The organism is Micromonospora sp. NPDC048947, from assembly GCF_040649495.1.
GTDB lineage: Bacteria > Actinomycetota > Actinomycetes > Mycobacteriales > Micromonosporaceae > Micromonospora > Micromonospora alfalfae.
Genome location: NZ_JBEZFO010000014.1, coordinates 57,428 through 112,820, shown reverse-complemented (window position 1 = coordinate 112,820; position 55,393 = coordinate 57,428). Strand labels below are relative to the sequence as shown.

Below are 55,393 nucleotides of genomic sequence, written 5' to 3'. Positions count from 1 at the left end.
GTACCGCTCAGCAGATCCTCGCCGACTCCGCCGTGATCGCCGTCGTGGGCGCGTCCCGCGACCCGTTCAAGGCCGCGCACGGCGTGCCGTTGCAGATGCAGCAGTACGGCTGGCGCATCATCCCGGTCAACCCGACGGTCGACGAACTGTTCGGAGAACGGGCCTACAAGACCCTCGCCGACATTCCGCACCCCGTCGACCTGGTCGACGTGTTCCGACCGGCGGCCGACGCCGTGCAGGTGGTCCGGGACGCGGCGGCGATCGGCGCCCCGGCGGTCTGGCTGCAACTGGGCATCGTCTCGGCCGAAGCGCGGCAGATCGCGGAGGAGGCCGGCATGGACTACGTCGAGGACCGTTGCCTCATCGTCGAACGAGCCGCCGCCAACCTGACCCGCCTGACCTGACCCACCCCACCCCATCCCGCGATCTTGCACTTACCGTCCCGGCATACCCGATACAAGGGGCAATCGGGCAACCGAAAGTGCAAGATCGCGAGGGCGGGGGGTGGGGTTAGAGCTTGTATTCCTTGAGGAGGCCTCGGCTGATGATGGTCTTCTGGATCTCTGAGGTGCCCTCGCCGATGAGCAGGAACGGGGCCTCCCGCATCAGCCGCTCGATCTCGTACTCCTTGGAGTAGCCGTAGCCGCCGTGGATGCGGAACGCCTCCTGGACGACCTCGGCGCAGTATTCCGAGGCGAGCAGCTTGGCCATCCCGGCCTCGACGTCGTTGCGCTGGCCGGCGTCCTTGAGTCGGGCGGCGTTGACCATGAGGGCGTGCGCGGCCTCGATCTTCGTGCCCATCTCGGCGAGCTTGAAGGCGATCGCCTGGTGCTTGGCGAGCGGCTGGCCGAAGGTCTTGCGCTGCTGGGCGTAGCTCACCGCCAGCTCGAAGGCGCGGATGGAGATGCCGCAGGCACGGGCGGCCACGTTGACCCGGCCCACCTCGATGCCGTCCATCATCTGGTAGAAGCCGCGGCCCACCCGGTCGGCGCCGCCGAGGATCGCGGAGTCGGGCACCGTCACGCCGTCGAGCACCATCTCGGTGGTCTCGACGCCCTTGTAACCCATCTTCTCGATCTTGCCGGGGATGGTGAGGCCGGGGGCGGTCTCGCCGAAGCCCGGCTCCTTCTCCAACAGGAAGGTGCTCATGTTGCCGTAGACGGACTCCGCGCCGGTGTCGGTCTTGACCAGGGTGGCCACCACCGAGGAGTAGGCCCCGTTGGTGAGCCACATCTTCTGCCCGTTGAGCACGTAGCGGTCGCCGTCGCGGACGGCCCGGGACTTGATCGCCGAGACATCGGACCCGGTCTCGGGCTCGGACATGGAGAACGCTCCGCGCACCTCGCCGGTGGCCATCTTCGGCAGCAGCCGGGCCTTCTGCTCGGCGGATCCGTGCTGGGAGATCAGGTACGCCACTATGAAGTGGGTGTTGACGATGCCGGAGATCGACATCCAGCCTCGGGACAGTTGCTCCACCACCAGCGCGTAGGTGAGCAGCGATTCACCGAGGCCGCCGTACTCCTCGTCGATGGTGAGACCGAACAGCCCCATCTCGCGCATGCCGTCGAGGATGTCGGTGGGGTACTCGTCGGCGTGCTCCAGCCGCTGCGCGTGCGGGATGATCTCCTTGTCGGCGAAATCCCGAACGGTCTCCAGGATCGACTGTTGCACATCGGTCAGGCCGGGCGTCTGGGCGAGTCTGGCCATCTCAGCCTCCGGGGATCCGCGCACTACTCATGGGTAACTGAACGCTGGGTCAGTATCGGCCCCTCGGGTCGACGAGGCCAAGGTGACCAGTCCACACAACCGCTGTGAAAAGGTTCACCGCTGCGGGTAGCGTCCGGCAAGAGGGACTTTTCCGGCACCGGCAGGAGGAGGACAGCTGTGAGCTACCCGCCGTCGGGACCGCCGCCCGAGGACGAGCCGCCGCCGTCACCCTACGAGCCACCGAAGGACCAGTCGCCGTACGCGCCACCGCCGGCCGGCCAGCCGCCGTACACGCCGCAGCCGGACCAGCCGGCGTACGAGTTGCCAACGGAACGGTCACCGTACGGGCCACCGGCGGGCGAACCGTCGCCGTACGGTCACCAGGGCCCACAGCAGTCGGCGCACTGGAGCCAGCAGCCGCCGTACCCCCCGCAGGGCCCCTACGGCCAGTACGGCCCACCGCCGTCCGGGCCGGGTCGGGGCACCAACGTGCTGGCGATCCTGTCGCTGGTGTTCGCCTTCGTCTTTCCGCCGGCCGGCGCCGTGCTCGGCCACGTGGCCAAGCGGCAGATCCGCACCAGCGGCGAGGAGGGCGACCAGCTCGCGACCTGGGGGTTGATCCTGGGCTACGTCTTCACCGGGCTCACCGTGTTGGCCTGCTGTGGCTGGCTGGCGCTGGTGGCCTTCGGCAACACCGGCGACAGCGGCGGCTACTGACGAACGGGCCGGCGCTTGCCGGGGCCGTCAGCGGAAGCGGGCCTCGCGGACGCTGTTGCCGCCGTCCACCACAAGCATCTGCCCCGTGATGTACGAGGCGGCCGGCGAGCAGAGGAAGCTGATCGCCGCGGCGACCTCGTCCGGCGTGCCCGGTCGCCCCACCGGGGTGCCCAACCCCTGCTTGATCTCGGCCATGGTGGACGCCGCGGTGTAGATGGTGCCGGGCGCCACCGCGTTGACTGTCACGCCGTCGGCGATCATCTCCATGGCCAGGGCCCGGGTCAGCCCGACGACGCCGGCCTTCGCCGCGGCGTACGCGGCCTCGGTGGGCAGGGCGTTGACCGGGCCGGCAGTGGCCGACAGGTTGACGATCCGACCCCAACCCCGCTCGGCCATCCCCCCGATGAACGCCCTGCTGCACAGGAACGCTGTGGAGAGGTTGCGGTCGATCTCGCCGCGCCACTCGTCGTAGGTCAGCTGCGCTACCGGCCGCAGCACCCCCTGGCTGGCGCGACTGGCCAGGCCGGCGTTGTTCACCAGCACCTCGACGTCGCCCAACTGCTCGGCGACCGCATCGGCCAACGCGCCGACCTCGGACTCGTCGGTCAGGTCCGCGACGAAGCCGGTCACCCCCAGCTCGGTCGCCCGCTCGTGGATGCGTCGGGTGGTGGAGACGATGGCCACCCGCGCGCCCAGGTCGGCGAGTCGCCGGGCGGTGGCGTACCCGATGCCGTCCGGGCTGCCCGCCCCGGTGACCAGGGCGACCCTCCCGTCGAGGCGCATGGTGACCGGGTCGGTGAGCGCGACCGGCTCGTCGGGGCCGGGGCTGCCCGCCGGGGCGGCCGTCCGGGCGCGCCGGGCCGCGCCGGGGCGGCTGACGTCCCGTCGGGGTCGACTGCCGGAGCGGTCCGCGGCGCGCGCGTCGTATGCCATGTCAGGGATCCTGCCCGTTACGACCGGCCCGAGCAACGCGGCACCCGGAAGCAGGGGCGTCGGGTTTGGGCGGCGCTGGCTACCCTGTCTCCGCACCCAACCTGACGGAGAGTTCGTATGACCAATCCCCCGCCGCCCGGCAACTGGAGCGATCCCACGTGGTCGGCCCAGCCGTCGAGCCCCGCACCGGACCCGACCCTGGTGGCCGGTCAGCCGGTGCCCGCGCAACCTGGCCCGGTCGACCCGTACGCCCCCGACCCGTACGCCCCGGCCGACCCGTACGCCGGCGCGAAGCACCCGGCGACCCAGCCGATGCCCGGTTACGCCCCGCCCGGATACGCCCCGCCCGGTTACCCGCCGCAGTACCCCGGCTACGGCTACCCGCAGCCGCCGAAGACCAACGGGATGGCCATCGCGGCGTTCGTGCTGGCCCTGATCGGTTTCACGTCCTGCATCACCGCGCCGATCGGCGCGATCCTCGGGCACGTTGCGCAGAAGCAGATCCGGCTCAGCGGCGAGGGCGGGGCGGGGATGGCGAAGGCCGCCATCATCGTCGGCTGGATTCTCACCGGGTTCCTGGTGCTGTTGATCGCCATCTACGCCGCCGCGATCATCTACGCGATCGCGACGAGCGACAACAGCAGCAGCTACTGACCGGCGGGCGGGCCGGCGTACCGCCGGTTGTCGGGCCGGACCGACAGCCGTCGGCGGTCGTCCCGGCCCGGCCGGTCAGCGCTCCGGTGGGGTGAACGACGAGGTACGGCTCATCCCGGCGGCCCGGCCCTTGGCCGCAACCACCAGCGCCATCTTGCGGGACGCTTCGTCGATCATCTCGTCGCCGAGCATCACGGCGCCGAGCCGGCCGCCGGCCTCCGAGGTGTAGTGCTCGTACGCGTCGAGGATCAGCTCGGCGTGGTCGTAGTCGGCCTGCGCCGGCTGGTAGACCTCGTTGGCGGCGTCGATCTGGCCCGGGTGCAGCACCCACTTGCCGTCGAAGCCCAGCGCGGCCGAGCGCTTGGCCACCTCGCGGAACGCGTCGACGTCGCGGATCTGCAGGAACGGGCCGTCGATGGCCTGCTTGTCGTGCATCCGCGCGGCCATCAGGATCCGCATCAGGATGTAGTGGTACGGGTCGCCCGGGTAGTCCGGGATCAGGCCGCCGACCACCATCGACTTCATGTTGATCGACGCCATGAAGTCGGCCGGGCCGAAGATGATGGTCTCCACGCGCGGCGAGGCGGCGGCGATCGCGTCCACGTTGACCAGACCGGCGGCGTTCTCGATCTGCGCCTCGATGCCGATCCGACCGACCTCCAGGCCGATCGTCTTCTCGATCTGGGTGAGCGTCAGGTCCAGCCACTGCACCTGGGCGGCGGTCTGCACCTTCGGCAGCATGATGCAGTCCAGGTTGGCGCCGGCGCCCTCGACGACCTCGATGACATCCCGGTAGGTCCACGGGGTGGTCAGGTCGTTGACCCGGACCACCCGGGTCTTGCCGGCCCAGTCGCCCTCGTTGAGGGCGGCCACGATGTTCTTGCGCGCGTCCGGCTTGGCCAGTGGGGCGACGGCGTCCTCCAGGTCGAGGAAGACCTGGTCGGCCGGGAGGCCCTGGGCCTTGCCGAGCATCTTCACGCTGGAACCCGGCACGGCGAGGCAGGACCTGCGGGGGCGACCGACTGCGGCCATGGATGCGCTCCTTCCAGCGTCCGGCGGGCATGCCGACGCCACCTGACGACAGATCCGAGACCTTAACGATCCCAAAGGGCGTTGTGACGCCACGGTAACCTCGCGCCATGACCGGGGTGAATGGACCTGTGGAAGATCTCACTGGGCGTCGACTGGTGGTGGTGACCGGGGCCAGCTCCGGCATCGGGCTGGCCACCGCCGTGCACCTGGCCTGCCGGGGCGACCAGGTGGTGCTGGTCGGGCGGGACCCGGCCCGCCTGCAGGCCGCAGCCGAACGGGTACGGGAGAACTCCGGTGAACGTCCGGAGCTGTTCCGGGCCGACTTCGCGATCCTCGACGACGTACGTCGACTGGCCGAACAGCTCCGGGCCGCGTACGACCGGATCGACGTGCTGGCCAACAACGCCGGCGCCATCGCGCTGCAACCACTGAGGACTGTCGACGGTTTCGAGATGTCGATCCAGGCCAACCACCTGGCCCCGTTCCTGCTGACCAACCTGCTCGCCGACCGGGTGGGCCGGGTCGTGGTGACCGCCTCCGGCGCGCACCGCTTCGGCGCACTGGACCCGGACGACCTGAACAAGCCTCTGCGTGACTACCGGCCGATGGGCGCGTACGGCACCAGCAAGCAGGCGAACATCCTGTTCACCGCCGAGGCCGCCCGGCGCTGGCCGGACGTTGCCGCGTACAGCTTCCACCCCGGGGTGGTCCGTACCCGGTTCGCCAACGACAGCAGGCTTGTCGCGTTCGGCATGCGCTTCATGCCGTTCCGCAGCCCGGAGAAGGGTGCCGAGACCCTGGTGTGGTTGGCCAACCAGGAGCGCTCCCGGCTGATCAACGGGGGTTACTACATCGACCGTCGGCCGCGTCGACCGCTCCGGAAGGCGGCCGATCCGCAGCTCGCCGCCCGGCTGTGGGCGGCGAGTGCCAAGGCTGTCGGTCTCGATGACTGACCGGGCCGGCGTGCTGACACTCGTCGCGATCGTCGAGTTCGCCGTCGGGGCAGAGGCCGCCGGGCAGCGCTACGAGGACGCCGTGCTGGCCCTGCTCGAACGGCACGGCGGCCGGCTGGAGCGGCGGCTGCGCGGCACCGACGGGCAGACCGAGGTGCACGTGATCCGGTTCGACGGGCGGGCCGGCTACGAGTCGTTCCTCGCCGACCCGGACCGGGCGGCGCTGCGTACCGCCCTCGGCGAGGCCGCCCCGACGACCCGGGTCATCGAGGTCCACGAAGCCTGACCGCCGACGGCAGTGCGAGCCATTGATTTTCCGGCAATCTTGGACAGTTTCCGTTAGCTGCCAACGGAAACTGTCCGACCTGGTGGCCGACCACTTCGCCGCGTACCTGTGAATCGCCCTCAGGCCAACGGGGTCGGGTCGGCGGGCAGGGCTGTGGGTTCGACTGCGCGACGGCCAGCGCGGGCACCGCCGAGCACCACCACCGCCACCCCGGCCAGCAGCAACGCCATCCCGAGCAGCGCGTACGGGCGGGGCAGCTGCCCCAGCCAGGCCCAGCCGAGCACTGCCGCGCCGGGCGCCTCCAGCAGGATCAGCACGCTCACCGTGGTCGCCGGGATCTTCCGCAGGGCGTAGTTGAACATCGAGTGCCCGAGCAGTTGGGCCCCAGCCACCAGGGCCAGGATGGCCAGCCAGGTACGGCCGTCGAAGCCGGTCAGCCGTACGCCGCCGACCAGGCACAGGGCCAGCAGGATCAGCGCGCAGATCCCGTAGCAGATGGTGGTGTAGGTGGTGGTGCTGATGCTGACCCGGGCACGTTCGCCGAAGGCGGTGTAGACGGCGGCGAACATCGCGCCGACCAGCGCCAGGACGTCACCGAGGACGGCCCGGCCGGAGACCCCAACGTCCACCCCGGTGGCGACAGCCGCGCCGCCGACCGCCACCGCGATGCCGATCCACACCACCCGGGGCAGCGGACGCCCCTGGGCGCGGGCGATCAGCCCCTGCCAGACCGGCTGGGTGGCGACCAGGGCGGTGGACGTGGCGACCGAGGTGAGCTGGGCGCTCGGCACCCAGGTCGCGAAGTGCCCGGCCAGGGCGACGCCGGAGAGCACGCAGAACAGGCCCTCCCGCCGGCCCGCGCCCACTGTCAGTCTGCGGAACTCGGCGCGGCGTCGGACCAGCGCGAAGGGGCTCAGCACGGCCACCGCGAGCAGGTTGCGCCAGAACGCGATGGCCAGCGCGGGGGCGGCGGCGTACGCGATCAGCGGCGCGGACGACGACACGGCGACCACGGCCAGCCCGACCGCTCCGGTGGTCAGCGGGTCCAGGGACGGCCGGGGTGAAGGTGGGGGCACGGGACGTAATCCTCACACGTATGACGGTCAGCACGGAGGGTCATCACTCCGTTACGATCACGCGGGTTCGCGCCGACGACCCTCGACCGCCCGGAGGCGCTCCCCCATGCCCAGCTACCAGGCGGTGCTGTTCGACTTCTTCGGCACCCTGACCCGTTCGGTACAACGCGGTGTCGCGCACGTCGGCACCGCCGAGCTGCTCGGGTGTCCCACCGAGATCTTGACCGAGGTGTTGAACCGCACCTACTACGAGCGGGCCAGCGGGCGGCTCGGCGACGCGGAGGCGACACTGCGCTGGGTGTGCGCCCAGGCCGGCGTACACCCCAGCGACCAGGCGGTGCGGGCGGCGGTGGCGTCCCGGCACCGGGCGGTCCGCGCCGACACCTGGCTACGGGCCGACGCGGTGCCGGTGCTGGCGGCTCTGCGCCAGCGCGGCCTGCGCACCGGCGTGATCAGCGACTGTACGCACGAACTGCCGGCCTTCCTGCCGCAGCTCGCGGTCGCCCCCCTGCTCGACGTGCGGGTCTTCTCGGTGCAGGTCGGGCGGTGCAAACCGGACCCGACGCTCTACCTGACGGCCTGCCAGCGGCTCGGGCTCGCGCCGGGCGACTGCCTCTACGTCGGTGACGGCGGCAGCCAGGAGTTGACCGGCGCCGAGCGGGCCGGGATGACCGCCGTCCGGCTCGCCGCACCGGATCTGGCCACGCACATGGTCTTCAACGCCGACCGGGACTGGCGCGGCCCCACGCTCGGCACCCTGGGCGACGTGCTCGCCCTCGTCGACGCCGACGCCGCGGTGGCGGGCGTCGGCGGTCGGACCAGCTGATCAACCGATCAGCGGCGGCGGACCCTGTGCAGGCGGAACGGCTTGCGGGTGGCCCGGACCGCCGGAGTCGCCCGAGGTGGCTCGGCCTGCGCGTCGGCCGGTAACTCCGCTCCGGCCAGCGGCGTACCGGCCGGGGCTAGGCGGTTCACAGCGCATCCGTCGGCGGCCCATCGGGCCACCAGGTCAGCGGTCGGACCGGGCGCGTTGAGGCGCTTCGCCGCCACCAGCGGCGCGGCGACGTCCCACGTCTCGGTGCCCGGCTGCAACCGGCTCACCCTGGCCGGCCAGGTGACGATCCGGCCGCCGTGGTCGCCGCGCAGGGTGACCTGGGCCTCGGTCGCGTCGGCGAGACCCGGTGCGGCCTGCTCGCCCGGCCCGCTGACCACCAGCAGCGCGCCCTCCAGCGGGGCGCACCAGAGCGCAAGCGCCGGCCCGCCCGCAACGCTGACCCAGGCCACGGCGGCCTTCTTCATCGCCTCGTCGACCAGTGGGGTGCCCCCGGGGGCGTCCTCGTCCGTCACACCCGCATCCTCCCGCATCGGCGCCTCTGCTCAGCCCACGAACGGCGGCACGGCGATCTCGCCGCGGGCCACCGGCACCACCTGGCCGGCGACCGTCGCGCCGACCGCCACCCCGTTCGCCGCTGTGACGGTGCAGGCCAACGCGGACGGCCGGTTCATCTCCGCGCCCTGACGGACCGCGTACTCCGACCGCCCCTCGCCGGGCAGCAGACCGCTCGCCACCAGCCAGACACCGAGGCCGAGCGCCGCCGAACCGGTCGCCGGGTCCTCCGGAACGCCGATCCCCGGCACGAAGACCCGGGCGTGCGCGGTTTGCGCCGCCGCGTCCCAGGAGAAGACGCTGACGTGCGACACCCCGTACCGCTGCGCCGCCGCCGGGTCCACCCGGGCCCGGGCCACCGACTCCGGACGCACCGGCAGGTACGGGAACTCCAGCCCGCAGCCGGCGACCCGTGGCGCGGGCCCGATGTGGTCCCCGGCGACCAGGCCGGCGATCTCCAGCAACGGCTCCGGGTCCAGCTCCGGCCCGAGCGTCGGGGCGCCACCGGTCAGCGTCGCCCCGGACGCGGTCACCTCGATCGGCAGCACACCGGCCCGGCACTCCTGGGTGACCTGCCCCACACCGAACATGCCCCGCCGGCAGGCGGTGACCGCCGCGCCGACGCTGGGGTGACCGGCGAAGGGCAACTCCTCCACCGGAGTGAAGATCCTGGCCCGGTAGGTGACGCCGACCTGGGTCGGCGGCAGCACGAACACCGTCTCGGACAGGTTGCACTCCAACGCGAGCGCCTGCATCTGCTCGGTGGCCAGCGCCTCCGCGCCGAACACCACCGCCAGCGGGTTGCCGGCGAAGGGGCGATCGGTGAAGACGTCCACGATCTCGTAGGCCACTGTCGACATGTTGATAAACACTAGGCGCTTAGGCTGGTGCCCGTGAGTACGCCGACCCGGGTCTACATCGCCCGTCTCGCCGGAGTCGCCGTCTTCGACCCGAACGGCGACCAGGTGGGCCGGGTTCGTGACGCCGTGGCACGGCTGCGGGCGACGAAACGTCCGCCGGAGGTGGTGGGCCTCGTCGCCGAGATGCCGATGCGTCGTCGGATCTTCCTGTCCATCAACCGGATCACCTCCATCGACGCGGACGCCGTCGTGCTCGGCTCCGGCACCCTCAACCTGCGCCGGTTCGAGAAGCGCCCAAACGAGCTGTTGGTGCTCCAGGAGCTGCTCGACCGGCGGGTGCAACTCGACCCGGGCGGCCAGCCCGGCGCTGTCGTGGACGTCGCGATGGAGTGCACCAGGGGCGGCGAGTGGTCGCTGACCCGTGTCGCCGTACGCGAGCAGACCGGTCGGCTCAGCCGCCGCGGCCACCTGCACCAGGTCGAGTGGGACCGGGTGCGCGGGCTCAGCGGCATCGCCGACAACCGGGGTACGGCGAACCTGCTCGCCGTCCTGGAGGACATGCGCCCCGCCGACCTGGCCAACGCGTTGCAGGATCTGCCCGACGCGCGACGCAACGAGGTCGCGGCCGCGCTGGACGACGAGCGACTGGCCGACGTGCTCAGCGAGCTGCCGGAGCACGACCAGGTGGAGATCCTCGCCGCCCTGGACCGGGAGCGGGCCGCCGACGTCCTGGAGGAGATGGACCCGGACGACGCCGCGGACCTGCTCAACGAACTGCCCCCACCCGAGCAGGACGTGCTGCTGGACCTGATGGAGCCGGACGAGGCCGACCCGGTACGCCAACTGCTGAAGTACACCCCCGGCACGGCGGGCAGTGTGATGACCTCCGAGCCGGTCATCCTGCCGCCGGACGCCACAGTCGCCGAGGCGCTGGCCCGGATCCGGGAGCCGCAGCTCTCCCCCGCCGTCGCCGCGCAGGTCTTCGTGACCCGGGCACCGCAGAACACGCCGACCGGCCGTTACCTGGGCATGGTGCACTTCCAGGCCCTGCTGCGCGAACCGCCGGCCGATCTGCTGGGCAAGGTGGTGGTCAACGACATCGACCCGCTGCGCCCCACCACGCCACTGCCGGAGATCACCCGCCGGATGGCCACCTACGACCTGGTCGCCATGCCGGTGATCGATCGCAACAACCGGCTGGTCGGCGCCGTCACGGTCGACGACGTGCTGGACCACTCGCTGCCCCGGGACTGGCGGGACCGCGACGCCCTGGCCGCCCCGGGCACCACCGACCCTGCGCTGGACGGCGCGGATGGCTGAGCAGCGGCGGAACGAACGGCTCGACCAGCCGCGCGAGCCCCGGGGCGTCAAGCTGCCCCGGTTCGACGCGGAGGCGTTCGGTCGGTGGTCCGAGGGCATCGCCCGGGGCATGGGCACCGCGAACTTCATCGTCGTCATGACTGTGGTGATCGCGATCTGGTTCGCCTGGAACACCCTGGCCCCGGCGAACCTGCGCTTCGACCCGTACACCTTCACGTTTTTGACCCTGGTGCTGTCGTTGCAGGCCAGCTACGCGGCCCCGCTGATCCTGCTGGCCCAGAACCGGCAGGCCGACCGGGACCGGGTGGCCCTGGAGGAGGACCGGCGGCGAGCCACCGCGCAGAAGGCGGACACCGAGTACCTGGCCCGGGAGATCGCGGCCCTGCGGATCGCCCTGGGTGAGGTGGCCACCCGTGACTTCCTCCGCTCCGAGCTGGCCCGGCTGGCCGAGGAACTGGACGAGATGGGGCAACGCCGGCAGCGACTGGAGCGCCGCCAGCAGGAGAAGGACAGCCGCCAGGAGCGACGTGGCCAGCGGCCGACCGACGGTGTCGGCCTGGAGGAACCCCGCGACGACCTGGACGGCGACTTCACCCGGGACGCCCGGCCGGACGGCACCGGCCCGCGCCGGTCAGAGAGCTGACCGACGGGTCATCGATTGGCTCACACCGCCCCGGGCAGCGGCGGCAACGGATGCCCCGCGACGTAGCATTGCGGGCATGTCAGCACCAGTGAGCACCGTCGAGGACGCGATCCAGGCCGCCCTGGCCACCGTCAACGACCCGGAGATCCGCCGGCCCATCACCGAGCTGGGCATGGTCCGCTCCGCCACGATCGGTGCCAGCGGCGTGGTCCGCGTCGAGCTGCTGCTCACAGTCGCCGGCTGCCCGCTGAAGGACAAGCTGCGTACGGACATCACCGCCGCCGTCGCCGCGGTGCCCGGCGTCACCGGCGTGGAGATCGACTTTGGGGTGATGACCCCCGAGCAGCGGCAGTCGTTGCAGTCGCAGCTGCGCGGCGGTGGCGCCACCGAGGAGCCGGTCATCCCGTTCGCCCAGCCCGGCTCGCGCACCCGCGTGTACGCGGTGGCCAGCGGTAAGGGCGGCGTCGGCAAGTCCAGCGTCACCGTCAACCTGGCGGCGGCGCTCGCCGCCCGTGGGCTCTCCGTCGGGGTCGTCGACGCCGACATCTACGGCCACTCGGTGCCCCGGATGCTCGGCACTGAGGCGCGGCCCACCCGCGTCGAAGACATGATCATGCCGCCGCAGTCGCACGGCGTGAAGGTGATCTCCATTGGCATGTTCACGTCGGGCAACGCCGCCGTCGTGTGGCGCGGCCCGATGCTGCACCGGGCACTGCAGCAGTTCCTGGCCGACGTCTACTGGGGCGACCTGGACGTGCTCCTGCTCGACCTGCCGCCGGGCACTGGTGACGTGGCCATCTCGCTGGCCCAGTTGCTGCCCAACTCGGAGATCCTGATCGTCACCACCCCGCAGACGGCCGCCGCGGAGGTGGCGGAGCGGGCCGGGGCGATCGCCCTGCAGACCCACCAGCGGGTGGTCGGCGTCATCGAGAACATGTCCTGGCTGGAGCTGCCGGACGGCTCCCGGATGGAGATCTTCGGCGCCGGCGGTGGTGAGGCGGTTGCCGAGTCGCTGAGCCGGACCATCGGCGCCCAGGTGCCGCTGCTCGGTCAGATCCCACTGGACACCCGGGTCCGCGAGGCCGGCGATGCCGGCAACCCGATCGTGCTGGCCGAGCCGGAGTCCCCGGCCGCGCAGGCGCTCGGCACGATCGCCGACCGGCTCGCCCTGCGCCGCGAGTCACTGCTCGGCAAGCCACTCGGCCTCAAGCCCGCTGGCCGCTGACCACCCGGCACACCGTCAGCCCGTCGGCCACTGTTGGCCGGCGGGCTGAGTCGCGTCGGTGGATGGTCCGGCCAGGCTGCCGCGAGTGACCGGCATGATCAACTCGGGTTTCAGGAAGTCGGCCCTTGACCGGCGTGGAATGCCGCGACTTTCGGAAACCCGAGTTGATCAGAGGCGACGCCGGGACCAGGCGGGCACGATCCGGCCGAGCGGTGGGTCGGCCGCCTTCCCAGGGGCAGGGGTACGGGTCGGTCAGGTGGCGTCGTCGTAGCTGACGCGGGGGGCCGGAGCCGGGGGGCTGCTGGTGGCCGCGCCGGACCGGGCCTCGCTCGACCGCAGGTCGGCGGCGTTGGCCACGTCCTTCAGGTCGTTGTGCACGCCGCTGACGTCCGCGCGCAGGTTGTCGTAGACGCCCTGCAACGGCTTGCGGATCGCCGCCTCGTCCTCCTCGCTGAGGAGGTGCTTGCGGATGAACGCCTTCGGGTGCAGGTCTTCCAGTTGGATGTCGGTGCCCAGCTCACGGCTCAGGTCGCCGGTGGCGTTGCGGGCCATGTTGCGCAGGTTGCGCACCAACCGCAGGCCGTCGGTGATCACGGCGGGGAGCCGGTCGCCGAAGATCAACAGCGCCAGGAGCAGCAGCGCACCGATTTCCCACCAGTTCAGGTTGTCGAGCATTCCGCGGGCCTCCTCTCGGCGTCAGCAGCAAGACTACGCACGGCGGACGGCTTTCGGGCAGGGGGTGCGCCGCTGTTCGTCTCGCTTCCGCGCTGAGTCACTTCGCGTCCGCGGCGAGAGTTACCGAGGTGTTCTGCCGGGCGGAACCCCGCCGATACTCGACTGTCACGACCGAGCCCGGCGCGTACTTGCGGACCAACGCGGTCAGATCCGTCGGCTCGGTCATCGGCCGCCCGTTGATCTTGAGGATCACGTCGCCGACCTTCAGTCCTGCGCCGTCAGCGGGGCCGGACGGCTCCACCTCGGCCAGCCGCAGGCCGCCCCCGACAACCCCGGTGGGGCCGTCCGCCCGGGCGCCGATCACCGTACGCCGGGCCTTGCCGGTGCCGATGATGTCCTGGGTCACCCGCTTGGCCTGGTTGATCGGGATGGCGAAGGCGAGCCCGATATTGCCCGCCTCCTGCCCCTCGGCGACAAGTGACTTGATGGTGGAGTTAACTCCGACCACCCGGCCGGCGCCGTCGACAAGTGGGCCGCCCGAGTTTCCGTGGTTGACCGCGGCGTCGGTCTGGATGGCGGCGTAGTAACGCACCGGACCGCCCGGCTCGCCAGCCTGCATCGTCCGGTCCAGCGCACTCACGATGCCGGCAGTGACCGTGTTGGCCAGCGACAACGGCGAGCCGATGGCGAGCACGGGGTCACCGACCGCCAGCGCGTCGGAGTCGCCGAACTCCACAGGTCGCAACCCCTGACGGCTCACCTTGATCACCGCGATGTCCGACTCCGCGTCCTGACCGACGATGGTCGCCGGTGCGGTGCTGCCGTCGTTGAAGACCACCGAGGCCTTGCCGGTGCCGCCGGCCACCACATGATCATTGGTGATCACATGACCGTCGGCGCTGGCGATGAACCCGGAACCCTCACTGGTCCCGCCGAGGCTGCTCACCCGTACGGTGACCACGCTGGGCAGGACCCGTTCGGCGACCCCGGCCAGCGACTCCGGCTTGCGCTGCGCCAGCGCCGGCACCTCAGCGGGCGCAGCACCGAGGACCGCCGCGCCAGCGCCGCCGCGCACCGCGAACGCGTAGCCCAACGCACCGCCGAGGGTGCCGGCCAGCAGCGCGGTGATCACGGGAATGAGCAACAGGTGGCGCAGTGTCGGCCGGCCCGGCGCGTCGGGGTCGCTGACCGGCTCGGGCTCGGTGCCGGGAGCCACCACCCCGGGCACCACCACAGCGGCCGGGGCCGCCGGGTCGCGCCAGGGGTCGGCGAGCGCGTCCGACCACCAGGCCGACGCCTCGGCCGAGTTGGGCCCGCCCGCAGCCGACGCGGGCCAGCCCGGTGTCGGGCCACCGGAAGACGCCGGCCAGGCCGCTGTGGGCGCGCCGGAAGACGCCGGCCACCCCGGTGTGGGCGCGCCGCCTGGCGAGGCGAGGGGCGTGCCATCAGCCCCCGGCATGCTCGGCGGCCCCACCGACGGGGCTCCTGCCCCGGGCGGTCGCGCCGGAGCCGGAGTCTCACCGCCCCGGCGCCAGTCCCAGCCGTCGGTCACGTCGGTGCCTCCCAGTCCGTCCCCGGATGCCGCGCCGCGTCGCCCGGCCACTGGCCGGTCTGGTCGCGGCTGACGGGATACCGCCTCCAGGATTGCACGGATGGACGCGGTGCAGTCAGCGGTTGCCCCGTGATCGCTTCCGGCGGAGGCGCGGCTGCGCCCCACAACGGTCGCCTCTACGCTCACAGTGCCAACCCGCCCCCGCACCACGCACCGCCCCCGGAGGTGCCCCATCGCCACGGCCGCCGGTTCCGGCAGTTCGACGACACAGGCCCAGCACTTCGCCGAGTCGTACGTCACCGAGGATCTCGTTCTGCGTACCGCCCGCAGCCTGGCCCGGGAGGTGGGCCTCGACGCGGTCACCCCCGGCGCGGGGGCGGCGCTGCGACTGCTGGCCGCCGCCGGCAACGCCCGTGCGGTGGTGGAGATCGGCACCGGCACCGGGGTCAGCGGCGTCTGGTTGCTGCGCGGCATGCGCGTCGACGGCGTGCTCACCACCATCGACGTGGAGGTGGAGCACCAGCGGATCGCCAGGCGGATCTTCGCCGAGGCGGGTTTCGCGGCCGGGCGTACCCGGATCATCACCGGTCGGGCGCTCGACGTGCTGCCCCGGCTCGCCGACGGTGCGTACGACCTGGTCTTCGTGGACGCGGAGGCGACCGGCTTCCACGCCTGTGTGGAGGCGGCGCTGCGGCTGCTGCGCCCGGGGGGCGTGCTGGCGCTCAACGGTGTGCTGGCCAGCGACCGGATCGGCGACCCGTCCGCCCGGGACGCGGAGACGGTGACGGTTCGCGAAACGATCAAGGCGGTCCGGGAGTCGGAGCACTGGATCCCCGCGCTGCTTCCGGTCGGGCACGGTCTGCTCGCCGCTGTGAAGTGCTGATTCGCGCGCAGGACGGGTCAGAGCCTCGGTCGCGCCGAGGCTCTGACCCACGCCCTAGTTGACGTCGGCGAGCCAGCGCAGCAACGAGCGGACGCCCCAGCCGGTGGCGCCGCGGCTGACCTCGGCCTGGTCGCCGTCGGCCCAGGACGGGGCGGACATGTCCAGGTGCAGCCAGCGGTCGCGTAGTTCGCCGGTGAACTCGCGCAGGTAGAGCGCGGCCAGCACCGAGCCCGCACCCTGGGTGGGTGCGCTGTAGAGGTCGGCGATCTCGCTGCCGAGGTACTCCACATAGTCGGTGTGCAGCGGCATCCGCCACGCCGACTCGCCGGCCGCCTCGGCGGCAGCCAGCACGCCGTCGGCCAGTTCGTCGTTCTCGCTGTACAGGGCGGCGGTGCGCTTGCCCAGCGCCACCGAGTTCGCGCCGGTGAGCGTGGCCAGGTCGAGTAACAGGTCCGGCTTGAGCTGCTGCACCGCGTACGCCAGCGCGTCGGCGAGGACCAGCCGACCCTCGGCGTCGGAGTTCGTCGTCTCGCTGGTCGTACCGCCGTAGTGCCGGATCACGTCGCCGGGGCGGAACGCCGAGCCGCTGACCATGTTCTCGGCCAGCGGGGCCAACGTGGTGATCCGGACCGGCAGCCGCAGCGCGGCGGCGCCCAGTGTGGCGGCGACGACAGCGGCCGCGCCGGCCATGTCCTTGCGCATCAGTTTCATCGACGCCACCGGCTTGATCGAGATGCCGCCGGTGTCGAAGGTGATGCCCTTGCCGATCAGCACCACGTGGGTGCGCGCGTTGGCGGGGTGCCAGTCCAGTTCGACCAGCCGTGGTCCGCTGGCGGAGCCACCGCCCACGGCGAGGATCCCGCCGAAGCCCTCGGTGGTCAGCTCGGCCGGGCCACGGACCCGCAGTCGCAGGTCCGGAAGGTCGGCCGCGGCGGAGGCCACCTGGTCGGCGAACCACTGCGGGGTCTTCACCGACGAGGGAGTGTTTGTCAGGTCCCGGGCGAGATGGGTCATCGCGGCGGTGGTTCGGGCCGTGGCGACGGTGTCCTCGTACCCGGTGGGGTCGTCGAGCAGCAGGTCGACGCCGCTGAGCGCCGGTTGGTCCCCGGCCTCGGTGAGTCGGAACCGGTACGGGGCGAGCAGCAGCCCCTCGGTCAGCCCACGAACCGCGGCCGGGGTGACCTCGGCCGGCAGCGCGATGGTGATATGCGTCTCAGCCGAAGCTGAGCGGGCCAGTGCCGCGCCGGCCGTCCGCCAGGCCGCCTCGTCGCCGTCACCGATGCCGAGCAGCAGCAGTCGGCCGGGGGTACGTCCGGGGCGCAGCTGGGTGTGGATCTCGCCGGCCCGGCCGGTCAGCCGGGCCGCTGACGCCAGCGCGGCCGCCTCGTCGGCAGTGCCGTCCGGGCCCGCCACGGCGGTCGGCACCGGCTCGGCCGAGGTGTCACCCTCCGCCGTCGAATCGGCGGAGCGGACGAGCAGGACGAGGACGTCGAGCCGGTCGGGCTCGGCGATCAGACGAATGGCGAGCACGCGGAACCGTACCTCCAGGAAAGTGTCGCGGGCCGACGGCGAACCCACCTGCCCGCAGCGTTGAAGACCCTGAGCCACCGGTGATTCCGGTGGCTCAGGGCCTGAAGAACGTTCCGGGCGGCGTGAGCCGCCCGGAGCACTCCTTACTCAGCCGGCCGCTGCCTTCAGTGCGTCACCGAGCGCGTTGGCCTCGTCGGGAGTCATCTCGACGACGAGCCGGCCACCGCCCTCCAGCGGGACCCGCATGACGATGCCCCGCCCCTCCTTGGTGACTTCCAGCGGACCGTCGCCCGTCCGCGGCTTCATCGCCGCCATGTTGTCTCCCCTCAGACCTACACCAGGGTCGGTGGGTTGCCCCACAGCCACTTCGTCACGACCACCCGCAACGGTCGCGGGGGTGTCGACTGACGATTTTCCCTGATGAACACCGCCGGACCCAAACCGGAGCAGCATTGATGTAACAGCATCTAGCTTATCTTGAGAAGGCCTGTCACAATGTGCGGTCATGCAGGCACGGTCGGCACTCTTCGACCTGTACGGCGACCACCTCCGTCCGAGGGGTGGCCGGGCACCGGTTGCTGCCCTGGTCAAGCTACTGGCGCCGCTGGGAATCGCACCGCCAGCAGTTCGCACCGCCGTCTCCCGGATGGTGCGTCAAGGCTGGCTCGAGCCCCTCCGGTTGGTCTCCGGACCGGGATATTCGATCACACCGAAAGCTGCCCGCCGACTCGACGAGGCGGCTGCCCGGATCTACCGGACCGGCCGGGTCACCTGGGACGGCCGATTCGATCTGCTGGTGTTGGAGGCCCCGGGCTCCCGACGGGACCGCCAGCGGCTCGCCGCCAACCTGAGCTTCCTCGGCTACGGGACGCTCGACGAGCAGACCTGGGTCGCCACCCGCCCCGCCGAGGACGTCGACCTGCTCCTCGCCGAGACCGGCATCCGGTTCGAGCGGTTCACCGCCTCGCACTTCTCCGGCACCCCCGGCGCGATGGGCGTGGTCCGGCGCGCCTGGAACCTGGCCGAGATCGGCCGCGCCTACGAGCGGTTCGTCGCGGACCAGCGCCCGCTGCTCGCCGCTGTCACGGTACGCAGCAGCGACGAGGAGGCGTACGCGACGCGGTTCCGCCTCGTGCACGCCTGGCGTACGTTCCTCTTCCAGGATCCGCAGCTGCCCCCGGCGCTGCTGCCCGAGCGGTGGCCCGGCACCGCCGCTGCCAGTTTCTTCGACCGGCACGCAGCCCGCCTGCGCCCGGCCGCCGACCGGTACGTCGAACAGTGCCTCGACGCCGGCAACCGCATCGTCCGACAGAAGGGTCGTTAGACACGTGACCGAGCCGCTGCTGGTCGACCGGACCGATGCCGTCGTCACCCTCACGCTGAACCGGCCGAACGCGATGAACGCGCTCGACGTGGCGCTCAAGGAGGCGCTGCGGGACGCCCTCGCGGAGTTGGAGACCGACAGGTCCTGCCGGGCTGTCGTCCTGGCCGGGGCCGGCGGATCGTTCAGCGCAGGGCAGGACCTGCGCGAGCACGTGGCCACCCTGGAAAACTCCGCCAACGACCCGCTGGGCACCGTGCGGGCGCACTACAACCCGATCGCCGCCCGGCTCGCCAACCTGCCCAAGCCGGTGATCGCCGCGGTCCGTGGGATGGCCGCCGGGGCCGGCGCGTCGCTGGCGTTCCTGGCCGACATCCGCATCGGCGGCCCGTCCACAAGCTTCCTGATGGCCTTCGCCAAGGTCGGTCTCGCCGCCGACACCGGCGCCTCCTGGACGTTGCCCCGACTGGTCGGGCACGCCAAGGCGGTGGAGTTGCTGATGCTGGCCGAGCCGGTCCGCGCCGAGGAGGCCTGCCGGGTGGGCCTGCTCAATCGGTTGACCGACGACGACGAGCAGGTGCTGCCCGTCGCCCAGGAGTTGGCCGCCCGCCTCGCCGCCGGCCCGACCGTCGCCTACGGGGCGATCAAGCGCCAGCTCTCCATCGCCGACGCCGGCACCCTCGCCGACGCCCTCGCCGCCGAGGCGCAGGCCCAGTCGATCTGCGGTGCCACCGCCGACCACCGATCGGCCACCCTCGCCTTCGTCGGCAAGCAGAAACCGGTCTTCGAGGGACGCTGAACGCGATCCGGACGCCTCCCTTACCGTCCTCGAACACGGGCCGCCTAGCGTCGGCGGGCATGAGCGATCGTGAAGCGGTGGCGCACCTGCTGCGTCGGGCCACCTTCGGGCCGACCGCCGACGAAGTGGACGCGGCCGAACGGGCCGGGCCGGCGGCAACCCTGGATCGGCTGCTCACCCAGCCGGCGACGGACCGGGGCGCGGCTGCCACACCGGCCCCGACGCTGCCCCCCGACCCGTACGCCGAGCTGACCAAGGACTCCACCCGCGAGCAGCGGCATCAGGCCAACGCGGAGCGCCGCAAGCAACTCCAGCAGGTCACCGAGTGGTGGCTGAACCGGATGGTGGCCGCCGAGGACGGGCTGACCGAGAAGTTGCTGTTCTTCTGGCACGGGCACTGGGCAACCAGCGCACAGAAGGTCAAGTCGGCGCGGCTGATGGTGGGCCAGTTGGAGACGCTGCGCCGGCACGGCCGTGGACCGCTGGGCCCGCTGGTCGCCGCGATGGTGCGCGACCCCGCCCTGATCGTCTGGCTGGACGGGCAGAAGAACACCCGCAAGGCACCGAACGAGAACCTGGCCCGCGAGCTGATGGAGCTGTTCACCCTCGGCATCGGCGCCTACAGCGAGGCCGACGTGAAGGCCGGCGCGCGGGCGTTGACCGGCTGGGTGGTCGACCGCCGTACCGGGGTGGCCCGCTTCGAGCCCAAGCGGCACGACCCCGGCGAGAAGAACATCCTCGGGCAGAGCGGCCGGTTCGACGCCGAGGCGTACGCCGGTCTGCTGACGGCCCAACCGGCGGCGGCGACCTTCGTGGCCGGTCGGCTCTGGTTCCGCTACGCCGGCCCCGAAATCCCGGCGCCGGAGGGTCTGGCCGGCGCGGACACCATCGCGACAGTGCGCGCGATCTTTTCCGCACCGGCCTTCGCGCAGACCCGGGGCACGCTGGTGAAACAGCCGGTGGAGTGGTTGGTCGGTGCGCTGCGGCAGCTCGGCATCCGACCGTCAGCGCTGCCCGAGCAGCAACGTAGACAACTGCTGGCCGGTCTGAACGCGCTCGACCAGGTGCCGTTGCGTCCACCGAGCGTGGGCGGATGGCCGGCCGGGTCCGCCTGGCTGACCACCTCGTCGTTACAGGCCCGGCTACGGACGGCAGGGGTGCTCGCCGCAGCAGCAGCACCATCGGTGCTGGCCCGGCTGACCGCAGCGCCCACCGCCGGCCGACCGGACGCGCTGGCCCGACTGCTGGTGGTCGACGCTTGGAGCGGGCGCACCCGCGCCGCGCTCACCCCGCTGGCCGGTGAGCCCCGCAAGCTGCTGGCCGCCGGCCTGGTCAGCCCCGAATACACAGTCAGCTGAGCGGAGGAGTCGACATGGACACAGTGACCCGACGCAGGTTCCTGCTGACCAGCGGAGTGGTCGGCGCTGGCGCGTTGGCCGCCGGGGCCGGCGCGTACAGCATGCGGGACCTGCTGGACACCAGCGGGGACCGCGACCCGCAGTCCCGCACGCTGGTGCTGGTGACCCTCTACGGCGGCAATGACGGTCTCAACACCGTCATTCCGTACGCCGACCCGGCCTACCGGGCGGCCCGCCCCGAGCTGGCGTACCCGGACGGGGAGGTGCGGCGGTTGGACGACGACTTCGGCCTCAACCCGGCACTGGCCGGCCTGCACCAGCGCTGGTCCGGCGGTGGGCTGGCGATCGTGCGCGGGGTCGGCTACCCGAAGCCGGACCGCAGCCACTTCCGGTCGATGGACATCTGGCACACAGCGCAACCGGACCGGCCCGGCAACACCGGCTGGCTCGGGCGGTGGCTGGACCGCGCCGGTGGCGATCCCCGACTGGCTGTCTCCTTCGAGCCGGCGCTGCCGCCGCTGCTGGCCGGGGCCCAGAGCGCCGGTGCGGCGGTGCCGGTGTCCGACCGGAAGGCCGCAAAGGGGCTGCCCGCGGCGACACTGACCGCGTTCGCCGCCGCCGAGGCGGGCGAGTCGGCGGCCCGGGGTCGGGCCGCCGCCTGCTTCGCCGACCTGCGGTCGGTGGACGAGATGATCCGCCAGGTACGCGACTCCGCCGACCCGGACACGGCGGACCCGGACGGCGAGCAGGCCCCCGCGACGGCCACCGGCGGGGCCCGCACCCCACTGGACGCGCAGCTCGACCTGGTCGCACAGTGCGTCGAGGCGGGAGTGTCCACCCGGGTCTTCTCGGTGTCGTTGGGTGGCTTCGACACGCACGCCGACGAGAAGCAGTTGCAGGCAGTGCTGCTGGGTCAGCTGGACCGGGCGTTGACCGGGTTCGCCGACCGGATGAGTCGCACCGAGGCGGGCCGGAAGGTGGTGGTGGCGGTCTACTCCGAGTTCGGCCGTCGGGTACGGGCCAACGCCTCGGACGGCACCGACCACGGCACCGCCTCGGACGTGCTGCTGCTCGGCGCGGGCGTCCGGGGCGGCTGGCACGGTGCACCACCGAGCCTCACCGACCTCGACGACGGCGACCTGAAATACACCACCGACTTCCGTGACGTCTACGCCACGCTGCTGGAGCGGGTGCTGGACACCGACCCGGGTCCGGTCCTCGCCGACTGGCGGGGACGAGTGGAGAAGCTGTTCTAGGGCGTGTGTCGATGCCCCTGGCCGGCCTGCGGCGGGCCCAGACGACGGCCTGGACTCCGCCTCGGCTTGACCGAGGACTTCGACACACGCCCTAGTCGTCCTCTTCCGGGTCCTGGTTGGCCTGCTCGCCCAGCACGAACGCCTGCATGGCCAGTTCGTCGCCGGCCGGCGAGACAAAGGCGGGCAGCTCACGGGGGCCCAGCTCCTGCACGTAGGACCAGAACAGCCGAACCGCCTCGGCCGGCGTGCCGGCCTCGATCGGCAGGTCGAGGCTGACCAGCCAGGTGCGCCGCGCCGGGGGCGGGCCGAGCTGGTCGGCCAGCGCCCGGAAGGCCGCCGGCTCCACAGCGGTGACCTGATCGTCGAGCGTCAGCAGGTCGGCCGGCACCGGTTCGTCGAAGGCCCGCCGGGTGTACGCGACGACGAGCGTGCCCGGCTCGACCGGGGACTGCGGGTCGTCCGGGTCTTCGCGGTGGCGTCGACCCCGCGCGGTGACCCGGCCGAGGGCCACCAGCCGTGGCGGCGCGTCGACCAGCACTGCCACCTGGTCGCCCGGCTCTGGCCGGGCGACGTCGGTCAGCCCGGTCAGCTCCAGCGTGTCGTGGTGCACGAGCCGCTCGGCCTCGTACCGTTCGGCGGGCAGCAGCACCGCCCAGGTGCCCACCCCGTCGGCGTTGCCGGCCGCACCGGCCCGGTGCGCGGTCTCGGTCGTCATGCCTGCCATCTCATCACGCCGCCGGTGCAAGGGTGACATGACAGCCGACGATGTGATCGTCGACCATCCCGGTGGCCTGCATCAGCGCGTACGCGGTGGTCGGGCCGACGAACCGGAAGCCGCGCTTCTTGAGTGCCTTGGCCATCGCCGTCGACTCCGCGGTGATCGGTGCCAGCTCGGCGAACGAGGCGGGGCGAGTTGGCCGGGGCTCCGGCGCGAAGGACCAGAGCAGCGCCGACAGGCCCTCCGGGAGCTCCAGTGCGGCACGGGCGTTGGCGATCGCCGCCTCGATCTTGGCCCGGTTACGGACGATGCCGGCGTCGGCGAGCAGCCGGGTCACGTCGGCGTCGTCGTAGCGGGCGACGGTCGGGATGTGGAAGTCGTCGAACGCCAGCCGGAACGCCGGACGCTTGCGCAGGATGGTCAGCCAGGACAACCCGGACTGGAACGCCTCCAGCGTCATCCGCTCGTAGAGCGCGTCGTCGCCGCGCAGCGGCCGCCCCCACTCGGTGTCGTGGTAGATGGCGTAGTCGGGGGTGCTCGACCCCCAGGCGCAGCGAGCCAGCCCGTCGGCGCCGATCACCAGGTCAGTCACCCCGTACACGCTAGGGCATCCGTCCGACACCCCATTGCCACCGGCGGCCCGGCTGCCTATGGCGCTTGTTACCGACCGGTAGGTCGAGGTCACCCGACGGTGCGCCCCGGCCGGTGACGGCGAGCGGAGGCCGCACGGTGAAGGAGTTCCCGGACGTCATCGCCTGGTCGATCCCGGCCTTCGTGCTGCTCATCGTGCTGGAGCGGGTCTCCTACCTGCTGCACCGCGACGACGACGAGGTCGGCTACGGCGGCGCCGACACCGCTACCAGCATGGCGATGGGCCTGGGCAGCATCTTCGCCGACCTGCTCTGGAAGGTGCCGATCGCCGCCGCGTACGCGCTGCTCTACGCGCTCACCCCGCTCCGGGTCGCCGAGCTCTGGTGGACCTGGCCGCTGATCCTGCTCGGGCAGGACTTCTGCTACTACTGGTCGCACCGCGGCCACCACGTGATCCGCATCCTCTGGGCCTCACACGTGGTGCACCACTCGTCGCAGCGGTTCAACCTCTCCACCGCGCTGCGCCAGCCCTGGACCGGTCTGACCAGTTGGGTGTTCTACATCCCGCTGATAGTGGCCGGCGTCCACCCGGCCGTTGTCGCGTTCTGCGGCTCGGTCAACCTGCTCTACCAGTTCTGGATCCACACCGAGCGGATCGACAAGATGCCGCGTTGGTACGAGGCGGTGTTCAACACCCCGTCGCACCACCGGGTGCACCACGCGTCGCAGGGCAGCTACCTGGACCGCAACTTCGGCGGCATCCTGATCGTTTGGGACCGGCTCTTCACGTCGTTCGCGCCGGAAGGGGAACGTTGCGTGTACGGCCTGACCAAGAACGTCGGCAGCTACAACCCGGTCCGGGTGGCCTTCCACGAGTACGCCTCGATCGCCCGGGACCTGCGCGCCGCGGTGACCTGGCGGCACCGGGTCGGACACCTGTTCCGCGCACCGGGTTGGCAGCCGGCAGCGGGCTCCCCGGTCAGGGCAGCCGGCCCTGCTCGACCAGGCGGGCGAACCTCTTCAGCGCCTGGGTGAGGCCGAGCTTGGAGCCGGGCCAGAGCACCGGCCACGCCAGTCGACCGGCCGGGCCGCCCGGCAGGTGGAACCACTCGTGCCAGACGACCTGGGTGCGGTCCCGGTCCAGTTGGGTGCAGCGCAGCACCCCCGGGCCGCGCAGCAGCTGGCCGTGGTGCACGACGCCGATCTCGTACGGCTCGTCGACCCGGACCACCCGCATCTCGTCGCGCAGTGTCGCCCGGCCGAGCGCGGTCACCGCCTCGATCCGGCTGCCCTCGCGCCCGTCGCCCTCGACCACCCGCACGCGGGTGAACGGAATCCAGTCGGATTGACGTTCCCAGGCGAGCAGCGCGGCGAACACCCGCTCCGCCGGGGCCTCGACGATCACCGTGGCGGTCACCTCACCCGCGCCGGGTTGGGCCGCCTCGCGAAGATCGTCAGCGCCCTCCGGCTCGGTCACGCCGACTCCGACCGAACCACCGCGTCGCGCTGCTCGGTGCCGGCCGTCTGCTCACGATCGGCCGACTCGTCGTCGGCGGGCGCGGCGGCGGGCGCCACCCCGTCGGAATCCGCCGGGGACGAACTGGCGGCGGGCAACGGGCCGGGAGTCGTCGAGCCGACCGGAGCTGAGCCTGCCTCGCCGGTCAACGGCGCATCCTCGCCCGGCTCCGCTGCGTCGCCCGACTCGGCCGCGTTGCCCGACTCGGCCGCGTTCGCGGTGCTCACCTTGCTGGCGGACTGCTCGCGGGCCTGCCGCAGCACGTCCGCGTCGTCGGTGCGCCCCTCACGCAAGGCGATGACCTCCGACTCCAGTACGCCGATCAGCTCGGACTTGTAACCGATGTCGTAGGCGGCACGGCGCAACGCCTGATCGACCTGGTCCATCCGGTACCCGCGCAACCCGGTGTCGAAACGGACCGCCCCCACGTCGGATTCGCGCAACGGGCGGGTGCCCGGCAAGGCCACGGCCTGCGAATCCGGCTCGGCCGGCACCAGGCCGGGATCACGCCCACTGACCAGCACCGTCACGCCGAATATCACCGCCGCGACGGTCAACGCCACGACCAGGAGGAGCAGAAGCTGACCCATGTACTGATCGTGGCATGGCAGCCGGCCGGGAGCGACCCCGCCACCCGCCTCGATCACGATCGGTGCCGACGCCCGCCCGGAATCGTGGACGGGCGACCGACTAGCGTCGGGACCGGCCGGCGCGGCGGCGACGGCGCGAACTTCCAGGAGGCGGGCATGGCCGGGGCGCTTCGGCTGGGTGGGCGCACGTTCGCCCCCGGCGAGCTGGTGGTGATGGCGATCATCAACCGCACGCCGGACTCGTTCTTCGACCGCGGGGCCACCTACGCCGCCGACAGCGCGTTGCGCGCCGTGGAGCGGGCGGTGGACGAGGGCGCGGCCATCATCGACATCGGCGGCGTCAAGGCCGGCCCCGGCGCGGACGTGGACGTCGCCGAGGAGATCCGGCGCACGGTGGACACCATCGCCGCCGTCCGAGCCGCGTTTCCCGAGGTGGTGATCTCCATCGACACCTGGCGCGCCGAGGTGGCGACGGAGGCCGTGGCGGCCGGGGCCGACCTCCTCAACGACACCTGGTCGGGCGTCGACCCGGCGTTGGTCCGGGTGGCCGCCCGGACCGGCGCCGGTCTGGTCTGTTCGCACGCCGGCGGACTGACGCCGCGGACCAGGCCGCACCGGGCCGCCTTCACCGACGTCGTCGCCGACGTGGTCGCGACGGTGACCGGGCTCGCCGAGCGCGCTGTAGCGGCAGGGGTACGCCCCGACGGCATCCTCATCGACCCGGCGCACGACTTCGGCAAGAACACCCGGCACTCGCTGGAGATCACCCGCCGACTGGACGAGCTGACCACTACCGGCTGGCCGGTGCTGGTGGCGCTCTCCAACAAGGACTTCATCGGTGAGACGTTGGGCCTGCCGGTGGCCGAACGGCTGGAGGGGACGCTCGCCGCGACGGCCGTCTCGGCCTGGCTGGGTGCCCGGGTCTTCCGGGCCCACCAGGTCGGCCCGACCCGCCGGGTGCTGGACATGGTGGCCTCGATACGGGGCGACCGCCCGCCCACTGCCACCCGCCGAGGGCTCGCCTGACCGGTCGTCGCCGTAACCGCCAGCGAACGGGCGGTCGGACCGACACGATCGCCGGAGGCAGTGGCGCTCAGGTCCAGCGGAGGATGTTCCTACGCCAGGCGTAGAGGATGCCCAACGCGAGCACGGCCACGAACACCGCCATCTCCACCACCGTCACCAGACCGAAGCCCGGCCGGTCGAAGACCACCGCCCAGGGGAAGAGGAACACCGCCTCGACAGCGAACAGCACGTAGAGGTAGGCGTACACGTAGTAGCGGATCTGCATCTGCGCCCAGTCGGCACCGACCGGGTCGAGCCCGCACTCGTAACTGGCCCGCTTGCCCGGCGGGTCGGCTGGACGCGCCGGGCGTAACACCCGGTTGGCCGAGAACGCCGTAACGAAGAAGAGAACGCTGGCGAGCAGCAGGAGCCCGAGCGTCGCGTACGAGCCCAGGTATCCGTTCACAGTCGGCAGCCTACCGTCCGCCCGGACGGGCCGTCCCAAACACGTTACGGATTTGTTTCCAGATGGGACTAGTGCACCCTGGCAACTGTTACCGAATATTGGACACCCACCCATGTCACCGGAGGACAGATGGCCCGCGTGAAGGCATCGCCCGGTAACCGGGCGGAGGGGCGACGTTCCACGCCCCTGCTGGCGACCGCGCTCGCGCTCGGCCTGTTCACGGCGCTCGCCGTGGGGCCGGCCTGGGCCAGCGCGGCCGCACCGGACGCGGACCCGGTCGCGACGACTGCCGAGCCGGTCAACGAGCCGGGAGGCGAGGGGCCCCCGACCACACCGGCGGACGAGCCCACCCCCACCGAAGACCCGGGCGGTGAACCGGAGCCGACCGATCCGGCACCGGAGACCGCCGCGCCACCACCGGAGACGACGCCACCGGCGCCGGTGACCACCGCCCCGGAGGTCCCGCCGCCCGCGCCGACCACCAGCGCGCCCGCGCCGGGCGGCACCACCCGACCGCCCACCCCGGCTCCCCCGGTGCCACCGACGGCGCCTCCGGCCCCGCCAACACCGCCGGCGCCGACGGTCCGCCCGCCCGCCCCGGGTTCGGCGCCGCCGCCGCAGAGCCCGCTGGGCGTGCAGGTCACCACCGGCGACGTCACCCTCACCGAGGCGTACTGGAACACGGCGAGCACGGCCGCCACCCTCCAGGTCACAGTGCACAACACCGGCACCACGACGGAGCAGATCCGACTCTCGTACACGCTGCCCTCCGGGCTGACCGACGCCGGCACGAAGGGTTGCGCCGCCGCCGGTGGTGGGACGTACCGATGCGGTGCCTGGACCGCCGGAGCGGGCGTCCGCTTCAGCACCGTGCTGCGGCTACGGGTCGCTGGCACAGCGTGGAAGCAGATGCCGCTCAGCGGCTCCGTCCAGGTCATCGCGGACGCGCCGGGAGCGGCCGGGGAGGCGACCGACGACCAGGGCTTCGCTGTGCTCTTCCCAGCGGGCCCGCCGGTGCCCGGGATCGCGCTCGCCGCCGACGAGGTGGCCTTCGACATCAGCGGCGGCCCCAGCACCCTCACGCTCCGACTCGGCAACACCGGCGCGGTGGACGCCGCCGGCCGGGTCGAGGTCGTCCTGCCGGCCGGGGTGACAGTGCCGACCCCACCGCTCGGCTGCGTGGCTGTCGACCCGACGCGTACCCGCTGCGACGCCGGCCTGGTGCTGGCGGGCACTACCGCAGAGGTGCAGTTGCCGGTGGAGGCGACGCCGCAGGCGCAGCGGGAGGCGCCGCTGTCCGGGGCCGTGATCGGTCAACTCGATCCACGCAGCGGCCCGACCCGTCGGGTGCAGATGAGCTTCCGGATCACCTCGGCGGCCGCGCTGGCCACGCCCGTGGTCTCCCCGCCCGCGCCGACCGGCTCACAGGGCGTACTGCCCGCCGGTGCCACCACCGGAGACGGCGGGTTGACCTCGGTGCAGCGCACCGCGGTGATCCTGATCGCGGTCTCCACGCTGCTGGTGGTGCTGGCTCTCACGCTGGCCACGACCTCGCTGCGCCGCCGGCTCGGCGGCCCGCCGCCCGAGCCCACTCCCAACCCCGCCGACTGATCGACTGACGACCCCGGCCCCGCGCGGCCGGGGTCGTCGGCACGAGCCAGTGGTGATCTGAATTACGGCGGGCGGTGCGTAACCCCGCAAACGCGGGCATTTCGCACCCCAATCCGGTCCCAGTCGGCGGACCTCCGGGGATGGTTAGGGCTCCCTTAGACGTAGGCTCTCAGGTGAGGAACGACAGCGGCCGGACCAGCCTGGGGCGGTGCGGTGAAGCGTTGCGTCAGGGAGGTTCCGTGGCCGGGCAAGCCCCGCAGTCGCGAACGAAGGTGGCACAGTGACCAAGCAGATCCGTCAACTCGACCGGGTGGTCATCCGGTTCGCCGGTGACTCCGGCGACGGCATGCAGCTGACCGGCGACCGGTTCACCTCGGAGACGGCGCAGCTCGGCAACGACATCTCCACACTGCCAAACTTTCCCGCCGAGATCCGGGCACCCGCCGGCACCCTGCCCGGCGTGTCGAGCTTCCAGGTGCACTTCGCCGACTACGACATCCTCACGCCGGGCGACGCGCCGAACGTGCTGGTGGCGATGAACCCGGCGGCGCTCAAGGCCAACCTGGCCGACCTGCCGCGCGGCGCGGACATCATCGTCAACACCGACGAGTTCACCAAGCGCAACCTCGCCAAGGTCGGTTACCAGACCAGCCCACTGGACGACGACTCGCTGGCCGGTTACGTGGTGCACCCGGTGGCGCTGACCTCGATGACTGTCGGTGCGCTAGCCGCCCACCAGGTGTCCAAGAAGGACGCTGAGCGGTCGAAGAACATGTTCGCGCTCGGCTTGCTCTCCTGGATGTACTCCCGGCCCTACGAGTCGACGCTGCGCTTCCTGGAGCGCAAGTTCGCGGCCCGTCCGGAGCTTGTCGCCGCGAACGTCGCCGCCTTCAAGGCCGGTTGGAACTTCGGCGAGACCACCGAGGACTTCGCGGTCCGCTACGAGGTCAAGCCGGCCAAGATGAAGCCGGGCACGTACCGCAACATCACCGGCAACGCGGCGCTCTCACTGGGGTTGGTCGCCGCCGGGGTCCGCTCCGGGCTGCCGGTCTTCCTCGGCGCGTACCCGATCACGCCCGCGTCGGACATCCTGCACGAGCTGAGCAAGCACAAGCGCTTCGGCGTCATCACAGTGCAGGCCGAGGACGAGATCGCCGCCGTCGGCGCCGCGCTGGGAGCCTCCTACGGCGGGTCGCTCGGCGTGACGACCACCAGCGGCCCCGGCGTGGCGCTCAAGAGCGAGACGATCTCCCTAGCCGTGGCGCTGGAGCTGCCGCTGGTGATCGTGGACGTGCAGCGCGCCGGCCCGTCGACCGGCATGCCGACCAAGACCGAGCAGGCCGACCTCAACATGGCGCTCTACGGTCGGCACGGTGAGGCACCGGTCGCCGTGATCGCGCCCCGGTCACCGTCGGACTGCTTCTTTGCGGCGCTGGAGGCGGCCCGGATCGCGCTCACCTACCGCACCCCGGTGATCCTGCTGTCCGACAACTACGTCGCCAACGGCTCCGAGCCGTGGCTGCTGCCGGACGTGGAGTCACTACCCGACCTGCGGGTCGAGTTCGCCACCAAGCCCAACGGCGAGGACGGCACCACCTTCCTGCCCTACCTGCGCGACCCGGAGACCCTGGCCCGACCGTGGGCGATCCCCGGCACCGCTGGCCTGGAGCACCGGATCGGCGGTCTGGAAAAGGCCGACAAGACCGGTGACATCTCCTACGACCCGGCCAACCACGACTTCATGGTGCGCACCCGGGCCGCCCGGATCGAGACGATCCCGGTGCCGGACATCGAGGTGGAGGACCCGGACGGCGACGCCCGGGTCCTGGTCCTCGGCTGGGGCTCGACGTACGGGCCGATCGGCGCGGCGTGCCGCGGGGTCCGCCAGCGCGGCCTCTCCATCGCCCAGGCGCACCTGCGGCACCTGGCACCGATGCCGGCGAACCTCGGTGAGGTGCTCCGCTCGTACGACAAGGTGGTCATCCCGGAGATGAACCTGGGGCAACTGGCCCACGTCATCCGGGCCCGCTACCTGGTCGACGCGATCAGCTACAACCAGGTCCGCGGCCTTCCGTTCACGGCCACCGAGCTGGAGACGACGCTGGAAGAGGTGCTGAAGAATGTCTGAGCCCGTCGCCGTCAAGCTCACCGCGAAGGACTTCAAGTCCGACCAGGAGGTGCGCTGGTGCCCCGGCTGCGGTGACTACGCGATCCTGGCAGCCATCCAGCAGTTCATGCCGGAGCTGAACATCCCCCGGGAGCGCACCGTCTTCGTCTCCGGGATCGGCTGCTCGTCCCGCTTCCCGTACTACATGAACACGTACGGGATGCACTCGATCCACGGTCGGGCCCCGGCGATCGCGACCGGCCTGTCGGTGTCCCGGCCGGACCTGTCGGTCTGGGTGGTCACCGGTGACGGCGACGCGCTCTCCATCGGTGGCAACCACCTGATCCACGCGCTGCGGCGCAACGTCAACCTCAAGATCCTGCTGTTCAACAACCGGATCTACGGTCTGACCAAGGGCCAGTATTCACCGACGTCCGAGGTCGGCAAGATCACCAAGTCGACGCCGGCCGGCTCGGCCGACGCCCCGTTCAACCCGCTCTCGCTCGCCCTTGGCGCGGAGGCCAGTTTCGTGGGCCGCACCATCGACTCCGACCGCAAGCACCTCCAGTCGGTGCTGCGGGCCGCCGCGGAGCACGAGGGATCGGCCTTCGTGGAGATCTACCAGAACTGCAACATCTTCAACGACGGGGCGTTCGAACAGCTCAAGGACCCGTCCACCCGGGACGACTACCTGATCCGGCTGGAGCACGGGCAGCCGATCACCTTCGGTGCCGACGGGCGGTTCTGCGTGGTGCACCCGCCGGGCGGCTTCGGCCTGGAGGTCCGGGACACCAGCTCGGTGCGCCCGGAGGAGATCGTCGTGCACGACGCGACGGTGACCGACCCGGCGTACGCCTTCGCACTGTCCCGGCTGCCCGGCCTGGATCTGCGCAACACCCCGATCGGGGTGTTCCGCTCGGTGGACCGACCGTCGTACGACAGCGTGGTGCAGGCTCAGCTCGCGGCCGCCAAGGCGACTGTCACCGAGACCCCCGAGCAGCAGCTCGCCGGTCTGCTGGGCAGCGGCGACACCTGGACCATCAGCTGACCCGTCCGCACTGACGAGAGCGGCCGTCCCCGATCGGGGGCGGCCGCTCTCGTCGTACCGGCGCTGTCTCAGCGCTGGGCGGTGGCCGGCGTCCAGAGGTTGTCGATCTCCTTCTCGGCCGCCGCGAGGCTCGCCTCGTGCAGCGGGATCAGCTCGGCCATCGCCGGCACGGACGGGGCCAGGGTCAGCTCGGCGCTGATGAAGCGCGGCTGCATGCCGGTCATCGACAGGCCGTGCGGGAGCCACGGTTCGGCGTGGTCCCAGCCGTAGCGCGGGGTGCCCTCGCCGTAGCCGCCACCCCGGGTGGCCAGCACCACGAACTCGCGTCCGCCGAGCAGGCCCTCCTGCGACGTCGGGTCGTACGCCAGGCCGGGAACGATCAGGTGGTCGACCCAGGACTTGACGCTGCTCGGCGCGCCGAAGTTGTAGAGCGGCAGTCCGAGCAGCACCACGTCGGCCTGCTTCACCTCGTCGACCAACCGCTCGCTGAGCTCCCAGGATTCGCGCTGGGCGGGCGTGTGCTGGTCCGGTGGCGTCATCCGGGCGAGGCCGCCCTCCGAATCCAGGTGCGGCAGCGGTTCGGCGCCCAGGTCCCGGTAGGCCACAGTGCCGTCCGGGTGCGCCGCACGCCATGCGTCGACAGCGCGGGCGGTGAGCCGCCGGCTGATCGACCAGTCACCGCGGATGCTCGAGTCGATATGCAGCAGATGCATTATTCCCCCTCTAGGAATCGTCTGTGAAGCACCAACTATTTATAGCAGGCCGATGTTCCGCTGAGTCGGTAGACTGGGTCACATGTCCGCCCAGCCGCTCGACTCCTCCGAGCACCGTTCGGGCGCACTCCTGGACCACCTGGCCCGGCGGATGCGGCTGCGGTCGGAATCGGTGCTGGCGCCGCTGGGGCTACGCCCCCGGCACCTGGTCGCGCTCACAGTGCTGCGCGCCGGAGGCGGCACCGGTCAACAGGCGCTCGCCACCATCCTGGAAATGGACAGCACCAACATCGTCGGGCTGCTCAACGACCTGGAGGCCGAGCAGTTGATCGAGCGTCGGCGCTCCCCCGAGGACCGCCGCCGACACGTCGTCGAACTCACCGAAGACGGTGCGAAACGCCTCAGCGAGGCGGAATGCGCCCTGGCCAGCGCCGAGAACGAGGTGCTGGGAGCGTTGACTCCCACCGAGCGGGAGACGCTCTACGAGCTGCTCAGCCGAGCCTCCACCGGCACGACGGTCAACTGCACCGAGGCGATCTGCGTCGCCGACGACACCTGCTGACGCCGCGTCACCACAGCGGCGGAGCCGGCACACCGGCCGACAGCGGCGCGGTCAGCACGCCACCCCGAGGGGCCGAGCCGTCACGCCGGGGACACCGGAAGGCAGGACGATCAGGCGGTGGTGGCCGACTGGGGGCGGTCGTCGCGGACGTGCACCAGCATGTCGCCGGTCTCGATCACCGCGCCGGCCCGGTCGGCCAGGGTGACCACCTTGCCCCGCCGCACCAGGGCGATCACCAACGACTCCAGCTCGCGCGGCGAGCGACCCACCTCGTCCCGCTCGGCGGAACGCATCGCCAGCGCCATGCCCTGGCCTGGGGTGAGCAGGTCCTCCACCACGTCGATCAGCGGCGGCGCCGAGGTGGACAGGCCGAGCAGCCGGCCCGCCGTGGCCGAGGAGACGATCACATGGTGCGCGCCACTCTGCTTGAGCAGCGGGGCGTTCTCCGCCTCCCGCGCCGCCGCGATGATGCGGACCTGTCCCGCGGTGAGCTGCCGCACCGTCAGCGCGACCAGCACCGATGCGTCGTCACTGTCGGTCGCGATGATCACGGCCTTCGCGTTCTTGACGTGCGCCTCGTTCAGCACCGACGACCGGGTCGCCGAGCCCTCGATCGCCACCAGCCCAGCGGAGGTGGCCTGCCGCAGGGCGGCGGCACTGCGCTCCACCACCACGATCCGCGAGCGGTCCAGACCGTTCTCCATCAGGGCGGAAACAGCGCTGCGCCCCTTGGTGCCGTAGCCGCAGATGATGACGTGGTCCTTCACGGCTCTCCTCCACCGCGACAGGCGACGGCCGGTCCGGTACTGCTCGGTCAGAACTTCCAGTGTGGTGCCGACCAGGATGATAAGGAAGATCACTCGGGCCGGGGTGATGAAGAGGACGTTGACCAGCCGGGCCGACGGGGCGGACGGGGTGATGTCCCCGTAGCCGGTGGTCGAGAGCGACACGACAGCGTAGTAGAAGCAGTCGAGCAGGGTGAGGCCGTCCTCGTTGACGTCGCGGTAGCCGTCCCGGCCCAGATAGACAGCGGCGACCACGGCGAAGACCAGACCCAGGGCGGCGGCGAGCCGAAGGCTCAGCGCGCTCAGTGGGCCCCGGCGCTGTGCGGGAAAATGGATCACCGTCGAACCTGCTCGCCCACCGTCGCCTGCACGCCCACAACATAGCGGGTGCACCGCCGACCGCACGTCCGGGTCGCGGCGGACAGCCGACGGCGCGCGCGTGTCCGGCATGGTCAACTCGGGTTTCAGGAAGTGGGCCGCTCAAGCGGCGTGGGATACCGCGACTTCCGGAAACCCGAGTTGATCAACACAGGCGCCCGCGCCCAGTCGGGCACGCCCTGCTCCCCGGTGAGAGCCCCGGGCCCGCGCCGTCGCAGCGGCGCGGGCCCGGACGGGTCGGTCCGGACGGCCGAGGACGGGCATGATGGGGGGGGTTCCCGACGACGACCGCGAAAGTGAGGCCCGCATGTCGTTACTGCGACGGGTGATCGGCGGGGTGCTGCGCCGCCACCGCCAGCGTCAGGGCCGCACGCTGCGCGAGGTGGCCGCGTCAGCCGACGTCTCGGTGCCCTACCTCTCCGAGGTCGAGCGGGGCCGGAAGGAGGCCTCGTCGGAGGTGCTGGCGGCGATCTGCCGAGCGCTCGGCATCAGCCTCGCCGACCTGCTCGGCGAGGCCCGCGACGACATGCGGCGGGTCGAGCCCCGCCTCCCGGCCGCGCCGCGCGCCGCGCTTACCCACCTGGAGCGGGTCGATGCGACCCGGCGGGAGATCGGCAACGCCACCCTGCTGGTGGGACCACGTGTCGGCGGGTTCGTCCTGCACCGCGGGCCGGTCGCGAGCGAGCCGACCCTCAGCGTCGTCGAAAGAGCCTCCGCTGGTGGCTCGCGCCCCGGTCCGCGTACCGCAGCGCTTGCTGACAGCGCAGAAAGCCGGCTCGGCCTGCGGCGGCTGACCGCCGCGTAGGCCGCGCGGGTTCTGCCGTCGGCGGATCTGCCGGCGGCAGAATCACTGGGCCACCGCCGCCGTCGCCCGCACGCTGGAGGGGCCGGTCCACCGGGCGGTCCCCACCACCCGCCGGCACGGCGGAAGGCGACGACACATGATCGGGTACAACGTGCGAATGCTGGAGGGCGGGCAGCCGTCCTTCGGTGATCACGTGTTCGAGCGGCTGCTGCGGGAACGGATCGTCTTCCTCGGCACCGAGGTGACTGAGGAGTCGGCCAACCAGATCTGCGCGCAGATCCTGCTGCTCGCCGCCGAAGACGACAACCGGGACATCTACCTCTACATCAACTCGCCGGGCGGTTCGGTGAGCGCGGGAATGGCCGTCTACGACACCATGCGCTACGTCCGCAACGACGTGGCGACACTGGCACTCGGGTTCGCCGGCTCGATGGGGCAGTTCCTGCTCTGCGCGGGTGCGGCCGGCAAGCGGTACGCGCTGCCGCACTCGCGGATCATGATGCACCAGCCGTCCGGCGGGATGGGTGGCACCGCCGCCGACATCACCATCCAGGCGGAGAACATGCTGCACGTCAAGCGGACGATGCAGGAGCTGATCGCCCAGCACAGTGGACGGACCCTCGACGAGATCCAGCGGGACTGGGACCGGGACCGTTGGTTCACCGCCGAGCAGGCCCGGGAGTACGGCCTCATCGACCAGGTGGTCACCCGAGCCGAACAGCTGCCGACGCTCTGACCCGCATCCTCAGGTCGCCAGGCCCGCGCGGTACGCGTAGACCACCGCCTGCACGCGGTCGCGCAGGTCGAGCTTGGTGAGGATGCGCGACACGTACGTCTTGACGGTCTCCTGGCTGATCACCAACGTCGCGGCGATCTCGCTGTTGGACAGGCCGTTGGCGATGAGGCGCAGCACCTCAAGCTCGCGCGGGGTCAGCCCAACGTCGTTTCGCGTGCCCTCGGCGGGACGGATGCGCGCCGCGTACCTTCCGACGAGCTGCCTGGTCACCTCGGGCGCCAGCAGCGCGGCACCGCTCGCGACGGTGCGGATGCCGTCCAGCAATTGGGCCGGCGGGGCGTCCTTGAGCAGGAACCCGCTTGCTCCGGCGCGCAGCGCCTCGTACACGTACTCATCGAGATTGAACGTCGTCACCACGAGCACCTTGACGGGTCGGGCCACTCCGGCGCCGGCCAGCAGGTGAGTCGCCTTGATGCCGTCGAGTACGGGCATCCGTACGTCCATCACGACCACGTCCGGACGCAGCCGGCCGGCGAGGTCGACCGCCGCACGCCCGTCCCCGCACTCGCCCACCACCTCCAGATCGGGCTGAGCGTCGATGATCGTCGCGAAGCCGGTGCGGATCAGTGCCTGGTCGTCGCAGACCAGCACCCGAATCGGCGTCGTCACGACGGGTTCCCGGTGGGGATGCGGGCCGACACGACGAACCCGCCGCCCACGCGCGGTCCTGCGCTGAACTCGCCACCCAGCACGACGACCCGTTCGCGGAGCCCAGCGAGGCCGCGTCCGCTTCCCCCGGGGGCCTCGGCGTACGAGCCCGAGTCTTCGGTGGTGACCTCCACAGTGGTTTCCCTCTCGCCGTGCTGCACGTGAACAGTGGTACGCACGCCGTGGGCGTACTTGAGGGCGTTCGTCAGCGCCTCCTGCACCACCCGGTAGGCCGCGACCTCGGCACCGCCGGTCGTGTCCGCCGGGCTGCCCTCCTCGGTGAAGTCCACGGGCTGCCCGGCCTGCCGGGTCTGCTCGACGAGGGAACGGAGCTCGCTGACGGACGGCGTACGCGGATCGGTGCTGTGGTCGGGGTTGAGCAGGTCGAGCAGGTGACGCAGGTCGGTGATGGCCCGGCGGCCGGTGTCGGTGATGGCGGTGAGGGTCGTGTCGAGGCGTTCAGGGGCGGCGGCCAGGTAGCGGGCCGCCTCGGCCTGCACGACCATCGCTGTCACGTGGTGGGTCACGATGTCGTGGAGTTCGCTGGCGATGCGGGCGCGTTCGGCGGCGCGGGCGGTCAGGGCGACGTAGCGGCGGCGTTCGGCTTCGGCGGCCCGGGACTGCCGCAGCCAGGCTCCGATGCCCCAGGCCAGGACCAACAGAAGGTAGAAAGTGCCGAACCCGGTCACGCCCTCGGGTGACCCTTGCCGGTCGAGAGCCACGGCCAGCGCCACGTACGCGGCGGAAGCCAGGACCATCGTGGTACGCCGACGACGTTCAAGGTGTGCCCCCGCGCTCACCAGCGCGATGGCAAGCGCGGATCCCGCAACCGTGTGATACGCGCGGAGCTGGTCGATCGCGAAGCCGACCGACACCAGGGCGAGGCAGAGGGCAGGCCACCGTCGGCGGACCGCGAGCGGGAGGCATTCCAGGGCGAGCACCGCGACGGTCAGCGCGTCGAAGGGACGCCCCGGGAGTTCGCCGAGCTGCGTACCGTGGTTCTGCAGCGGGGGCAGCACCGACGCGAGGGCGAGCAGCAGCCCCAACGGGAAATCCCGGACCGTGACGTCCCACCGCCGCCACGAGTCCGGGACCCCCCAAAGGTCGATCATCAGGAAACCGTAGCCGTCGCCGGCTGGACGTCGATCGCGCGTCGGCGACGCGGAACGATGTGACCACGACGGTGGGCCAACCACATGAACACCAGTGTCAACACCACACCCGCCGCTACCGTGTAGAGGCTCCCCTCCGGGCCGAAGTCGCCGCCGGTGACCATGGTCGGGCCGGACATCGTGGTGGCCAGCAGACCCTCGGACTGACCGGTGCCGGAGACCACAACACTGAAAATACCGCCGGCGGCGAAGTTCCAACCGAAGTGCAGGCCGATCGGCACCCAGAGGTTGCGGGTGGCCGCGTAGCAGGCGGCGAGCATGAAACCGGCCTCCACCACGATGCAGATCGCGCCCCACATGCTGGCGTCGGCGTTGAACAGGTGCATCAGGCCGAACACCCCGCCGGTGAGCACCAGTGCGAGCCAGGTGCCCGTGCGTTCCTCGACGACCCGGAACAGGACGCCCCGGAAGAGCAACTCCTCGGTCACGGCGGCGGCGGCCATGAACCCGAGCATCGCCACCGCGCCCGACACCGAGCCCAGGCCGTTGACGTCGTAGTCGGCGACGAAGGCGATGTTGATGATCACCGCGGCGAACATCCCGAACCCGATCAGCGCCCCGCGGGCGATCCGAGCGACGGCGCCGACTCGCGCCAGCTCCGTGACCGCGCGATGCTCGGTACGCGGTACCACCCAGCCGTAGACGAGGACCGCGACCACGGCCGTCAACACACCGATGATCAGAGTGAGCCAGGCGTTTCCCTCCACCGCGACGATGGCCTGGCCACCGACGAAGGTGACCGCCGCAACGGCCACTAGCTGTTTCAACAAGCGCATGATGACTCCCTCAACGAGATCGGCGGCGCTGAGGCGCAGCGGCCACGTCAAACGCTATGGAGCCGTCGGTCAGGAATCGTCACCGTGCGGTGGACACTTGCGGGTAGCTCGCACGGGGGACCTCCGCCGCGCGTGCATCGCCGCTGCCCGGCGCCTCGCTGACAAACGGTGCAAGTCACGGCAGGTGGAACCCTGGCGCGCCAGTGCCACGGTCGCGTCGGCTGCGAACACGCTGTCCGGTTGGTGGAACCCATTGAACGGCATGCATTCGGGCAGCTCAGATGGCGTTTCGGCTGCATATCGAAGTGCCCCCGGCAGGATTCGAACCTGCGACACACGGTTTAGGAAACCGATGCTCTATCCCCTGAGCTACGGGGGCGCGAGGGCCCAGTCTAGCGACCCGGGCGGCCAGCTGGGGTGGCAGGGAGCGGCCTGCGTTCACCTCGCCGCCCGGACGCCTGTTATCCCAGCACAGGCGCGACAACCCGACGGGACGCCAGGGAACAGACAGGAGGTCGGCAGGCGGCCGCTGCCGTGGCAACTCACCACGCACAGCATCGATCAGTCGACCGGCTACGAGTTGGCGGGCCGGGCGGCGCGGCGACGTTCGGTGAGCCGTCGCGCCTTCACCACGTTGCCGCAGTCGGCCATGCGACACCAGCGGCGGGATCCGTTGCGGCTGCGATCGAGGAACAGCCAGCCGCAGCCGCCTTCGAGCACCGGGCAGCGGCGCACTCGGGTCAGGTCGGCCGTCAGCATGACGTCCAGAGCAGCCTCGGCGATCCGGTCGGGCACCAACATTGCCGGCACCGTGCCGTAGACCAGCCGTACCTGCGACGAGTCGAGCACGAATCGTGCTCGAGCGGCCGCGCCGGACCAGCGTTGGTGTAGTCCGACCAGCGCGGCACCGGCCGCGATGGGGTCGCCCGCCGTGCCGTCGTCCGCGTCGGTGATCGCGGCGAGCATCACGAGGTACAGGCCCTCGCGGATGTCCCGCGCGGCGGCCAGTCCCGCGTGCGCGGCGGCGGGCTCATCGTGCCACGCCCGGCCAACCTGGTCGGCCTCCGCGTCGCTGATCAGGCCCACCTGGACCGACCAGCGCAGCAGGGCGGAGCTGTCGGACAGGAAGTCGTGCGGTGCGGTGCCCCCGCGCTCCAGCGTGTTGACCAGATCCAGCACGGGGTGCCCCCCGACCATCGGCAGCTGGCACACGTCGATTGGCATGCCAGGCAGGCTACCACCTAGGCCGCCCAAGACGGTTACACCATGTTCCGTTCGGGAGTCGGCGCGACCCGTTGGGCTTGACGCATCGGCTTAGGGATAGGACCCGGCAGCGAGACAACGAGGGATGCGCAGCCGTCTATGCTACCGTCAAAACCCATTTAGCTGGGATCATCGACCGCTATCCAGGATCTGGGAGGTAGCCAATGGCGCACCAACGACGCGCGGCCTATGCCCTCGCCGCGTTGTCCGCCGCCACTTTCTGTTACGTCACCACCGAGGTGCTTCCGATCGGGTTGCTCACGCTGATCGCGCCGGACCTGGGACGCTCCAGGTCCGAGGCCGGTCTGTTGGTGACCGGGTACGCCGCAGTGGTCATGCTTGTGGCGCTCCCCCTCACCCGGGTCACTCGACGCGTACCCCGGCGCCCCCTGCTCGCCGGCGCCCTCGGTGTGTTCGCCGCGGCGACGACGGTGTCGGCCTTCGCAACCTCCTACGAGGTGCTGCTCGCCGCGCGGCTGGTCTCCGCCACCACAAACGGCGTCTTCTGGGCAGTGGTGTTCCCGGTGGCGATCTCGATGTTCCCCGCGAACATCCGAGGTCGCATCGTGGCTCGGCTGTCGATCGGCAACGCCCTCGGCCCGGTCCTCGGCGTGCCGCTGAGTACCTGGTTGGGCGGGCAGGCCGGGTGGCGGGCCGCCTTCGTCGCGATGGCCATCTTCGGCTTCGTCACCTGCATCGCTGTCGCCCTGCTCCTGCCGAGCGTCGCAGCGCAACAGGATGCAGTCGACACGGGGCCGATGCCGGACCGGCACCGCTTCGTCGTGCTCCTTGTCGCCACCATCCTCGCGGTCACCGGCGCCATGGGCGCGTTCACCTACATGACCGTCTTTCTGCTCGACGTCAGCCGGTTCGCCGCAGCATCTCTCGGCCTGCTGCTCTTCGTTCAAGGATCGTTCGGCGTCGCCGGCACCTGGGCGGTCGGCCGGGTCCTGGACCGATTTCCACTCGGTGTCGTGCTCGTTCTACTCGGGCTCCTCAGCGCCGCGATGCTGGGCCTCTCTGGAGTTGGCACGAGCAAGGTACTGACGATCCCGTTGCTCGCCGTGGCGGGGATGTCGTTCAGTTCGCTGATCGCGGGAATCCAGCACCGCGTCATGCAGGTGGCCCCGTCGACCACCGACATGGCGTCGGCCAGCCTCAGCGTCGCGTTCAACTTCGGCCTCGCGGCCGGCTCGTTGATCGGCGCGGGTCTGCTGGCGACGGCCGGGGTGCGCGTCATCCCGTTGTTCGGTGGCCTGCTGACAGCCGTGGCGATCGCGTTGCTCGCCGGCCACGAAATGTCCCGCAGGAGAGGGAGGAACCACAGGCCTGACCAGAGCAGTTGGCCGAAGCGACAGACCCGCAGCCACGATGCCGAGAAACCACAGGCCGCCAGCGTGCCGACATAGGCTGGCGGTGTTCGGTGAGCTACGCGACCTGGGCGCGTTCATGCGGGGTGGCAGAGAACGGCCCGGCACGGAGAGTGGTCCTCCGCGCCGGGCCGCCGCATTGACTGAGGTCAGTTGGTCACGCAGTCGGCCAACACGCCCGGGCCGGTGCCGGTGCCCTGGAAGCCGAAGTTGGTCGACTGTCGGCCCAGGACCCGTCCGTTGTAGCTCACGTTGGTGAACCCCACGGTGCCGCTGGTGCCGCTGACCTGTGCGTTCCAGGCGCTGGTGACCGCGCCGCCGGGCAGCGGGACGGTAACGGTCCAGCCGTTGATGTCCGACTTGCCGGCGGTGACCGTCACGCTCGCCGTGAAGCCGCCAGCCCACTGGTTGACCGCGATCGACGCGTAGCAGCCGTCACCGGCCGGCGGCGAGCTCGGAGGGGTGGTCGGCGGGGTGGTGGTCGGGGGAGTGGTCGTCGGCGGCGTCGTCGTCGGCGGGGTGGTGGTGGGCGGGTTGGGCGCGCCGTTGGCCAGGCTGAAGGCCAGGTCGGGCTGGAACGAACCGGCAGTGTAGCGGCAGCCGTCCGCCTCCCCCGGCGGCTTCACCCACAGGTACGCGTCGATGTTGCTGTCACCCGTGTTGGTCGTCGGGTACTGCCCGATACGCCGGTCGGTGTTGTCGTCGCCGCACCAGTCCCCGCTGGCACCCCCGTTACGGCTGGTGTCGATGACCTGGCGCTTGCCCGAGATCCCCATGCCGTTGAGGGCGGAGATGACAGCCCGACCGAAGTTCGCCTCGTTGGAGGTGGAGTTGTAGTTCGACACGTTGGTGAAGAAGCCGTCGGCGTACTGCACGCCGGCCGCCCGGAGCCGGTTGGCCGTCTCACCAGCGCTGTTCCAGGTGGAGTGGCCGGCGTCGAGGTACACCTTGGCGTTGGGGTTGCCCGACTTGATGGTCCGGGTGGCAGTCGAGATCGCCTGGTTGCGCGCGTTGATCTCGGCGCTGCTCAGGCACGTCAGCAGAGCGAGCGAGTCGGTTTCCAGGATGATGATGACGGTCTGGTTGCCCAGTCCCCTGGCGAAGTTGGACACCCACGTCTGGTACTGGTTGAGGTCCGGCGCCCCACCGGCGCTGGCCCCACCGCAGTCCCGGTTGGTGATCTCGTAGACGGCCAGCACCGGGATCTGCTGCGCCGCGTTGGCGGCGCCGATGAACCCGGACACCTCGGACTGCACTGTCGAGGGGTTGAAGTTGGCGAACCAGCGCGCCTGCGGCTGGCTCGCGATCTTGTCGCGGATGACGGCGGTACGCGAGTCGCCGGGGTTGGCGGCGACCCAGCGGACGACTGCCGAACTCGGGTCGCGGTAGAGCGACCCGGACAGTGTGCCGGCGGAGGCGCTGCTGACGGCGAGGCAGACGCCGACGGCGGTGGCGCCCGCTACGGCCGCCACGCTGATGGTCGCCGATCTGCGGCGGAGCGAGGAGAAGATAGCCACGACGTGTTGCCTCCAGATCACATAGATGTGTCTAAGTTCATGGGAGCGTTCCCAGGGACGTTAGCGGAGGCGCGGACCGCTGCCAAGACGTGAACACACGTCGATGGATTGGATGTCCGTGTTTGGGGGCCCGTGTCCGGGTGTCACAACTGGCGGGAGTCAGGAGCCGTAGATGCTGACCTTCAGCTTTTCCCGAATGGCTGCCGCCTGCACCTCGTCGCGCCCGTTGTAGACATCCAAGGCCTGGTGCCACACCTTCCACGCGGCGGCCAGGTCACCCGCGGCCTCGTAGGTGTCACCGAGGCGGGCCAACGCGCTCGCCTGGAGAGTGGTCTCGCCGACCTCCGCAGCCAGGTTGACCGCGCGCCGCCCACAGGAGAGCGCCTGCGCGTGGTCGCCTCGTTGGTGGTGGACATGCGCAAGGCTGTCCCACACGTACGCCTCACCGTGGAGGTCACCCAAGCGCTGCATGAGAGCAACGGCGCGTCCGCAGTAGTCAAGAGCGCGGGCGTGGTCCCCCAGCAGGCTGTGATACCACCCGACCGCGTTGAGTGCGCTTGCCTCGCCAGATTCGGGACCAGCATGCTGATGGAGGCGCAGCATCTGTTCGGCGTGCGCCAGCGCGTCACGGTAGCTTCCCTGGCGCTCGGCCAACCAGGACAGATTGCTGTGGACCTGCGCCTGTCCGGTCCGGTCCCTGATCTCGACGTACAGCCTCAAGGCAGAACCGTGGTGCTGGCGGGCACGTTCGTAGTGCCCCAGCCGGGTGTGGGCGTTGGCGAGGCCACGATGACACCGGGCCTCGGCCCTGCGATCCCTCAGCCGCTGCGCAGCGACGAGGCCGGTGGCCTCGACCGCAGCCCATTCGTGCCACCACCCGCATCGGTTGAGGAAGGTGGTCAGTGTCCAGCCGAGTTGCCAGGCGTGCGAGTCGAACCCGTTCGACGCTGCCATGTCGACGGCCGTGACGAGTGCCCGCCGTTCGTGCGTGTACCAGGCGAACGCCGCGTCGCTGTCGGTGAGGACCTCAGTGGTCACGCCGGGCTGCGGCGCCGCGAGGTCGATCGAGTCACGCCGGTGCGGGTAGATCAGGCGATCGGCGACATGGGCGGTGTGCAGGTAGTGGTCGAGCATCCGCTGCCGCGCGGCGCGCTGATCGCGCTCGGTCTCGTGAACACCGACGAGTTCGCGCGCGTATACGCGCAGGAGATCGTGGAGCGCGTACCGGTCGGCCGAACGCCGCTCGACCATGTGGACCGCTACCAGGTCGGCCAGCAGTCGGCTGGTCTGGTCCAGCGGCAGACCGGCCAGGCTGGCGCAGGTCGAGACGGCCATCTCCAGGCCGTGATGCAGGCCGAGCAGGCGAAACAGTCGGGCGTGTTCGGGGCTGAGAGCGCGGTAGGAACCGGAGAGCACGGTCCGGAGGTCGGACTGCGGATCGTCTCCGGCAAGGACGTCCAGATCCCCACCGCTCCCGAGGCGACTGGCGAGGACCTCGATCGGGAGTTGGGCGTCGGTGGCCGCACGCGCTGCGACGATGGCCAGCGCCAGGGGTAGACCTGCGCACCTGCGGATGATCTGGTCGACGGCTCCCGCGTCCTGCACGACTCGGGCGACGCCGAGTCGACGGGTGAGCAACTCGTGCGCTTCCACCGCGGTCAGCATGCCGAGCGGAACGGGTTGAGCCCCTTCGTTCACGACGAGTCCGGTGAGCCGGTTTCGGCTGGTGACCACGACCAGGCAGGAAGGGTTGCCCGGGAGCAGCGGGCGCACCTGTGCCGCGTCGCGGGCGTTGTCCAGCACGACCAGCACCCGCCGGTCGGCCAGGACACTGCGGTAGAGACCCACCTGGGCGTTGATCCCGGGAGGTATCCGGTCCGGCGGAACGTGCAACGCCTCCAGGAAGTCTCGTAGGACGTCGGTGGGCTTGAGGGCCGCCGTTCCGTCCGGGCCGAACCCGTCCAGGTTCACAAAGAGCTGCCCGTCCGGGAAACGGTCGCGGACCCGATGTGCCCAACGGACGGCCAGCGCGGTCTTGCCGACGCCGGCATGGCCCACTATGGACAGGACCGTGGGCTGCGGCTGGTCGGTGGGATTGGTCGCCAGAGCCGCATCCAACTCGGCCAGACTGGCTGAACGGCCGACGAACAGAGCCCCTTGCACAGGTAGTTGAGCAGGGCGAACAGGTGTCGCACCGGCGCCGGAGGCAAGGGTGACGCCCTCGGGACGCGCCGACGGGTCGAGGGCTCGGTCTTGCCGAAGAATCGCCTCGTACCTCCTACGCAGCTCGTCGCCCGGGTCGACGCCCAGTTCGTCGGCGAGCGTGGAAGCGACGCGCTGGTACGCCTCGATCGCCTCGGCCTGCCGCCCAGACTGGTAGAGGCCGGTCATCAGCATGGCCGCGAGCCGCTCGCGCAGCGGATGTTTCGCCACCAGATCAGTCAGTTCGGCGACCACGGCGGCCCCGCCGCCGAAGGTCAGCTCGCACTCCAGACACTCTTCGAGGACCGCTATGCGCATCTCCTCCAACACGGCCGCCTCGCGCTCCAACACGATCCCGTTCAGATCCGCGAGCGCGGGACCCCGCCACATCGACACCGCCTGACGCAGCACGACGGCTGCCTTGCGCTTGTCATCGAGCGCTACGAGGCGTCGCCCCTCGGACACGGCGTCCTTGAATCGGGCGAGATCCAGCTGACCCGCGTCGACGCGAAGCCGGTAGTTGGCGCGCTCACCACCCAGCAGGTGCGCCGCACCGTAGCGGTCAAGGGTGCGACGCAGCCGCCAAATTCCGCTGTGGATCTGGTTGCGAGCCGTCGCGGGCGGGTCCCCGTTCCAGGCGATGGCGGTCAGGTCAGCGGCGGACACCAGCTGACCGTGCCGGAGAAGCAGACCGGCCAGCAGCCTTCTCTGCCGCTCGCCGCCCAGCTCAACGCGTCGGTCGCCAGCGCTAACCTCAAGGGGCCCGAGCACCATGAAGTCGATCGGCACCGCCACGATGACACCCCCGTTGTGCAGATCGGCCCGTAGGGTAGTCATCCGGTGTCACTGTGTCAAGATCGAGCCCCGCTGATCGTCGTGCATCGTCTGAAGACCGCCCGGGGACGGGGCCGGCTCGCCCCCGGGCTGCCCCGATCAGACCCGAGCCAGCCCCAGCGCCCGGACGTCGACAGCTACGTCCGCGCCGTAGGAGTCGACGATGCGGCGCTCGAAAGCGTCGGCGTCGACCGTGTATTCCTGCGGGCCCTCGACCTCCAGCACGTGCGCCCCCAGTACGCAGCCCACCTGCGCCGCGCGCTCGATGGGCAGGTCGGCGGCGAGTGCGGCGAAGAAGCCGGCCCGGAAGCCGTCGCCGACGCCGGTCGGGTCGACGATGCGGCCCACCCGCGCCGCCGGAACCAGGAAGTCACCCTCCTGCCCGGTGACGCGTACCCCGTTGGCGCCCAGGGTCACGACCCGCACGCCCACGCGGCGCAGGATGTCGTCTTCGCTCAGCCCGGTCTTCGACTCCAGCAGCGCCGCCTCGTACTCGTTGGTCAACAGGTAGCGAGCGCCGCTGATCATCGCCTCGATGTCGGCCGACGGCATCCGGGCCAGTTGCTGTGACGGGTCGGCGGCGAAGGGCAGGCCCAGTCGGCGGCAGGCGGCGGCGCGGGCGAGCATCGTGTCCGGGTTCTCCGCGGCGACGATGACGAGCCCGAGCCTGCCGGCCCGTGCGGCGACACCGTCGAGGCTGATGCGGTCGGGCTCGCCCATCGCGCCGGGATAGAACGACGCGATCTGGCAGAGGTCGGTGTCGGTGGTGCAGATGAACCGGGCGGTGTGTGCGCTGGAGCTGATCTGCACCTCCGAGCAGTCGACCCCGTGCCGCTCCAGCCAGCTGCGGTAGTCGCCGAAGTCAGCGCCGACCGCGCCGAGCAGCACCGGCCGGTGCCCCAGTTGAGCGAGCCCGAAGGCGATGTTGGCCGCGACCCCACCGCGCCGGACGACCAGGTCGTCGACGAGGAACGAGAGCGAGACGGTGTCGAGGCTGCCGGCGATGAGCTGTTCGGCGAACCGCCCCGGAAAACGCATCAGATGGTCGGTCGCGATCGAGCCGGATACGGCGATCATGCGGACGGGCCCTCTCAGTAGCGGTAGTGGTCGGGCTTGTAGGGCCCTTCGACCGGGACGCCGAGGTAGCTGGCTTGTTCCTTTGTCAGTTCGCTGAGGCGGACACCCAACGCGGAGAGGTGGAGTCGGGCCACCTTCTCGTCCAGGTGCTTGGGGAGGGTGTGCACACCGATCGGGTACTGGTCGGTGCTGGTGAACAGCTCGATCTGCGCGATCGTCTGGTTGGCGAAGCTGTTCGACATCACGAAGCTCGGGTGCCCAGTGGCGTTGCCCAGGTTCAACAGCCGTCCCTCGGACAGCACGATGATCGAGTGGCCGTCCGCGAACCGCCACTCATCCACCTGCGGCTTCACGGTGATCCGCTCGACATCCCCGCGTTTCGCGAGACCGGCCATGTCGATCTCGTTGTCGAAGTGGCCAATGTTTCCCACTATCGCCTGGTGCTTCATCCGCGCCATGTGCTCGTTGGTGATCACGCTGAAGCAGCCGGTGGCGGTCACGAAGATGTCGGCGGTCTCGACAACGTCGTCGATGGTCGCGACCTGGTAGCCGTCCATCGCCGCCTGGAGGGCGCAGATCGGATCCACCTCGGTCACGATGACCCGCGCACCCTGACCACGCAGACTCTCGGCGCAGCCCTTCCCGACGTCGCCGTAGCCGAACACCACCGCGACCTTCCCGCCGATCAGCACATCGGTAGCCCGGTTGATCCCGTCGATCAACGAGTGCCGGCAGCCGTACTTGTTGTCGAACTTGCTCTTGGTCACGGAGTCGTTCACGTTGATCGCCGGGAACAGCAGGTTCCCCGCCTGCTGCATCTCGTACAGCCTGTGCACGCCGGTGGTGGTCTCCTCGGTCACCCCCTTGATCCCGGCAGCGATCCGCGTCCAGCGGCGGTTGTCCTCCCGCAGCGACCGGGTCAACACACCGAGGATGACCTCGTACTCCTCCGAGTCGGCGCTCTCCGGCGACGGGACGGCGCCGATCGCCTCGAACTCGGCGCCCTTGTGCACCAGCAGCGTGGCGTCACCACCATCGTCGAGGATCATGTTCGGGCCCTGCCCGTCCGGCCAGAGCAGCACCTGCTGGGTGCACCACCAGTACTCGTCGAGGGACTCGCCCTTCCAGGCGTAGACCGGGACGCCCGCCGGGGCCTCCGGGGTGCCGGTCGGGCCGACGGCGATCGCCGCCGCGGCGTGGTCCTGGGTGGAGAAGATGTTGCAGGACGCCCAACGGACCTGCGCGCCGAGCGCCACCAACGTCTCGATCAACACGGCCGTCTGGATCGTCATGTGCAGTGAGCCGGTGATCCGCGCACCCTTCAACGGCTGGCGCGAGGCGTTCTCCCTCCGGATCGACATCAGACCCGGCATCTCGTGCTCGGCCAGCTCGATCTCCTTACGCCCGAAGGCCGCCAACGACAGATCCGCCACCTTGAAATCGCTGAAGTCGCCAGTCATGCCCGCACCCTCCCCCACCCGCGTCGAGGACCGTTGGAGTCCCGTTCAACCGGGCTCATGCTCCGCACACCGGGCCACCCCGGGCCCGGGTGCGGAGCAAGCGCCGTCAGGAGTTGCGGCTGGCCGGGTCGACCCGGGCGTACGTGAGCAGGTCGGCCATCGTGAACTGGCCGGAGAAGCGGGCGGGCAGGGTCGGACGCCAGTTGGGCTGCACCTTCAGGTAGCTCGCCGGGTCGAGCTGGGCGATACCGATGAGCACCTCGGCCACGATTCGCCCACCGACGGCGCCCAACGAGCCTCCGCCGGCCTGGAGCTGCGCCTCCTTGAGGATGTAGTAGAAGAGCGGGGTGTTGGAGTCCAGGCCGAGGCCGTACCCGCTGAGCTCCGGGAAGTTGAAGCTGCCGAGCGCGGGCGCGCCGATGGTCGCGGCGATCCGCTGGCCCGACGGGATGCCGAAGGTGAGCTGCCGGAGCAGGTCGCGTCCGAGCAGGTTGGCCGACGGGGAGCCGGACGGCGGCGGTGGCAGTGGGAAGCCGAACAGCGGTGTCGAGTTGCGTACGTCGATCCACTTGCTCCAGCGCACCTGGCCGTCGAAGAACTGGAACCAGAACTGGTAGTCGAGGTAGCGGCGGGCGGCCCGCTTCCCGCCGCGCAGGTCGGCCGGGTCGGCACCGCTCAGCGCCGGGTCGAAGAGCATGGCGTAGAACTCGTCGCCGCCGTCGCCGGTGCGGTTGACCAGGTAGGCCGGTCGTGGCTGGCTGTGGCCGAACCGGAACGCCGCAGCGGTGAACTCGACGGGGATGAACGTCGCGTTCGACTCCGGCTTGTAGAAGCGGCGACCGCCGTTGAGCACTGTGAAGACAGTGCCCGGGCCGGCGATCAGCGGAAGGAACTCGTTGAGCACGATCCACTGGTAGTGCCAGGTGACGAGTTGCCGGGCGGCGCCGAAGACCTGTGCCGCCGGTGTGCCCTGGGCGCGCACCAGGTCGACCACCCGGTTGTGGAAGAGGATGAACGCGGCAGTGATCTGCGCGATCGGCAGGTTCTCGTCGTTGCGGGAGTCGAAGACGATCGCCTTGCCACTGGAGTTGCGCGGCAGGTCTTCGAAGCGCCCGCCCGACTCGATCTTGAGTTTGGCGGGATCGGCCGAGTTGTACAGCTCCGGGTTTCCGGTCGGCCCGCCACCGTAGAGCGAGTCGAGGTCGAGGGCCGGCGTCCGGGGGTTCGGCACCGTGGTCGGGTCGACCGGCGTACCCAGCGGCGCCGTCGTCTCGAAGGCCAGGTCGTGGTCGACGAATTGCCCGAAGTACGTCATGCCCTGCGGGATGGAGAAGTTGTCGGGGTTGTTGATGCTGTGCTGCTGCAGGTCGGCGAGCGCCTCGGCACCGACGCTCAACGGGTCGCGGGCGTCCATCGGGCCGCCGACGCGCGACAGGTCGATCAGCGCGTTGCGCATCTGGGTCGTCGCGGAACCGAACGCCGGCAGCGACGGGAACATCCGACCGAACCGGTTGGAGAACGCGGCCGCCGCCGGCGTCGCGTCGAGCAGGACTCCCCCGGTGCCGGCCACGAGCGCCCCCGCGCCGACTCCGGCCAATAATCGCCGTCGGCTGACACCTCGAGAAGCGTTGTCAATTGCCATGTCGGCCACCTTCCGTCCGCAGGCGCCCGCGTGGACGCACGGGCCGCAAACCCGCGAACCGGCAGCAGTGTGAACCCTTCGGCTAGTGGCGCCCTGGAGCTTCGGTGGTGTCCGGCTGGAGGCCGGTGAGCATGGTGTCGACAAGCGAGGTGTCGTGTTTCGCGGTGCGGAACAGCGGGTGGTCGAGCGTCGATCGGAGGAAGTCGCGGGTGGTGGCCACTCCTGGCCCTTCGACGGCGCACTCGTCGAGGGCGCGGGCCATCCGGGCCAGGGCCTGGGTGCGGTCGGGCGCCCAGACGACCACCTTCGCGAGCAGGGAGTCGTAGTCCGCCGGGACCCGATAGCCGGCGTACCCGTGCGTGTCGACCCTGACGAACGGGCCGGCGGGCAGGTCGAAGCGGGTCAGCTCACCCGGCGTCGGCACGAACCCGCGCGCCGGGTCCTCGACGTTGAGGCGGCACTCGATCGCGGTGCCGCGTGGCGTCACGTCGGCCTGGGTCAGCGCCAGCCGTTCACCGGCCGCGACGAGGATCTGTTGCCGCACCAGATCGACGCCGGTCACCAGCTCGGAGACCGGGTGTTCGACCTGGAGCCGGCAGTTGACCTCCATGAGGTGGAAATCGTCCCCACCGCCGACCAGGAACTCGAAGGTGCCAGCGCCCACGTAGCCGACACCGAGCGCGCCGGTGACCGCGGCGGCGGTCATCCTGTCGACCATGTGTTGCGGCAGCCCCGGCGCGGGTGACTCCTCGATCAGCTTCTGGTGACGCCGCTGCACCGAGCAGTCGCGCTCGCCGAGGTGGATGCCGTTGCCGTAGCGGTCGGTGAGCACCTGCACCTCGACGTGGCGGGCCGACTCGAGGTAGCGCTCGATGTAGACCCGGTTGTCGCCGAAGAGCAGCTGCGCCTCGGCCCGCGCGGCGGCGAACTCGCCAAGGAACGACGCCGGATCGCGGACCACCCGTACGCCCCGACCGCCGCCACCGGCGACCGCCTTGATGATCAGCGGGAAGCCGATCTCGTCGGCGACAGCGCGGGCGTGGGCCGCCGACTCGACGGCGTCGGTCGTGCCGGGGAGTACGGGCAGGCCGAGGCCCGCCATGATGCCCCGCGTCCGGGCCTTGTCGCCCAGCGCGGCCATCACGGCGGGCGGCGGCCCGATGAACGTGATCCCGTCGGCCTCGCAGATCTCGGCGAAGTCCGGATCCTCGGAGAGGAATCCGTAGCCCGGGTGGATGGCGTCGGCCCCCGTGCGACGGGCCGCCTCGATGATGGCCGGGGCGCTCAGATAGCTGCGCCGGCTGGGACCCGGCCCGATCTGGACGGCTTCGTCGGCCAGCCGCACCACCGCCGAGTCCCGGTCCACTGTCGAGTAGACAGCCACGGTACGCAGCCCCATCTCCCGGCAGGTCCGGGCGATCCGGACCGCGATTTCGCCCCGGTTGGCGATCAGCACCGACTCGAACACTGGGTCAGCCCTCCGAAACAGCTAAGGCGATCAACCGTTCGCCGTACTCGACCGGGCTCGCGTTGGGCACCAGCACCTTCACGACCTCGCCCGCGCGGTCGGCTTCGACCGGGATCATCATCTTCATCGCTTCGAGGATCGCGACCTGCTGGCCCGGAATGACCTGGTCGCCCTCAGTGACGAATGGGTCAGCTCCGGGCGACGGCGCGAGGTAGAGCGTCGCGACCATCGGCGCGCACACGTAGTGCAGACCGGCGTCGGTCTCCACCGGCGGGGCGGCCGGTACCACCGCCGCCCCCGGTGCGCCATCCGGCCACTCCACCTCGACCACCAGGTCGCCGTGCTGCAGCCGGGCGCGGCGGACCGGACCTGGCGTCGACCCGATCAGCCGCGCGAGACTGCGGACCGCGGCATCCAGCGGGTCGGCGTTACCCTCCGGCATTCGTCAAACCTCCGATCTGTCGGAAGCGGGCCCGGCGATGGGCCCGCACCTCCTCGCGGTTGAGACCGGCCAACTCCGCGAACGCGTCGACAACCGCCCGGTGTACGGCCGACGCGGTCGCCCCGGGATCGGCCGGTGCCCCGCCGGGTGGTTCGGGAACCACAGCGTCGACGATGCCGAGCGCCAGCAGGTCGCTGGCCTGGAGTTTGAGCTGCGCGGCGGCCTCGTCGGCCCGACCGGAGTCGTTCCAGAGGATCGCGGCGCAGCCTTCCGGGCTGATCACCGAGTACGTCGCGTTGGCGAGCATCAGCACCCGGTTGCCGACGCCGAGGGCGAGCGCACCTCCGCTGCCACCCTCGCCGGTCACGATCGCGACGACCGGAACCGTCAGCCCGGCCATCAGCCGGATGCTGTCGGCGATGGCGAGGGCCTGCCCGTTCTCCTCCGCCGAGACGCCGTGGTAGGCGCCGGGCGTGTCGATCAGCGTCACGATCGGCGTGCCGAGCTTCTCGGCCAGGCGCATCAGCCGGGCCGCCTTGCGATAGCCGGCAGGTGTCGCCATGCCGAAGTTGCGGCTGGCCACCTCGGCGACCGTGTGGCCCTTCTGGTGGCCGATCACCACTGTGGGCCGGCCGTCGATCAGACCGACGCCGCCGACGATCGCCGGGCAGTCACTCGCCAGCCGGTCGCCGTGCAGCTCCACGAAACCGTCAACGAAATGACCGATGTAGTCGAGTGTGGATGGTCGGCCGAGATCGCGGGACAGCGCCACGACGGCCCACGGGTCGGCCGACTCGGGGGGCGTGGTGGCACGTACCGGGTTCGGGTTGGGCGCGGACCGGTCGGCCCCCGCGAAGGCCAGCAGCCGGCCGATGGTCGGCCGCAGGTTCGACCGGGGCACCAGGTCGTCGAGCATGCCGCGGGCGAAGAGGTACTCGGCGGTCTGGAAGCCGGCCGGCAGCGGCTGACGCAGCGTCTGCTGGATGACCCTCGGCCCGGCGAAGCCGAGACGCGCACCCGGCTCGGCGAGGATGACGTCGCAGAGCGTCGCGAACGATGCGGCAACACCACCGTAGGTCGGGTCGCTGACCAGCGAGATCGTCAACACCTCGGCCTCGTCGAGGGCACCGAGCGCCGCGCTCGTCTTGGCCATCTGCATGAGCGACAGCACGCCCTCCTGCATCCGGGCCCCGCCCGAGGCGCTGACGATCAGCAGCGGCGTACGGGTTTCGAGCGCCACCTCGGCAGCCCGGGTGATCCGTTCGCCGACGCCCGAGCCGAGGCTGCCGCCGAGGAACCGGAAGTCCATGACCGCCGCGATCAGGGGCTGGCCCTCGACGGTGCCCCGGACGCAGACCACTGCCTCGTCGAGCCCGGTGCGCCGGCGGGCCGCCTCGATCCGTTGCGGGTAGGGCTTGGTGTCGACGAAACCGAGCGGATCACCGAAGGCGCCGACCGGTGGCAGCTCCTCGACCGAGTCGAGGTCGAAGAGCTGCTCGATCCGCTGGTGTGCGGTGACCTGGTCGTGGTGGTCGCACTCCGGGCAGACGCCGAGGTTGCGCTCGACCCGGCGCTGGTAGAGCAGCGCCCGGCAGCCCGGGCAGATCAGCCAGCTCTTGCCGACGGGTGTGTTGACGGTGGCGGTCATGACTGCCCGCGTTCGGCCGCGGCCTTCTCCACGATCTCCCGGATGCGTGCCTGCTGCTCACGTGTGGTCCGGTTGAGGTGGGCGGTCATGCCCTCGTCGTCGGCGTGCCCGCCCGGCCGCATCTCGAAGTCCTGTACCCACCGCATCCGCACGCCGCCGTCCGGGATCTCGGTGTATTCCCAGAACAGGTTCATGTACTTGAAGGCGCCCGTCTCCAGCCGCCGTGCCCGTACCACCCGGTCGCCGCGGTCGGGCACCCGCTCGGAGACCCAGCTCCAGACCCGGCCGGCCGGGTCGGGGTGCATGGTCAGGCGGAAGACGACGGCCCCGTCGGCGGACGTGGAGAGCACTTCGGTGCTGGCGTACTCGCTGAACAGGGAGGGCCAGTTGGGGATGTCGTTGGTGAGGTCCCAGACGAGGTCGAACGGTGCGTTGATGACGACCGCGTTGTCAGTGTGTCCGGCCATCGGGTCACCGATCCGCGAGTCGTTGGTTGACGTAGTCGACAGCGAGCCGCGGCGTCTTCATGATCGACACGGCGTCGTCGGGGATGCGCACCTCGTACTCCTGCTGCACCCGCGCCGCCAGCTCCAACAGCGCGAGCGAGTCGTAGCCGAGGTCGTCGAACGGCGCGTCGAGCGTCGCCGGATCGGCCCAGTCGGTCTGCTCGACCACACCGGAACTGGTCTCCAGGATCCGACGCAGGTCGTCGAGGGTCAGCTGGCTCATGAGTTTCCTCCCGTCGGTCGCTGCCACCCGTCGCGCACGCCGCCGACCTGCGGCACCGGCGACTCGGGGTGCGGGACCTCTTCGGTGTCGACGTGGCCCAGCTCGGGGCGCGGTGCGAGCGGGCTGATCTGGAACACGATCAGCGCGGTCTCGCCACCGGCGTTGACGATGCGGTGCCGCTGGCCGCGACGGACCATGAGAGCCTCGTCGGCAGCGAGCTTGACCTCCGCGCCGTCGACCCGGATCACCACCTCGCCGCGCACCAGATAACAGAACTTGTCCGAGTACGGGTTGTACTGCTCCGCCAGGAACTCGCCCGGCTCCAGGCGGACCGTGCCCATGAAGCCCTCCGTCGCGTCGACGGTCTTCGGGCTGAGCAGGATCCGCACCTCGCCGCCGATCCGGTTGATGCCGGGCACGTCGGTGGCGGCGACCTTCACGATCGGTTGCCGATGCATGATCATCCCTTCTCTGCGACGAGCACTCGGAACGGCAGGTCCGTCGGGTGGACGGTGGCCGGGCCGAAGCCCGCCGCGGCGAGGGCCCGGTTGTAGGCGGCGACGGAGTGCGACTCGCCCTCGAAGGTCCAGACCAACATCAACACCGAGAAGAGGTACGGAGCCGGGTCCAGTGCCGGCGACTCGTCGCCGGTGGTGAACCCGACGATGACCAGCCGTCCACCCGGCTTGACCACGGAACCGAGCCGGGTCACCAGCTCATGCACCCGCTCCTCGGAGAAGTGGTGGGTGACGTTGGTGAGCAGCACGACGTCGTAGGGCCCGCCGAGATCGGTGGTGAACATGTCACCCGGCAGGAACGACGCCCGGTCGCGCACGCCGAGCCGTTCGGCGTGCTTCTCCGTCACGGCGAGCACGTTGGGCCAGTCCAGCGAGGTCACCGCCGCCTGTGGGTTGTGCTGAGCGAGCGTGTAGCCGTAGACGCCGTGGCCGCAGGCGACGTCGAGGATGTCGAGTTCGGCGCGCTCCTTCGTCCACGGCGCGAGCGCCTCGGCCATCACCTCGGCGGTTGGCTGGGCGACCTTCGTCGCGTACGCGGCGAAGTCCTCCCAGTAGGTGTACTCCGGGGTCTCGGCGTGCACGTCGAGGACGGTGCCGCCGGCCCGTACGGCGGCGCTGAGGTCGCGCAGCGCGTCCCACTCCCAGTCGCTCGACATCACCTTGACCATGCCGCCCAGGTAGTCGGGACGGGTGCTGACCAGGTGGTCGGCGGCCGCCTGGGTGAGCGAGAAGTGCTCGCCGGTGCGGTCGGTGAGTCGGATCGCGGTGA

56 protein-coding genes and 1 tRNA gene (2 of these 57 cut by a window edge) are annotated in these 55,393 nt (G+C 70.9%); 23 read left to right on the top strand and 34 right to left on the bottom strand.

What is annotated here, in order from left to right; all coding sequences use genetic code 11:
• A protein-coding gene (locus tag AB0B98_RS20845; protein ID WP_151489547.1) for a CoA-binding protein crosses the window boundary here: on the top strand, positions 1-404 show its 3' portion. The gene continues 4 nt to the left of window position 1, outside the view; only the last 404 of its 408 coding nucleotides appear in the window; its start codon lies beyond the left edge, outside the window; it ends in the stop codon at positions 402-404.
• 106 nt (positions 405-510) lie between these two features.
• Here the strand turns inward: AB0B98_RS20845 and AB0B98_RS20840 are convergent, their stop codons facing one another.
• Positions 511-1,707 (bottom strand): acyl-CoA dehydrogenase family protein, encoded by a 1,197-nt coding sequence (locus AB0B98_RS20840; RefSeq protein ID WP_238671203.1) that lies wholly within the window; start codon positions 1,705-1,707, stop codon positions 511-513.
• Between the two features lie 177 nt (positions 1,708-1,884).
• Here AB0B98_RS20840 and AB0B98_RS20835 point away from each other — a divergent pair, with 177 nt between their 5' ends.
• Positions 1,885-2,424, top strand: coding sequence for a DUF4190 domain-containing protein (locus AB0B98_RS20835; RefSeq protein ID WP_238671204.1), 540 nt, complete (start codon positions 1,885-1,887; stop codon positions 2,422-2,424).
• Positions 2,425-2,451: 27 nt separating this feature from the next.
• Here the strand turns inward: AB0B98_RS20835 and AB0B98_RS20830 are convergent, their stop codons facing one another.
• The gene (locus AB0B98_RS20830; protein ID WP_210781830.1) at positions 2,452-3,357 is read right to left on the bottom strand and encodes an SDR family NAD(P)-dependent oxidoreductase; all 906 of its coding nucleotides are present in this window, start codon (positions 3,355-3,357) and stop codon (positions 2,452-2,454) included.
• A gap of 117 nt (positions 3,358-3,474) precedes the next feature.
• On the opposite strand from AB0B98_RS20830, the gene AB0B98_RS20825 reads away from it, so the two are divergent.
• The gene (locus tag AB0B98_RS20825; RefSeq protein WP_357364602.1) at positions 3,475-4,011 is read left to right on the top strand and encodes a DUF4190 domain-containing protein; all 537 of its coding nucleotides are present in this window, start codon (positions 3,475-3,477) and stop codon (positions 4,009-4,011) included.
• A gap of 75 nt (positions 4,012-4,086) precedes the next feature.
• On the opposite strand, the gene AB0B98_RS20820 is transcribed toward AB0B98_RS20825, so the two are convergent.
• On the bottom strand, positions 4,087-5,043 hold the full coding sequence (locus AB0B98_RS20820; RefSeq protein ID WP_238671206.1) for a CoA ester lyase: 957 nt from the start codon (positions 5,041-5,043) through the stop codon (positions 4,087-4,089).
• Positions 5,044-5,171: 128 nt separating this feature from the next.
• On the opposite strand from AB0B98_RS20820, the gene AB0B98_RS20815 reads away from it, so the two are divergent.
• Together AB0B98_RS20815 and AB0B98_RS20810 are read left to right on the top strand one after the other, a co-directional pair.
• The gene (locus tag AB0B98_RS20815) at positions 5,172-5,996 is read left to right on the top strand and encodes an SDR family NAD(P)-dependent oxidoreductase (protein WP_357268363.1); all 825 of its coding nucleotides are present in this window, start codon (positions 5,172-5,174) and stop codon (positions 5,994-5,996) included.
• On the top strand, positions 5,989-6,282 hold the full coding sequence (locus tag AB0B98_RS20810; protein ID WP_357364600.1) for a hypothetical protein: 294 nt from the start codon (positions 5,989-5,991) through the stop codon (positions 6,280-6,282). Before AB0B98_RS20815 ends, AB0B98_RS20810 begins: the two co-directional genes overlap by 8 nt.
• Before the next feature lie 119 nt (positions 6,283-6,401).
• On the opposite strand, the gene AB0B98_RS20805 is transcribed toward AB0B98_RS20810, so the two are convergent.
• Entirely contained in the window at positions 6,402-7,358 is a 957-nt protein-coding gene (locus tag AB0B98_RS20805; RefSeq protein ID WP_357364598.1) for a DMT family transporter, read from the bottom strand.
• 106 nt (positions 7,359-7,464) lie between these two features.
• Here AB0B98_RS20805 and AB0B98_RS20800 point away from each other — a divergent pair, with 106 nt between their 5' ends.
• Positions 7,465-8,184, top strand: coding sequence for an HAD family hydrolase (locus tag AB0B98_RS20800; RefSeq protein ID WP_357364596.1), 720 nt, complete (start codon positions 7,465-7,467; stop codon positions 8,182-8,184).
• Positions 8,185-8,192: 8 nt separating this feature from the next.
• On the opposite strand, the gene AB0B98_RS20795 is transcribed toward AB0B98_RS20800, so the two are convergent.
• The gene (locus AB0B98_RS20795) at positions 8,193-8,723 is read right to left on the bottom strand and encodes a hypothetical protein (RefSeq protein WP_357364594.1); all 531 of its coding nucleotides are present in this window, start codon (positions 8,721-8,723) and stop codon (positions 8,193-8,195) included.
• Between the two features lie 12 nt (positions 8,724-8,735).
• Complete coding sequence (locus AB0B98_RS20790) at positions 8,736-9,605, bottom strand: PhzF family phenazine biosynthesis protein (protein WP_357364592.1); 870 nt, start codon at positions 9,603-9,605, stop codon at positions 8,736-8,738.
• Positions 9,606-9,638: 33 nt separating this feature from the next.
• On the opposite strand from AB0B98_RS20790, the gene AB0B98_RS20785 reads away from it, so the two are divergent.
• The 3 genes from AB0B98_RS20785 to AB0B98_RS20775 all read left to right on the top strand — a co-directional run bounded on the left by AB0B98_RS20785 (position 9,639) and on the right by AB0B98_RS20775 (position 12,793).
• Positions 9,639-10,925: a CBS domain-containing protein gene (locus AB0B98_RS20785; protein WP_238671210.1), complete on the top strand. Its 1,287-nt coding sequence runs from the start codon at positions 9,639-9,641 to the stop codon at positions 10,923-10,925.
• Positions 10,918-11,568, top strand: coding sequence for a DUF1003 domain-containing protein (locus AB0B98_RS20780; RefSeq protein ID WP_238671211.1), 651 nt, complete (start codon positions 10,918-10,920; stop codon positions 11,566-11,568). Before AB0B98_RS20785 ends, AB0B98_RS20780 begins: the two co-directional genes overlap by 8 nt.
• A 76-nt stretch (positions 11,569-11,644) precedes the next feature.
• A complete protein-coding gene (locus AB0B98_RS20775) occupies positions 11,645-12,793 on the top strand; it encodes an Mrp/NBP35 family ATP-binding protein (RefSeq protein ID WP_145787534.1) in 1,149 nt (382 codons plus the stop codon).
• 252 nt (positions 12,794-13,045) lie between these two features.
• Here AB0B98_RS20775 and AB0B98_RS20770 read toward each other — a convergent pair whose 3' ends face one another.
• Together AB0B98_RS20770 and AB0B98_RS20765 are read right to left on the bottom strand one after the other, a co-directional pair.
• Positions 13,046-13,468 (bottom strand): preprotein translocase subunit TatB, encoded by a 423-nt coding sequence (locus tag AB0B98_RS20770; protein WP_357364590.1) that lies wholly within the window; start codon positions 13,466-13,468, stop codon positions 13,046-13,048.
• A gap of 97 nt (positions 13,469-13,565) precedes the next feature.
• Positions 13,566-14,927 (bottom strand): trypsin-like peptidase domain-containing protein, encoded by a 1,362-nt coding sequence (locus tag AB0B98_RS20765; protein ID WP_357364588.1) that lies wholly within the window; start codon positions 14,925-14,927, stop codon positions 13,566-13,568.
• Between the two features lie 280 nt (positions 14,928-15,207).
• Between AB0B98_RS20765 and AB0B98_RS20760 the strand changes: the two genes are divergently transcribed.
• Positions 15,208-15,903 carry an O-methyltransferase gene (locus AB0B98_RS20760; RefSeq protein WP_357266597.1) on the top strand — a complete coding sequence of 232 codons (696 nt, stop codon included), beginning with the start codon at positions 15,208-15,210 and terminating at the stop codon, positions 15,901-15,903.
• A gap of 54 nt (positions 15,904-15,957) precedes the next feature.
• Here the strand turns inward: AB0B98_RS20760 and AB0B98_RS20755 are convergent, their stop codons facing one another.
• Both AB0B98_RS20755 and AB0B98_RS20750 read right to left on the bottom strand, forming a co-directional pair.
• On the bottom strand, positions 15,958-17,433 hold the full coding sequence (locus AB0B98_RS20755; protein WP_357364586.1) for a leucyl aminopeptidase family protein: 1,476 nt from the start codon (positions 17,431-17,433) through the stop codon (positions 15,958-15,960).
• A 147-nt stretch (positions 17,434-17,580) separates the two neighbouring features.
• The gene (locus AB0B98_RS20750; protein ID WP_007455245.1) at positions 17,581-17,748 is read right to left on the bottom strand and encodes a DUF3117 domain-containing protein; all 168 of its coding nucleotides are present in this window, start codon (positions 17,746-17,748) and stop codon (positions 17,581-17,583) included.
• Between the two features lie 190 nt (positions 17,749-17,938).
• On the opposite strand from AB0B98_RS20750, the gene AB0B98_RS20745 reads away from it, so the two are divergent.
• Genes AB0B98_RS20745 through AB0B98_RS20730 form a run of 4 tightly spaced genes read left to right on the top strand, consistent with a single transcriptional unit; the run spans position 17,939 to position 22,167 of the window.
• Positions 17,939-18,757, top strand: a complete 819-nt coding sequence (locus AB0B98_RS20745) for a PaaX family transcriptional regulator C-terminal domain-containing protein (protein ID WP_091394799.1) — start codon at positions 17,939-17,941, stop codon at positions 18,755-18,757.
• A gap of 4 nt (positions 18,758-18,761) precedes the next feature.
• Positions 18,762-19,553: an enoyl-CoA hydratase-related protein gene (locus AB0B98_RS20740; RefSeq protein WP_238671215.1), complete on the top strand. Its 792-nt coding sequence runs from the start codon at positions 18,762-18,764 to the stop codon at positions 19,551-19,553.
• A gap of 59 nt (positions 19,554-19,612) precedes the next feature.
• On the top strand, positions 19,613-20,911 hold the full coding sequence (locus AB0B98_RS20735) for a DUF1800 domain-containing protein (RefSeq protein WP_357364584.1): 1,299 nt from the start codon (positions 19,613-19,615) through the stop codon (positions 20,909-20,911).
• Positions 20,912-20,925: 14 nt separating this feature from the next.
• The gene (locus AB0B98_RS20730; RefSeq protein WP_357364582.1) at positions 20,926-22,167 is read left to right on the top strand and encodes a DUF1501 domain-containing protein; all 1,242 of its coding nucleotides are present in this window, start codon (positions 20,926-20,928) and stop codon (positions 22,165-22,167) included.
• Positions 22,168-22,258: 91 nt separating this feature from the next.
• On the opposite strand, the gene AB0B98_RS20725 is transcribed toward AB0B98_RS20730, so the two are convergent.
• The gene (locus AB0B98_RS20725; protein ID WP_357364581.1) at positions 22,259-22,882 is read right to left on the bottom strand and encodes a hypothetical protein; all 624 of its coding nucleotides are present in this window, start codon (positions 22,880-22,882) and stop codon (positions 22,259-22,261) included.
• A gap of 13 nt (positions 22,883-22,895) precedes the next feature.
• Positions 22,896-23,477, bottom strand: a complete 582-nt coding sequence (locus tag AB0B98_RS20720; RefSeq protein ID WP_308193565.1) for a DNA-3-methyladenine glycosylase I — start codon at positions 23,475-23,477, stop codon at positions 22,896-22,898.
• A gap of 113 nt (positions 23,478-23,590) precedes the next feature.
• Here AB0B98_RS20720 and AB0B98_RS20715 point away from each other — a divergent pair, with 113 nt between their 5' ends.
• Complete coding sequence (locus tag AB0B98_RS20715) at positions 23,591-24,511, top strand: sterol desaturase family protein (RefSeq protein ID WP_357364579.1); 921 nt, start codon at positions 23,591-23,593, stop codon at positions 24,509-24,511.
• Here the strand turns inward: AB0B98_RS20715 and AB0B98_RS20710 are convergent.
• Together AB0B98_RS20710 and AB0B98_RS20705 are read right to left on the bottom strand one after the other, a co-directional pair.
• Positions 24,456-24,953, bottom strand: coding sequence for an SRPBCC family protein (locus AB0B98_RS20710; protein WP_357364577.1), 498 nt, complete (start codon positions 24,951-24,953; stop codon positions 24,456-24,458). The two genes, AB0B98_RS20715 and AB0B98_RS20710, sit on opposite strands and share 56 nt — an antisense overlap.
• Positions 24,950-25,582 carry a DivIVA domain-containing protein gene (locus AB0B98_RS20705; RefSeq protein WP_357364575.1) on the bottom strand — a complete coding sequence of 211 codons (633 nt, stop codon included), beginning with the start codon at positions 25,580-25,582 and terminating at the stop codon, positions 24,950-24,952. Before AB0B98_RS20705 ends, AB0B98_RS20710 begins: the two co-directional genes overlap by 4 nt.
• A 156-nt stretch (positions 25,583-25,738) precedes the next feature.
• Here AB0B98_RS20705 and folP point away from each other — a divergent pair, with 156 nt between their 5' ends.
• Positions 25,739-26,608: a dihydropteroate synthase gene (gene folP / locus AB0B98_RS20700; RefSeq protein WP_357364573.1), complete on the top strand. Its 870-nt coding sequence runs from the start codon at positions 25,739-25,741 to the stop codon at positions 26,606-26,608.
• A 67-nt stretch (positions 26,609-26,675) separates the two neighbouring features.
• Here the strand turns inward: folP and ndhC are convergent, their stop codons facing one another.
• Complete coding sequence (gene ndhC, locus AB0B98_RS20695; protein ID WP_091394827.1) at positions 26,676-27,053, bottom strand: NADH-quinone oxidoreductase subunit A; 378 nt, start codon at positions 27,051-27,053, stop codon at positions 26,676-26,678.
• A 129-nt stretch (positions 27,054-27,182) separates the two neighbouring features.
• On the opposite strand from ndhC, the gene AB0B98_RS20690 reads away from it, so the two are divergent.
• From AB0B98_RS20690 to AB0B98_RS20680, 3 genes are all read left to right on the top strand, one after another.
• A complete protein-coding gene (locus AB0B98_RS20690; protein WP_357364571.1) occupies positions 27,183-28,664 on the top strand; it encodes a hypothetical protein in 1,482 nt (493 codons plus the stop codon).
• A gap of 280 nt (positions 28,665-28,944) precedes the next feature.
• Positions 28,945-30,792, top strand: a complete 1,848-nt coding sequence (locus tag AB0B98_RS20685) for a 2-oxoacid:acceptor oxidoreductase subunit alpha (RefSeq protein ID WP_238671224.1) — start codon at positions 28,945-28,947, stop codon at positions 30,790-30,792.
• Entirely contained in the window at positions 30,785-31,819 is a 1,035-nt protein-coding gene (locus AB0B98_RS20680; RefSeq protein ID WP_238671225.1) for a 2-oxoacid:ferredoxin oxidoreductase subunit beta, read from the top strand. Before AB0B98_RS20685 ends, AB0B98_RS20680 begins: the two co-directional genes overlap by 8 nt.
• 68 nt (positions 31,820-31,887) lie before the next feature.
• Here the strand turns inward: AB0B98_RS20680 and AB0B98_RS20675 are convergent, their stop codons facing one another.
• Positions 31,888-32,532 (bottom strand): NAD(P)H-dependent oxidoreductase, encoded by a 645-nt coding sequence (locus AB0B98_RS20675; RefSeq protein ID WP_238671226.1) that lies wholly within the window; start codon positions 32,530-32,532, stop codon positions 31,888-31,890.
• Between the two features lie 82 nt (positions 32,533-32,614).
• Here AB0B98_RS20675 and AB0B98_RS20670 point away from each other — a divergent pair, with 82 nt between their 5' ends.
• Entirely contained in the window at positions 32,615-33,094 is a 480-nt protein-coding gene (locus AB0B98_RS20670; protein WP_238671227.1) for a MarR family winged helix-turn-helix transcriptional regulator, read from the top strand.
• A gap of 110 nt (positions 33,095-33,204) precedes the next feature.
• Here the strand turns inward: AB0B98_RS20670 and AB0B98_RS20665 are convergent, their stop codons facing one another.
• Complete coding sequence (locus AB0B98_RS20665) at positions 33,205-34,218, bottom strand: potassium channel family protein (RefSeq protein WP_238671228.1); 1,014 nt, start codon at positions 34,216-34,218, stop codon at positions 33,205-33,207.
• Positions 34,219-34,564: 346 nt separating this feature from the next.
• Between AB0B98_RS20665 and AB0B98_RS20660 the strand changes: the two genes are divergently transcribed.
• Entirely contained in the window at positions 34,565-35,062 is a 498-nt protein-coding gene (locus tag AB0B98_RS20660; protein ID WP_308193566.1) for a helix-turn-helix transcriptional regulator, read from the top strand.
• Positions 35,063-35,198: 136 nt separating this feature from the next.
• Positions 35,199-35,798 (top strand): ATP-dependent Clp protease proteolytic subunit, encoded by a 600-nt coding sequence (locus AB0B98_RS20655; RefSeq protein ID WP_328651117.1) that lies wholly within the window; start codon positions 35,199-35,201, stop codon positions 35,796-35,798.
• A 9-nt stretch (positions 35,799-35,807) separates the two neighbouring features.
• Here the strand turns inward: AB0B98_RS20655 and AB0B98_RS20650 are convergent, their stop codons facing one another.
• The 5 genes from AB0B98_RS20650 to AB0B98_RS20630 all read right to left on the bottom strand — a co-directional run bounded on the left by AB0B98_RS20650 (position 35,808) and on the right by AB0B98_RS20630 (position 39,678).
• Positions 35,808-36,467: a response regulator transcription factor gene (locus tag AB0B98_RS20650; protein ID WP_357364568.1), complete on the bottom strand. Its 660-nt coding sequence runs from the start codon at positions 36,465-36,467 to the stop codon at positions 35,808-35,810.
• A complete protein-coding gene (locus tag AB0B98_RS20645) occupies positions 36,464-37,618 on the bottom strand; it encodes a histidine kinase (RefSeq protein ID WP_357364567.1) in 1,155 nt (384 codons plus the stop codon). Before AB0B98_RS20645 ends, AB0B98_RS20650 begins: the two co-directional genes overlap by 4 nt.
• Positions 37,618-38,454 carry a CPBP family intramembrane glutamic endopeptidase gene (locus tag AB0B98_RS20640; protein WP_357364565.1) on the bottom strand — a complete coding sequence of 279 codons (837 nt, stop codon included), beginning with the start codon at positions 38,452-38,454 and terminating at the stop codon, positions 37,618-37,620. Before AB0B98_RS20640 ends, AB0B98_RS20645 begins: the two co-directional genes overlap by 1 nt.
• Positions 38,455-38,760: 306 nt before the next feature.
• Positions 38,761-38,833 (bottom strand) — tRNA-Arg (locus AB0B98_RS20635).
• Between the two features lie 194 nt (positions 38,834-39,027).
• Entirely contained in the window at positions 39,028-39,678 is a 651-nt protein-coding gene (locus AB0B98_RS20630; protein ID WP_357364564.1) for a CGNR zinc finger domain-containing protein, read from the bottom strand.
• 203 nt (positions 39,679-39,881) lie between these two features.
• Here AB0B98_RS20630 and AB0B98_RS20625 point away from each other — a divergent pair, with 203 nt between their 5' ends.
• Positions 39,882-41,126 carry an MFS transporter gene (locus AB0B98_RS20625; protein WP_357364563.1) on the top strand — a complete coding sequence of 415 codons (1,245 nt, stop codon included), beginning with the start codon at positions 39,882-39,884 and terminating at the stop codon, positions 41,124-41,126.
• Positions 41,127-41,236: 110 nt separating this feature from the next.
• Here AB0B98_RS20625 and AB0B98_RS20620 read toward each other — a convergent pair whose 3' ends face one another.
• The 12 genes from AB0B98_RS20620 to AB0B98_RS20565 form a co-directional block, all read right to left on the bottom strand.
• Positions 41,237-42,604 carry a glycoside hydrolase family 6 protein gene (locus tag AB0B98_RS20620; protein ID WP_357364561.1) on the bottom strand — a complete coding sequence of 456 codons (1,368 nt, stop codon included), beginning with the start codon at positions 42,602-42,604 and terminating at the stop codon, positions 41,237-41,239.
• A 159-nt stretch (positions 42,605-42,763) separates the two neighbouring features.
• The gene (locus AB0B98_RS20615; RefSeq protein WP_357364559.1) at positions 42,764-45,643 is read right to left on the bottom strand and encodes a BTAD domain-containing putative transcriptional regulator; all 2,880 of its coding nucleotides are present in this window, start codon (positions 45,641-45,643) and stop codon (positions 42,764-42,766) included.
• Positions 45,644-45,739: 96 nt separating this feature from the next.
• Positions 45,740-46,717 (bottom strand): carbohydrate kinase family protein, encoded by a 978-nt coding sequence (locus tag AB0B98_RS20610; protein WP_357364557.1) that lies wholly within the window; start codon positions 46,715-46,717, stop codon positions 45,740-45,742.
• 14 nt (positions 46,718-46,731) lie between these two features.
• Positions 46,732-48,177: an adenosylhomocysteinase gene (ahcY, locus tag AB0B98_RS20605; protein WP_357364555.1), complete on the bottom strand. Its 1,446-nt coding sequence runs from the start codon at positions 48,175-48,177 to the stop codon at positions 46,732-46,734.
• A 106-nt stretch (positions 48,178-48,283) separates the two neighbouring features.
• Positions 48,284-49,747 (bottom strand): peroxidase family protein, encoded by a 1,464-nt coding sequence (locus tag AB0B98_RS20600; RefSeq protein ID WP_357364553.1) that lies wholly within the window; start codon positions 49,745-49,747, stop codon positions 48,284-48,286.
• Positions 49,748-49,901: 154 nt separating this feature from the next.
• Positions 49,902-51,287 carry an acetyl-CoA carboxylase biotin carboxylase subunit gene (locus tag AB0B98_RS20595; protein ID WP_238671240.1) on the bottom strand — a complete coding sequence of 462 codons (1,386 nt, stop codon included), beginning with the start codon at positions 51,285-51,287 and terminating at the stop codon, positions 49,902-49,904.
• Between the two features lie 4 nt (positions 51,288-51,291).
• Positions 51,292-51,729, bottom strand: coding sequence for a biotin/lipoyl-containing protein (locus AB0B98_RS20590; protein ID WP_238671241.1), 438 nt, complete (start codon positions 51,727-51,729; stop codon positions 51,292-51,294).
• A complete protein-coding gene (locus AB0B98_RS20585; RefSeq protein ID WP_357364551.1) occupies positions 51,716-53,377 on the bottom strand; it encodes an acetyl-CoA carboxylase carboxyltransferase subunit alpha in 1,662 nt (553 codons plus the stop codon). The genes AB0B98_RS20590 and AB0B98_RS20585 overlap by 14 nt, the downstream gene beginning before the upstream one ends.
• Positions 53,374-53,844: an SRPBCC family protein gene (locus tag AB0B98_RS20580; RefSeq protein WP_238671243.1), complete on the bottom strand. Its 471-nt coding sequence runs from the start codon at positions 53,842-53,844 to the stop codon at positions 53,374-53,376. The genes AB0B98_RS20585 and AB0B98_RS20580 overlap by 4 nt, the downstream gene beginning before the upstream one ends.
• Before the next feature lie 4 nt (positions 53,845-53,848).
• Positions 53,849-54,106: a phosphopantetheine-binding protein gene (locus AB0B98_RS20575; protein WP_091394916.1), complete on the bottom strand. Its 258-nt coding sequence runs from the start codon at positions 54,104-54,106 to the stop codon at positions 53,849-53,851.
• A complete protein-coding gene (locus tag AB0B98_RS20570; RefSeq protein ID WP_208646634.1) occupies positions 54,103-54,567 on the bottom strand; it encodes a cupin domain-containing protein in 465 nt (154 codons plus the stop codon). Before AB0B98_RS20570 ends, AB0B98_RS20575 begins: the two co-directional genes overlap by 4 nt.
• Positions 54,567-55,393: the 3' portion of a methyltransferase gene (locus AB0B98_RS20565; protein ID WP_357364549.1), read on the bottom strand. It continues 181 nt past the right edge of the window; only the last 827 of its 1,008 coding nucleotides appear in the window; the start codon falls outside the window, past its right edge; its stop codon occupies positions 54,567-54,569. Before AB0B98_RS20565 ends, AB0B98_RS20570 begins: the two co-directional genes overlap by 1 nt.

Excerpts from the sequence above, each read along its gene's own strand:
- AB0B98_RS20795 (WP_357364594.1), bottom strand. The coding sequence starts at position 8,723 with ATGCGGGAGGATGCGGGTGTGACGGACGAGGACGCCCCCGGGGGCACC.
- AB0B98_RS20840 (WP_238671203.1), bottom strand. The coding sequence starts at position 1,707 with ATGGCCAGACTCGCCCAGACGCCCGGCCTGACCGATGTGCAACAGTCG.
- AB0B98_RS20680 (WP_238671225.1), top strand. The coding sequence starts at position 30,785 with ATGTCTGAGCCCGTCGCCGTCAAGCTCACCGCGAAGGACTTCAAGTCC.
- AB0B98_RS20675 (WP_238671226.1), bottom strand. The coding sequence starts at position 32,532 with ATGCATCTGCTGCATATCGACTCGAGCATCCGCGGTGACTGGTCGATC.
- AB0B98_RS20765 (WP_357364588.1), bottom strand. The coding sequence starts at position 14,927 with ATGCCGGGGGCTGATGGCACGCCCCTCGCCTCGCCAGGCGGCGCGCCC.
- AB0B98_RS20745 (WP_091394799.1), top strand. The coding sequence starts at position 17,939 with ATGCAGGCACGGTCGGCACTCTTCGACCTGTACGGCGACCACCTCCGT.
- AB0B98_RS20830 (WP_210781830.1), bottom strand. The coding sequence starts at position 3,357 with ATGGCATACGACGCGCGCGCCGCGGACCGCTCCGGCAGTCGACCCCGA.
- AB0B98_RS20770 (WP_357364590.1), bottom strand. The coding sequence starts at position 13,468 with ATGCTCGACAACCTGAACTGGTGGGAAATCGGTGCGCTGCTGCTCCTG.
- AB0B98_RS20800 (WP_357364596.1), top strand. The coding sequence starts at position 7,465 with ATGCCCAGCTACCAGGCGGTGCTGTTCGACTTCTTCGGCACCCTGACC.
- AB0B98_RS20615 (WP_357364559.1), bottom strand. The coding sequence starts at position 45,643 with ATGACTACCCTACGGGCCGATCTGCACAACGGGGGTGTCATCGTGGCG.
- AB0B98_RS20820 (WP_238671206.1), bottom strand. The coding sequence starts at position 5,043 with ATGGCCGCAGTCGGTCGCCCCCGCAGGTCCTGCCTCGCCGTGCCGGGT.
- AB0B98_RS20625 (WP_357364563.1), top strand. The coding sequence starts at position 39,882 with ATGGCGCACCAACGACGCGCGGCCTATGCCCTCGCCGCGTTGTCCGCC.
- AB0B98_RS20640 (WP_357364565.1), bottom strand. The coding sequence starts at position 38,454 with ATGCGCTTGTTGAAACAGCTAGTGGCCGTTGCGGCGGTCACCTTCGTC.
- AB0B98_RS20775 (WP_145787534.1), top strand. The coding sequence starts at position 11,645 with ATGTCAGCACCAGTGAGCACCGTCGAGGACGCGATCCAGGCCGCCCTG.
- AB0B98_RS20825 (WP_357364602.1), top strand. The coding sequence starts at position 3,475 with ATGACCAATCCCCCGCCGCCCGGCAACTGGAGCGATCCCACGTGGTCG.
- AB0B98_RS20690 (WP_357364571.1), top strand. The coding sequence starts at position 27,183 with ATGGCCCGCGTGAAGGCATCGCCCGGTAACCGGGCGGAGGGGCGACGT.
- AB0B98_RS20780 (WP_238671211.1), top strand. The coding sequence starts at position 10,918 with ATGGCTGAGCAGCGGCGGAACGAACGGCTCGACCAGCCGCGCGAGCCC.
- AB0B98_RS20590 (WP_238671241.1), bottom strand. The coding sequence starts at position 51,729 with ATGCCGGAGGGTAACGCCGACCCGCTGGATGCCGCGGTCCGCAGTCTC.
- AB0B98_RS20735 (WP_357364584.1), top strand. The coding sequence starts at position 19,613 with ATGAGCGATCGTGAAGCGGTGGCGCACCTGCTGCGTCGGGCCACCTTC.
- AB0B98_RS20655 (WP_328651117.1), top strand. The coding sequence starts at position 35,199 with ATGATCGGGTACAACGTGCGAATGCTGGAGGGCGGGCAGCCGTCCTTC.
- AB0B98_RS20750 (WP_007455245.1), bottom strand. The coding sequence starts at position 17,748 with ATGGCGGCGATGAAGCCGCGGACGGGCGACGGTCCGCTGGAAGTCACC.
- AB0B98_RS20705 (WP_357364575.1), bottom strand. The coding sequence starts at position 25,582 with ATGGGTCAGCTTCTGCTCCTCCTGGTCGTGGCGTTGACCGTCGCGGCG.
- folP (WP_357364573.1), top strand. The coding sequence starts at position 25,739 with ATGGCCGGGGCGCTTCGGCTGGGTGGGCGCACGTTCGCCCCCGGCGAG.
- AB0B98_RS20610 (WP_357364557.1), bottom strand. The coding sequence starts at position 46,717 with ATGATCGCCGTATCCGGCTCGATCGCGACCGACCATCTGATGCGTTTT.
- AB0B98_RS20810 (WP_357364600.1), top strand. The coding sequence starts at position 5,989 with ATGACTGACCGGGCCGGCGTGCTGACACTCGTCGCGATCGTCGAGTTC.
- AB0B98_RS20580 (WP_238671243.1), bottom strand. The coding sequence starts at position 53,844 with ATGGCCGGACACACTGACAACGCGGTCGTCATCAACGCACCGTTCGAC.
- AB0B98_RS20645 (WP_357364567.1), bottom strand. The coding sequence starts at position 37,618 with ATGATCGACCTTTGGGGGGTCCCGGACTCGTGGCGGCGGTGGGACGTC.
- AB0B98_RS20790 (WP_357364592.1), bottom strand. The coding sequence starts at position 9,605 with ATGTCGACAGTGGCCTACGAGATCGTGGACGTCTTCACCGATCGCCCC.
- AB0B98_RS20575 (WP_091394916.1), bottom strand. The coding sequence starts at position 54,106 with ATGAGCCAGCTGACCCTCGACGACCTGCGTCGGATCCTGGAGACCAGT.
- AB0B98_RS20725 (WP_357364581.1), bottom strand. The coding sequence starts at position 22,882 with ATGACGACCGAGACCGCGCACCGGGCCGGTGCGGCCGGCAACGCCGAC.
- AB0B98_RS20660 (WP_308193566.1), top strand. The coding sequence starts at position 34,565 with ATGTCGTTACTGCGACGGGTGATCGGCGGGGTGCTGCGCCGCCACCGC.
- AB0B98_RS20670 (WP_238671227.1), top strand. The coding sequence starts at position 32,615 with ATGTCCGCCCAGCCGCTCGACTCCTCCGAGCACCGTTCGGGCGCACTC.
- ahcY (WP_357364555.1), bottom strand. The coding sequence starts at position 48,177 with ATGACTGGCGACTTCAGCGATTTCAAGGTGGCGGATCTGTCGTTGGCG.
- AB0B98_RS20630 (WP_357364564.1), bottom strand. The coding sequence starts at position 39,678 with ATGCCAATCGACGTGTGCCAGCTGCCGATGGTCGGGGGGCACCCCGTG.
- AB0B98_RS20585 (WP_357364551.1), bottom strand. The coding sequence starts at position 53,377 with ATGACCGCCACCGTCAACACACCCGTCGGCAAGAGCTGGCTGATCTGC.
- AB0B98_RS20730 (WP_357364582.1), top strand. The coding sequence starts at position 20,926 with ATGGACACAGTGACCCGACGCAGGTTCCTGCTGACCAGCGGAGTGGTC.